We start from the raw sequence: 57671 nt of genomic DNA on the forward strand, positions 1-57671 counted from the left end.
CTCGCTGATATTCAATAAATAAAAGAATTTACTGTGACTCCTCATGTGCCAGGATAGCGGCTTGGTGATACCACATTTCTTTCCCAGTCTTTTGAGCGAATCCATACAACTTTGGTAGTTGGGTACAGGAAACACCCTGCCGTCTTCACACAATCCACGGTATTTTTCCATAATCTGCTTGGGATAATCAAGCAACTTGATGTTGGCTTCCGTTCCTGTCTTCTGTCGATGGATAACAATCCATTCACCTTCATCGAAAAATTCCTTGATGTTCTCTTCCTTCAAGTTGTACAGATCAATGAAAGCGAGACCTGTAAAACAACAGAACAGGAACAAGTCACGCACCATACTCATCTTCTTTCTTGTGATAGGTGTTTCCATCAACAGGTGAATCTCTTCTTTGCTCAGAAACTCTCTTGTGGTCTCTTCTTCCTTGTACTCATATCGTCTGAATGGGTCTTTTACGAGCCATTCATTATCTATGGCACGGAATACCATTGCACGGAGATTGCGGACAAACACCATCGCAGAGTTTATCTTCAAGTGCTTGTCGGTTCTGAGAAAAGTCTCGTAGTCTGTGATAAAAGGCAGCGATAACTCTTTCAGAGCAATATCCTTCACATGGTAATGCGCCTGCAAGAACTCGCCCACATAGGCACACCCGATTCTATACTTCGTGTATGTACTCAAAGATTTCATGCCAGCCTTATATTGCTTTTCCATTTCATCACGGCTTTGGGAATAGACTTTCATCAGTGTATGGCAACGATACTCCAAGCCAAGAAAGGCGTTCTTCACCTTGTCGGCAGTGACGAAGTTATCCCTGTCCATAATCTCCTGATAATGCTTGCTGATACTCACACGCATCTTGTCCAATTTGCGGTTCACTTCCAAAGCCTGCATACTCTTACCTATCATGCGTCCACCCTTGGTGTCCCACAAATCAGGATTGGCAGTTGTCTTGCAACTGAACTGCGCCTGTGTTCCGTCCACTGTGATACGTCCCATAACTGGAACAGTACCATCTTTCTTTACTACCTGTCTTTTGAGGTAGAAGATAATTGAAAATGTACTCTTCATAACGTCATTCTTTTTTGCGTTCAAAATTAATACATGAAGAGTCTTTTCTTGCTACGCATTTCACGGCAGAACACGGCAAATTTGGTTCGTAATCAAAAATCTTACGTTACTCATCAGTAACTCACTATAAATCAGAGTATTCAAATTCAATTCGTAACCTTCCTCATTCTTCCAAACCTCAACATTCCCCATTTGGGGTGTAGGTTACGGATAGGTAACGTTCCTCTGTCTCAACTTGTCGTATTCCCGTCTTCGTCTGTCCTCGCCACTTTTAACCAAAATGAGGAAAGTAACTGATAACCAGTAAACTTTCCTCATTCTTCTCTCAAACACTTTTTATATGTACTTTCCTCCGGAATAAGTCATAGTTTACGCCATGCCAAACCTGCATTTATGACCTAAAAATATAGAGGATGTGTCATAAGTTTATGATTCACCCTCTTCTATTTGTTGAAAGAGATAGGATATGTTGTTGGAAGAGACAGAATAAGTTGTTGGAAGAGATAGGATATGTTGTCGAGACAGTCAGTATCTTCGGTCGCACAACAGCTGTTGTGCGCTTGCATAACAGCTGATATGCGCATGCACAACACCTGTTGTGCATGCGGTAGCCAACTGTTATACACCAACTATTATCCAGACTTATGACACACCCTCTTTTTTTCTTGGAAAGAAGCGAGCTTTACAGCCAGCATTCTTACCCCTGTATTCGTCAAAAGTGTGATTTATCACAAAAAAATCGAATAATATTTGGTGATTACATATAATATTCCTAACTTTGCACTCGGCAAAAGTGTGACAAATCACAAAAAAATCGAACAACATGGAGATAAAACGTAATATTCACTTAAACAGAATCATTGCCCGCAAGGGTAATGGCATGATAAAGGTAATAACAGGAATGCGCCGATGTGGCAAATCATACCTTCTCTTCACCTTATTTCATAACTATCTCTTAGAACAAGGAGTAGATGAACTGCATATTATCAAGGTTGATATGGAAGACCGCCGTAATGCCGCTCTAAGAAATCCTGATGCTTTGTTGAACTATATAGATTCAAGGATGACAGACTCTCAACAATATTACATCCTCCTTGATGAAGTACAGTTGGTGGCAGAGTTTGAGGATGTACTCAATAGCTATCTCAAAATCACAAATGCAGACGTTTATGTAACAGGTAGCAATGCAAAATTCCTTTCTAAAGATGTAATTACAGAGTTCAGAGGACGAGGCGACGAAATACGTATCACGCCTTTAAGCTTTCAAGAGTTTATGTCTGCAAAAGAAGGTAATCGTGAAGATTTATTGAATGAATATCTCACCTATGGTGGACTTCCACAAGTGGTCACAATGGATGAAATTGAGCGAAAAGTAGAGTACCTCAAGAACCTTTTTACTCATACCTATATCCGTGACATCAAGGAACGATATGAAATAAAGAAAGATGACGATTTGGAAGAGCTAATCAACTTGGTCGCCTCAAATATTGGCAGCCTAACCAATCCAACAAAGTTGGAAAATTGCTTCAAATCTGTCAAACAAAGCAGTCTTTCAAAAGATACCATCAAGAACTATCTAGACTTGATGCAAGATGCTTTTATCATCGAGAAATCCATCAGATTTGACATCAAAGGCAAGAAATACATTGACACACCATCAAAATATTACTTCACAGACTTAGGGTTACGTAACGCCAGACTTAATTTTCGCCAGACAGAATTTACACATCTCTTGGAAAACGCAATATACAATGAATTGCGTCTTAGAGGCTATTCTGTTGATGTGGGACAAATACCAATTTTTACGATTGGAGAGGATGGTAAGCGGCAACGCAGTACACTAGAAGTCGATTTCGTTTGCAATCTGGGCTATAAGAGATGCTACATACAGTCTGCATATGCCTTGCCAACAGAAGACAAAATGAAACAAGAGTTCAACTCTCTTTTGCGCATAAAAGACAGTTTCAAGAAAATCGTCATCGTAGAAACGCCCACTCCAACTTACCAGAACGAGGAAGGTATCCTTACCATGAACATTTATGATTTCTTGATGAATCCAGACAGTTTGAACATCTAAAATCGAAAAAGAGAGGCGAGCTTCACAGCCAGCCTCTCCCGAGAGATTTATAGAAAATGCCACTCATGGCATTCCTATATCGTTGATTAAAAATATTATCTTATTAAAATATTCCATCACAGCGATTACTCACCGTAACCCGTATTCTGCTTGATGTTAGGGTTGGCGTTGATCTCTTCCTGCGGAATGGCAGCAATAGCCTTGAAGTAATCACGGTTGAAAGACTGAGCTTCCTTGCTCAATGTCTTGTGCCAACCCTTATCAGCTTCACTTGTATAACGGGTGATAGTCTCGTTATTACGCAAAGCATCAAAGTAACGCTGTCCCTCGCCAATCAACTCCTTACGACGCTCAATCAAGATGCGGTCGAGAGTGATGTTATCAACAGTTGCCAAAGAAGCCACTGTTGTGGTACGATTCTTTACCAAATCATTCAGATACTCTACAGCCTTAGTCTTGTCATTATTTCTAAATGCACACTCTGCAGCTGTCAAGTAAACCTCAGAAAGACGGATAATTGGAACGATAGTAACATTACGAAGATTATCACCTTGACCACGCAACTTGTTCAGATATACCTTGTTGGTACCATAAGTTGCCACCTCTTTGGCTGCAGTTGCAGGCAAGAACATATCGTTACGAACATCTTTTGGGTCTGAAGTAAGCATGTCAACAAACTTCTTAGTAGCAACCATTTCCTTGTAGCCTTCACGCTGCTGGAGGTTACCGATACCATTCAAGTCATTGTTGTCTGTAGAACCTGCCACATTGAGACGGAACAAGAACTCACTTTCATTAGGAGTTGAAGCATCCCATGCTTTGAAGTATTGGTCACGAGTCCACAACGCTGCGCCAGAATTCTTGATAATATCCTCAGCAACAGACAAGGCGTTAGCATAATCACCCATATTCAAATAAACACGAGAAAGGATTGCCTTTGCTCCCCAAACGCTTACATAACCTGGTTCTGTCTCTGTAGCAAGAGCATTAGAGCTGATAGCCTCAGTCAAATCCTTCACTACTTGGGTGTAAACCTCAGCAACAGTGCTACGAGCAGGTTTTGCATTAGACTCCAGCACTCCTGTTACCAATGGTACACCAAGAGATGCACCCTGATCCTCTGTATATGGCTTACCATAGATACGAACAAGGTCAAAATGAGCAAGGGCACGGAGTACCTTTGCCTCTGCCGCATACTGGTCGATAGTAGCCTTAGCCTCTGCTGCATCGCTCAAAGCACCACCTTCTGCAGCAGCGATGATACGATTAGCACGGCCAATAACAATATATGGTGATTTCCAAGCTACGTTACTGGAAGAAGTACTTGAGCTAAACTCAGATGCTGTCTGATAGGTCATGTCATAGTAGAAACTTGCACGGTTAGAACCACCAAGATTATTATACTGATAATCATCACCTGCATGAACATCACCATAAACGAAGAATTGCTGACCATAGTAATCTACCAAGCTGCTGTTTCCCTTCAAAGCCTTGTACATACCCGTTCTCGCAGCAGCCAAGTCTGAACTGCTGGTCAAGGCTGCATCTGCATCTGTACCATCAGAAGGAGCTACGTCCAACCAATCATTGACGCAAGATGACAGGCTGGCTGCCAAAATAGCGCAGCCCATTACCTTATATATTGATTTTAATACTTTCATTGTATTTCGTTCTTTTATAAATTAGAAACTAAGTTCGATACCAAATGTATAAGTTCTCAAAGCTGGCATTTCGAATGTACACAAGCCATCCGCTGGTGTCTCTGGATCAACATAAAGATCTTTAGACTTCCAGGTCAACAAGTTGTTGGCAGAGAAATATACACGAGCCTTGCTCAAGCCGAGGTTGCTGATCCACTCCTTTGGTGCTGAGAAACCTAAGGTAAGGTTCTTCAAGCGAAGATAATCGTTAGGCATCAACCAACGAGAAGACAACACACGCTTACCATAACCAGCCTGGAACTTAGGCAACTTAGCATTATCGCCTGGCTTCTGCCACATATCCTCCAACTTATAGTAAGAAGGGATTGCTCCATAGAGGGCGTATGTACCACCATTATCGTGCAACCAAGTAGCATAATCGTAAGAGTCACCGCCCAACTTATAGGTCAAAGTAAAGTTGAAGTCGATAAACTTCCACTTGATGAAGTTAGACAAACCGCCCTCAAGTGTTGGCTCATGATGACCAACAATAGTCTTGTTTGCCTCAGCTACATTAGTAGTGGTCTTGCGAGCATTCTCAGTTCCATCATTGATGTAATAGCTCTCCAAACCTGTCTCAGGGTCAACACCTGCATACTCATACATATAGTAAGAATAGTAAGGCTTACCTACCTGATGAATCATGGCACCGCTGATAATCTTGTCATCATCACCAGTCAACTCTGTTACCTTGTTGGAGTTATGACCAAAGTTCAGAGAAGTAGTCCAAAGGAAGTCCTTCTTCTGAATGTTGGTAGAAGAAATGGTCACCTCAATACCTTGGTTACGCATAGAACCTACATTCTGAGCCATGGTAGCCAACAGAGAAGATTCATCATAGTAACCTGGAATCATAGAGATAGGACGGTTCATAATCAAATTGGATGTATTACGAACGTAGTAATCCAATGTTACAGAGATACGGTTGAGGAATGTCAAGTCAAGACCAAAGTTCCAAGCCTTGTTCTGCTCCCACTTCAAGTCCTTGTTGGCTACACCAATGATACCCATACCATTGCTACCATTGTAGTACTCACCATACTTATAAAGGTTCATGTAACTATACAAGCCAGATGGAAGAGTTCCGTTCACACCATAAGATACACGAATCTTACCATCGCTCAATATATCCTTGATAGAATCCATGAACTTTTCTGCACCAAAGCGCCAAGCACCAGATACAGACCAGAACGAACCCCAACGATTCTCACGTGCCATACGAGAACTACCATCACGACGATAGCTTACACCAGCATAATACAAATCGTTATAGTTGTAGTTGACACGACCCAAGAAAGAAGTCATCTTTGAGTCATACTTGTAACTCTGCATAGAGGTATCGCCAGAGTTAGCGAACTCATACAAGTTGCCAGGGTAGTCTGTACCGGAAGCGTATGAGTTGTTGTTATGCCATGCCTCTGTCTCGAACCCAAGCAAAGCATCCACATTGTGGGCACCAAAAGACTTATTGTATGTCAACTGTGTCTGAGTGTTCATGGTTGTCCACTCATTGTAAGTACGCTGCATCACACCATTTGAGCCAGAGCCATTGCCACAGTACTTATCCCAAAGCACATCCTCTGTAGAGTTGATGTAGTCGTAAGCTACCTTCTCACGCAACTTCAAGTTGTCCCAAATGTTCCATTCGAGAGCCAAGGTGCTGTAAGAACGTGTCGTATTGGTTTTATCTGACATGTGCTGGTTCTCATAAATAGGGTTATAACCATTGTTATAAGCACCATCTGTCTCTGTCAGCAAATTACCATTCTTGTCATAGATAGCATTAGAAGGGCCGAGGAACCATACTGCACTTGAGACGGCACCAGCATAAGAAGCGCCACCATCCATGGCAGAGTTCTGATGCATAGATGAAATCATTGTGCTAGCATCCAACTTGAACTTACCAAAACGATGGGAAACGTTTACATTACCTGTCATACGTTCCAAGCCTGAACGGTCAACAATACCATTCTGATTTGCATATGACAAAGATGCATAGAACTTGGTCTTATCATTACCACCAGTTACACTTGCCTGATAGTTCTGGCTAGAACCATTTTTGAAAAGCGCATCACGCCAGTTTGCCCAACCATTCTCTGGTTTTGCTGCATAATCATCAATATTTTGATCAGCAAAAGCTGCAGCAGAGGCATCAGTAGTACCATCAATATTATCAAAAGCATAGTTCTTCAAGCCTTGATAAATCAAGGCACGACGAGAATCACCATCCAACGTTGGACGATAGTTGATAGCCATGTTAGAGAATCCCCAGTCGCTACGGAAATCAACCTGGGTCTTACCTGCACTACCACTCTTGGTTGTAATGACAAGCACACCATTGGCTGCACGAGAACCATACAAAGAGGCTGCGGCAGCATCCTTGATAACAGTGATAGATTCGATATCGTTGCTGTTCAATGTAGAAAGTGCATTGGTACCAGAACCATTGTAACCAACTTGTGTGGAACCATCATTGAAACCACTCAAGTTACCAGAGTTCACAGGAGTACCATCAATCACAATCAATGGATCATTACCTGCATTGATAGAACCCATACCACGAATACGGATATAGTTCATTGCACCTGGCTGGCCAGAGAAAGAAGAAATAGAAACTCCTGGGATATTACCAGAAAGCTTATCTTCAACAGAAAGTGAAGGAACATCACTCAACTTAGCTGTTGACATGGAAGCAGCAGCACCTGTAAATGAGGATTTCTTGAAGTTACCATAACCTGTAACAATCACCTCATCCAAGGTTTTGTTGTCAGAAGTCAAAGCAATCTTCATGTTAGAACTTGCTTTAACAGTTTGTGGATTCATACCTATATAGGTAATCTCCAACTTGGAGCCGGCTGGAACATTCAAACTGAAGTTTCCATCGACGTCCGTAACAGTACCCGTATTAGTACCAGCTACTTTGATTGATGCGCCAATAACAGGCTCACCATCCTCTGAAGCTACTACCTTACCGGTAACGGATGTTTGGGCAAAGGCTACTCCACAACTGAGAATTGCCCCCCCCACAAATAAAGCGATTCTTTTAAACATAATCTCTCTCTTTATTAGATAATAATTTATAAATTTATAATAATCGGCTGCAAAATTAGATTTTTTTTCGGATATTTGCAAATATTTTGAAAGAAAAATTTAATAACGCACATAAAAAAGTCTGTTTTTAACACTTCTACCTTGTCATATTGCAACAAAAAGGATATTTTTGCAGCAATAAGGCTATAATTTGTAAGAACAGAAATAAGAAGGTTCTTAAGTTATCTATACAGGCATCTGCCGGGTAAGACGTATTGCTTAAATACGTAGAACAAATAGATTAAATTGTCACAGTTCTACGATTCATCGGTTCTAACAATTAGTTCCGTTCGGTTGCCGGCATATGCCAGCAAGGTTGCTGACATATGTCAATAACTCGTTTGGCATATGTCAGGAACATTGTTGACATATGTCAGGAACCTTGTTGGCATATGTCAGGAACCCTACAAATCTAATTCCTCAGACCAACAGATACGTTATCTATAAGCATAAGATATATCTGTTTCAGACTTATTATCTGCAAAGAATAAATAGAATATCATACTGACTGCAGGGAGCGAAATACTTGACATACCACAAAAAAGAAAACGTTTACGGCACTTTTTAGTTAAAAAATTTGGGTATATTGCACATTTTTCGTAATTTTGCGCACGATTTCAACGACTAGAACAAAACAAAGTGGTTTTACACCTTATTATATATATAGAGAATGATATATGTAGGGGATTGTCGTTAGTATAAACAAAAGTATTAAGATAACAATGACTCACAATTTGTTAAAAGGCAAGCGTGGCATCATCTTCGGTGCACTCAATGAGGAATCAATCGCTTGGAAAGTAGCTGTAAAGGCTGCTGAAGAGGGTGCTACTATCGCACTTAGTAATACAGCTATGGCTTTGCGTATGGGTACGCTGGATAAGCTCGCTGAACAGATCAACGCTCCTATCATCGCAGCTGATGCGACTAGCGTAGAAGACTTGGAAAAGGTATTCACAGAGGCTCAGGAGAAACTCGGTGGCAAAATCGACTTCGTGCTCCACTCTGTAGCTATGAGCCCTAACGTTCGCAAGCATCGTACATACGATGACCTCGACTACAACTTCCTGAACAAGACATTGGACATCTCTGCTATCTCTTTCCACAAGATGTTGCAGGTAGCCAAGAAGTTGGATGCTATCAACGAGTGGGGTTCTGTAGTAGCTCTCACATACGTAGCTTCTCAGCGTACATTCTTCGGTTACAACGATATGGCTGATGCCAAGAGCATGCTCGAAAGTATCGCCCGCAGCTTCGGTTACATTTATGGTCGTGAGAAGCACGTGCGTATCAATACCATCTCTCAGAGCCCTACAGCTACAACAGCAGGTAAGGGTATCAAGGATATCGAGAACATGATGGACTTCGCCGACAAGATGTCTCCACTCGGAAACGCCGTAGCTGAGGATTGCGCTAACTACTGCGTGATGATGTTCTCTGACTTCACCCGCAAGGTAACCATGCAGAACCTCTTCCACGATGGTGGTTTCTCATCAATGGGTATGAGCCTCCGTGCCATGAACCAGTATGCTAAGGATATGGCTCCTTATGAGGATGAGAACGGTAATGTTATCTACGGATAATCAACAAATTCACCGTTACGGAAAACAGCTAGAACTCATAAGCTATAAAAACAATAAGAGGGTGTGTCGCATCACGTGACACACCCTTAACTTTGTCGCCCAAGCAATTCGCCAAGTTCTTCAAAGAAGAATACGGCTCCCTGCCTTCTAAATATGTATAATACTCTGTAACAACGGATGGAAAGAGAAAGAAGGGGGTTTGCCATAGTATTAGGCAAATCCCCTTCGTTCCTTATTGTGTGACTCTTGTTCTTTCCTTTATCTCAAGAGCCTTATTTGGTGTATTTCTTTCCTTTGCTTATCACGATGCCATGGTAAGAGTCAGCCACTCGCTGGCCACTGAGGTTGTAGATTGCTGTGGAAGAAGCAGCAGTCCCCTCATTGGCATACGCAGGCTTGATGCCGGTAACTCCGTTGGCAACGAGGGTAATCTCCTCGCCAGCCACTGTAGGAATGTCGTAGAGCTGGGTCTCCTCCAAATTCGTGGCAGGAATCTTACTCATGTCCTTCACAATTGGGGCCGGCATGTTGTATGGCTGCATCAGGGCGTTGCTGTTGTTGCCAGTGGCTGGATTGAGAGCCGTGCCATCGGCAAGGGTGAGCGGAGTTGCGGTGCGAAGGCGCAGGTTGCCGCCGATTGTCGACTTTACCTTCACTGAAACTACTTTGCCGCCAGCCCATTTGAGGTCTGTGACGACAAATCCACCACGAGACCTTAGACCCTTTACTTCGCCTTCCTGCTTCCATTCTGTAGGCAGCGCAGGCAGGAGATGTAGAAATCCTGCGTGAGACTGAACGAGCATCTCTGCTATGGCAGCCGTAGCACCGAAGTTTCCGTCTATCTGGAATGGTGGGTGTGCGTCAAACATATTGGCGTATGAGCCACCGTCAGAAGCGGCAATCGTCACGTTCGGGTCGAGCAATACGAGTTGGTTCTTGAGGATTGTCATGGCGTGGTCGCCATCAAGCATACGTGCCCACATCGCTTCCTTCCATCCCATTGACCATCCACGGGCTGCATCGCCACGGCCAACGAGACTCTTGTATACAGCCTGATATAGCGTAGGATTCTCGTATGGTGAAACCTGGTTGCCTGGGTATGCGCCCCAGAGGTGGGACAGGTGGCGATGAGATGTGGTCTCACGGTCCCAGTCCTCCTGCCATTCCTGCACCTGTCCGTACTGACCAATCCTCCATGGCGTGAGTTGAGCCTTCAGGTTGTCAAGCTCGTCAGCGAAATCAGCATCCTTGCCGAGTGCACGTGCTGCCAGTGCGGTGTTCTTCAGAAGGTCGTAAACCATCTCGTTGTCCATTGCCACACCACCGAAGAGGGCGATGTTAGCAGTGGAACCGTCATTTTTTGTGTATGTGCCAATGCCTGGATGGTTTTCGGGAGAGTTGCTCGGGCATACAACCATGTAGCCAGTGTTCGGGTCTTTCACAAGGAAATCCTGGAAGAACTCTGCGGCACCTTTCATCACGGGATACACATCCTCAAGATATTTCTTGTCGCCAGAGAACAGATAGCGTTCCCAGAGGTGTGAGCAGAACCAAGCGTTGCAGGTAGGCCATACGCCTACTGTTCCGTTGTCCACGGCACCAGTAGTGCGCCAGATGTCGGTGTTGTGGTGCAAAGCCCATCCACGTGCGCCATACATCTTTTGTGCAGTCTCGGCGCCTGTCACGCTGACGTCCTTCACCATTTCCACGAAAGGCTCATGACATTCGGCAAGGTTTGTCACCTCTGCCGGCCAGTAGTTCATCTCCACGTTGATGTTACTTGTGTATTTAGAGTCCCATGCCGGATACTGACGAGCGTCGGGGTTCCATATACCCTGCAGGTTGGCAGGCTGTGTACCAGGTTGTGATGAGGAGATGAGCAGGTAACGGCCAAACTGGAAGTAGTTTGCCGCAAGCTGTGGGTCGGAAGTCTTATGGTATTCCTTTATGCGCTGCTCTGTGTCCTTTGCCTCTTGAGTGGCATTGCCGGCGATGGTGAGGTCTACGCGGTCAAACTGCTCCTTGTAGGCACTCTCGTGGTCGGCAAGCGTAGTGGCATAGTCCTTGTTCGCATTCTCATAGTTGGTGAGGTAGGCGAGGGCTGCAGCACTGGCATCTCCGCTGACATCATTGTATTTCTTGAAGTTCGTGGCTTGCGAGATGATTATTGTTGCATGTGTAGCGTCGTTTACCACAAGTTGCGGAGCGTCTACGGCAGCATCTGCTGTACCTTGCTTGTAGACGGTGGTCTTGCCGTTTGTTATCGTTCCGTCGCAGTCGGCAATGCGTATGTAAGTGCAGAGGTTGAGCACGTTGTCAACGTTCTCGCACTGTTTGCGTGCCGGTCCCATTGTCGCTTTGATAGTGTTCTCGTCGAACAAGGTGTTGGATGTGACCTTCTCGATGTTCGACTTGTTGCAGCCAGAGTAGCAAACGTTGAAGTTCAGTTTGCCGCTTTGGTCGGCCTCAAGGCGCACCACGGTGACGTTGTCCTTGAACGATGTAAATACCGTGCGCTTATAGCCCACACCGTTCACGTGATAGTCCACGTTGCTCGTAGCTGTGTTCATGTCGAGATAGCGCACGTATCCTTCTGCATCGGTGGCACCATCCGTCTGTGCAGGCTCGTCATAGTCGTAGCGTTGGCCTGGGAATCCAAGTAGTACTACGCCTCCAGCCCTGTAGCTCGCACCGTGTGAGCCTTGCGACATCCAGTTTGTAACGGCGAGGTTCTGCACGGATGCGTAGTCTTTGTTGAATATGCCTTGCTGTACCTCTTTTAATACGCTGTGGGCATTTGCATTGTAGTTAGTGTTAGGACCTTGATCCCAGAAAGTGTCTTCGTTGAGCTGGAGCGTATCGCAAGCCACGCTTCCGGAGTGCATCACTCCGAGACGACCGTTGCCTAGAGGCAGTGCCTCTTCCCAGTATTTTGCCGGGCGGTTATACCAAAGGTGGTTTTTGCTTTCGATTATTGGGGCCTGGATGGGGTCGGTGTCAGCCGTGGTGAAAGAGAGTTTCACGGCATTGGCGTTCATGTTTCCCGCAAGGTCGGATACGGAGTTGCCAGGCAACTCAAAGGTGTAGTTGGCGCTGCGGTCAAGCTTCTCGTATGCAAAGCGTAGTTCGTTTGCCGACACTACAGGTGACAGTTCTTCCGTCTTGTTCGTTGCAGTATTTGTGAGCTTGCCAAGCACGCCGTTTCCCAAACTTACGCTCTCGTCGTATGAGAGGTATATCTTTCCGCTTGTTGCCACGTCTGAGGCTCCGTCGGCAGGACGTGTACTCTTAAGTACAGGACCCTCATTGTCATCGGCAAGCACCTTGAAGTATTTCAGGTTGTAGTTGCTCGTCTTTGTCGCGCTTGTCACGAGGAGTCGCACAATTACCTTCTCCTTGTTGTTGGCATCAAGGCTGTACTTACCGTCCACATACTTGTTCCAGTGGCTTCCGCTCACGTATTCGGATAGCACGCTCCAGGTCTGTCCTCCGTCAACGGAGTAAACTACTCCAAAGTGTGTCGAACTGCTTGAGCCGTCGCCGATGGCAAAGTTGATGTTCACGTTGTTGAGGTTTGTCGTAGGGAAGCTTGCCTCAAAATACTGGTCGTGCTGCGTTCCGTCGGTGTAGTCGGTAGGTGCGGTGAACTTGTCTGTTGACGCAGTGTTCATGCGGAGCAGGTATGAATCCTTGCTCATCTTCACCTCCCACTTGCCGTCGCTCGTCTTGAGTTTCAGCTGGTAGTCTTTTTGCACTCCTGAGCAGGTGTTTGGCAGAAACACCGGTTGCTTGGTTTTCCATGCGGTGTTCGCCAACTGCTTCCACCCACTGCCGTCTGGGGTGTAGGTAATGACGCTTCCGCTACTCTCTGCGTCCCATCCCTCGGAGAATACCCACGAGGCTACGGTCGTTTGCTGCGTTTCTGTGGCATAAGTGCCGATGGCGAAGAGTGCCAAGAGCATTGTCGCCAATAGACGCAACTGGTTTGTCGTTTTTGCAATCATTGTTTTTTTGATTTATATAGTTTATGTTAAATTTTCGGTGCAAAGGTATTAAATTTGTGTGTGAGTGGGGTGGATAATCGTTTTTTCTGGGTTCACAATCTTCTTTTTTTGTTTTTTCTACCTATATCCATAATATGTTTATCCCCATTTCTTGCAGTATGCCTATTAATACTAAGGCGCAATAAGGGAGCGCATTCCCTGCTCGCACATGGAATGTAAGTGTGTTGTAATCTTGTGTTGGCTTTTCTTATGCCTTTTGTGCCATGTTTCTCTGTTCTGTTGGTGTGCATCCAACGGCTTTCTTGAAGCAGCGGGTAAAGTATTTGGGGTCGGAGAAACCACATCTGTATGCCACTTCAGAGACGTTTAGCTCCTTGTTCCTCGTGAGTAGATGCCGAGCAAGCCCCATCCTGTAGTCTTGCACGTAGTTGTTTGGTGTGCATCCGAATGTGCTCTTCATCCTGATGTACAATACGGAGCGGCTCATTCCCATCTCTCTCGCCAATAACATGACATCTAAATCGGGATTTGCCACATTCTGTTTCATAAATTCCTCGACCTTTTGCTTGAAGTCAGATTCTTCGATAAAATCGCTGTTTTTTGCATTTTCCTCGCTGTCTTTTCCATTGCCGTCCAACATGTCGCCAAGTCTGAGCCTGATGTATTCCTTCTTCTCCTCATAGGATAGCTTCAGTTCTTTTATCTCCTTTTCGAGCTGCTTTATATATATCGTCACCTTGAATACGGAAAAGACGAAAGCAATGAGCAATCCTCCGTACATCATCCATGCCACCGGACGCTCATTGAAGTATGGCGTTCTGCTTATGGTGATGTAGCTTTCGTTGTCCATCCACACTCCGTCTCCATTGGTAGACCTCACTTTCAGTCGGAATGTTCCGGCAGGAATGTTCGACAGGTTGATGTGGTTGTCCGTGGTATATAGCCAGTCGTTGTTCACACCCTCCAGCATATAGGCATATTGTATCGGCACGTTCTTGTTGTAGTCCATCGCCGCAAATCCTATGCTTAGCGACTTCTCCTCTGGCGAGAGGCTGATGGTGTCGTTGGCGTCGAAGACTATGCGTGGCTTGAACTTGCTCTTTCCTGTGTTCTTGGTGCTTAATGTCAGCAAGCCTTGTGTCGTGCCAAGCAATAGTGTTGCCGTGGTTTTAGAATAGAGTGGCTTAACCTCGGAGAACGAGAATTTCTCTGCGAAAAAGCCGTCAGTGTAGTTTGAGAATGTCTTTGAGCGTGGGTCGTATTCCATCAAGCTGTGTTCTGACACCACCCAGATTCTTCCTCTCCCGTCCTCACATAGGCTCAGTGCCACGTCGGATACCATGCCGTTGTCGGTAGTCAATGCGTTGAAGGCGATGCTTCCCGACAGAATGTCTCCCGACTCAACGATGTTCAGTCCTCCTCCATACGTTGCCACGTATATCGTGCCATCGTGCGCTCTTAGGATGTTAGTGACCATGTCGTTGCTTAATGATTTCTTGTCTGCCGGAATTCTCTTGTTCGGGAAGAACGATGTGTTTCGTGGCTTTCCAGAGATGTTGCAAGAGAACAGTCCTCTGTTTGTTCCCAAGAGAAGGTTGCCGTTGGAAAGATACAGAAAGTCGTGAATCTTTCTTGCTTCGGCAGGGTATTTGCTAAGCTCGTTGTCGGGGGTTACAAATCGTGGGGCATCGGAGTGGGGATTTTCCACGATGTTCAATCCTCCTCCGTAAGTGCCGAGCAATATCCTTCCGCTCTTGTCTTCCGTGATGCAGTATATGCTGTTGCAGTTTAGGGAATACTTGTTCTTTTGGTCATTGGTGAATGATTTGACGATGAAACCGCCGTTTTTTGCTTTCCGGAGCCTAAATAGTCCATTGGGCTTCGTGCCCATCCAGATATATCCCTTGGAGTCTTCGAATATGGAATATACGTTAGCTCCGAATGGTATCCTTGTCTTGGAGAGGCTTCCGTCGGATACGAGATATCGGTAAAAGACATCGGGTCCATCGCTAATTCTTACGTAGCCATTCTTGTCTGCAATGAAGGTATGTCCGCTTTTGTCTTTGAATATGGCTCTTATGAATTCCTCTCCGTCGTTGTCGTATTTCGTTGGCTTTATTTTCTCGCGTGTGAAAAGAATCCTGTCGAGTCCCTTGTGGGTGTAAATCCAATATCCTCCTTGCTTGTCATGATACAGTATCCGAAACTCAATGCCCTTGTATTCGGGCAATGAGGCAATAAGCTCTTTCAGCTTCTTTGAAGCCATGAACCTGTCGCCTTTGTCGCTTTTTTTGTTTCTCAGTGCCACGAACCTCTTCTCTTTCGTCTTGAAAAGGTAGAATCCATCGTGGCATTTGCATAATATGTCGCCAGTCTGTGTCTCCCTTATGTATAGGATTCTGTTGGTGCTCATAGGGCAGTTGTTCCCCTGCCTTGCCTTGAAGTGTGCGAAGGTGTAGCCATCGTAGCGGCTAAGTCCGTTCCACGAGCTAATCCAGATGTAGCCCTTGGTGTCTTGCGTGACGCAGGTCACAAGGCCTTGCGGCTGTCCGTTGCTCTCCGTGAATCTGTTTATCGTATATGGAGGAATGGCGTTCAAGCTTGTCGTGAAGACAGCGAGAATCATTGGAATGATGAAAAGTAACCTTTGTTTCATTGCATAGTGTTTTATCCGTTTTAAAACTCCTTCTTCTTTTTGTTTACCATTGACCTGATGGACCTTCCGGACACTTCGGCTATGCCCATGGCTGCCATGATTTGCTTGTCCGTCCTGCCGATATGCTCAAGGATAAGGAAGAACTTGTATTTGGGTGACAGCTCATCATATGAGTTGTCGAGCATGTCTACAAACTCCATATCCACAAGGCGGTAGTATTCTATTATATTAAAGTCATTCTTCTTCCACAGAACACCTCATCTATATAGAGCTTCTGAGAGCTGTCATCCCTCTTGTATTTCATGATGTCTCGTTTATACTCTTGAAGTATGCTCTTCTGAACAGCCAATACATCTTGCAATTTATTGGTATCACGAGCAAAGCTTTCTTGACGTTCTTGAAAAAAAACATTCAAAAAAGCATCTATCTTCCTATCTATCATACGTTTACATTCTATGATTTACACTTTTCCAAGGTAAAGACACCTTGTTTTTTACATTTTTTCAAGGCAAAATTAAGCATTTTCTTACACTTTTCCAAGGTAAAAACGAGTTTTTTCCTACACTTTTCCAAGATTTAACATTTCATTAAAGCAGTGTATCTACTACTCAGTACTCCCTAGATAAGCATTTATTGCCAAAAAGAGTAATCAAAAATCTCAATTTTAATGGCTACTGAATTGCACGACCAGCGGCAGATGGTCGCTATAACCACCAAGGTATCTAGGACCAAGATAGGTGCGATAAGGCTTCTTGCCACCATACTTCTCGTCATCCTCCAGGAGGAATGGCAGGTCGCCAATCACACTGCTCAGCTTTCTCGCTGCCAAGGATGGACTGCATAATATCTGGTCAAGACTTCGCCAATCTCCATGCCAGCGATAAGTAGCCTTGGCACCATGGCTGCCCTGTGCATCTGCTGTTATATTAATAAGGTGGTGCTCATAGAGATACTTCAAGGCTGGAGAATCGGAATAATCGTTGAAATCGCCGGCTACGATAATCCTTGCACTATCATTGAGCGCATAGATAGAATCTACGGCAGAAACCAGCTGGCTGGCTACCTGCAGGCGGTAGGGACGCGAAACCTGTTCGCCGCCACGCCGGCTAGGCGCATGCAATACAAAGACATGGAGCGTATCATCATTCATAATCCGCCCCGAAGCGTAGAGAATATCTCTCGTAGGGCGAGTATCAGGCAGCGGCTTGATGCGGATAGAACGGAACTGTATAAGCGCAAAAGAAGATGGCTGATAAAGCAAAGCCACATCTATGCCTCGTTCATCAGGCGAATCGGTCATCACATAATCATAATTCACACCGCGAAGAGCTGAGCGCCGGGTTAAATCAAACAGCACACTATCGTTCTCCACTTCGCAAAGCGCCACAAAATCGGGAACATGCCAGGACTTCTCCGAGGGTCTTGAAGGATTATCTGGGGAGGCGGTACCAACAAGCGACAAATCTTCATAACCCAAAGCTACTATAGTCTTGGAAAGATTTGCCAGCTTGCGCCAATAGCGATAAGGCGTCCACTTATAACTGCTCTGTGGCAGGAATTCATAGTCATTCTTCAGCGAATCATGCCTCGTATCGAAGAGGTTTTCGCAGTTCAACTCCACAAAAGTGAGGAAACTTGATAAGATGAGAGTGAAAAACATAACATTTTATTTTGTATTGTCAACGATTTGATGTATCTTTGCAGTCGGTTTACAATGGTCCTATAGTTTAACGGATAGAACGGAGGTTTCCTAAACCTTTGATCCGAGTTCGATTCTCGGTGGGACCACGTACTTTCCTTATCATTCCAGAGATGATAAAACAATAAAGGTCGCTCCTGACAATCAGGAAGCGACCTTTATTATTTTTATATTCTTTCCAGTATCTTTCTCTATCCGACATACATCGGACAGAGAAAGAATGAAGAGTTTCTGATTACTTAACTTCTGCAACCTCCTCAGCTGGCTCTTCCTTAATCTTACGACCAAGAACGATGTAAGCCATTGGAGATGCAATGAAGATAGATGACAATGTACCGAATACAACACCCAGGATCATTGCGAATGAGAAGCTGCGGATGCTGTCACCACCGAGGATGAAGATACAGAGCAACACGAGCAATGTAGATGTAGATGTATTGATGGTACGAGCCAATGTCTCATTGATAGATGCATTGAAGAGCTGCTGACGGTCGCCCTTAGGATGCAACTTCAAGTTCTCACGGATACGGTCGAACACAACCACCTTATCGTTGATAGAGTAACCTACCACGGTCAGGATAGCACCGATGAAGGTCTGGTCAATCTCCAATGAGAATGGAACGAGACCCCACAGGAGTGAGTAGAAACCGATTACTGTCAAGGCATCAAATGCCAAAGCAACAGTAGAACCTACAGAGAAGGCCACATTGCGGAAACGTATCAGGATGTAGAGGAAGATAGCAATCAATGCGAAGAGCACACTATAGATAGCACCCATAGTGATATCCTTAGCCACAGAAGGACCTACCTTTGTACTACTGATGATAGAACCACCCTGACGAACGTCTGGGTTCTTGAATGCCTCAACACTCTTCTGAGAAACCAGGTTAGCCTTCTTCAAGGCGTTGTAAAGGATAGTTTCAGCCTCATCGTCAACAGTTGGACTGTTGCTCTCAATCATATAGTTGGTAGATACACGGATGGTCTTACCGTCTGTACCGATAGCAATAGCGCCAGTAGTTGCCTTAGAACCATCTGCATTAACGAATGCATCACCAAGAACAGTACGGATCTGCTCAGGCTCTACAGGATTCTCGAACTGTACTACATAGTTACGACCACCTGTGAAGTCGATACTCTTACTCAAGCCACGAACAAAGAAGCTACCGATGAATACCACAGCTGCTACGATGGCAACGGTGAAGGTAGTCTTGTACATAGACATGAACTTATACTTCTTGCCCTGCATCAGGTTGTGAGAAACTGGAGTATCAAACTTGCAGTGCATCCACTTGTCGTGGTTCAACTTATAGTCGTAAACCAAACGAGTCAAGAATACGGCAGTGAAGAATGAAACTACGATACCGATGATCCATGTAGTAGCGAAACCACGGATAGGACCTGTACCGGTAGTCAACAGGATAACACCAGTAATCAAAGATGTCAAGTTAGAGTCGAAGATAGCAGAGAAAGCGTTGCCATAACCGGCAGCTACAGCCTGCTTCATACCCTTACCGGAGCGGAGCTCCTCCTTGATACGTTCATAGATAAGCACGTTGGCATCCACGGCAGTACCCAGAGACAAGACCATACCGGCAAGACCTGGTAACGTCAGAGCCGCCTGGAAGGACGTCAGAATACCCAACGTGAAGAATACGTTGACGAGCAAAGCCAGGTTAGCCATCATACCAGGAATGACATTGTACATCATCACCATGTAAACCATCAGGAGTACGAAAGCTACAACGAATGATACAATACCCATCTGGATAGACTGTGCACCGAGTGTAGGACCTACAACCTCCTCCTGAACGATACGTGCAGGAGCTGGCATACGACCAGACTTCAATGTGTTAGCCAAGTCCTTGGTATCCTCGATAGTGAAGTTACCGGAAATCTGAGAGCTACCACCATCAATCTCGCCGTTTACACGAGGAGCAGAGTAAACTACGCCATCCAAAACGATAGCAATAGCCTTACCTACGTTAGCCTTGGTCATCTGAGCCCACTTACGGGCACCCTCTGTATTCATCTTCATGCTAACAACAGGAGAACCCATCTGATCGAACTCATCCTTAGCATCGGTAATTACATCACCCTCCAAAGGAGCACGACCTGTAGTGGTAGTCACCTTCAAGGCGTGAAGCTCATAGATATTCTTAACCTTCAGGTTATCAGCAGGCTTAGCACTCCAAAGCAGACGCAAGTCTGATGGCAAAACGCGCTTAGCCACAGCAGAGTAGATAATCTTGTTGATGGCAGCAGTATCGCGAACGCTAGCATAACCAACAGTGCTCAAACCACCACCGAGCTGCAAACGAGCCAACAATGGGTGAGCCTTGATAGCAGCAGCATTCTGAGCATCCTCTCCTACCTTGCTTGCAGCATCGTCCTTCTTCTTGATAGAGAACTTAGCCTCAGCCTTCTTAGGTTCAGCCTTAGCAACTTCTTTCTTTGCAACAGTTGTATCAGCAGCAACAGAGTCTTTCTCCTCCTCACCATTATCACCATTTGCGATACGAGTATCAAGCTGCTGGAGATAAGGAGCGATTTCCTCTGAGTTGTATGTCTCCCAGAACTCAAGGTTTGCACTACCCTGGAGCATCTTACGCATACGCTCTGGCTGGCTGATACCTGGCATTTCTACCATGATACGGCCCTGCTGACCTTCCAACTTCTGGATGTTAGGCTGTACAACACCGAACTTATCGATACGGGTGCGGACAACATTGAAAGAGTTGTCAATAGCATCCTGTACAGAAGCGCGGATAGCCTTCTCTACCTCTGCGTCGCTGCTCTGAGGAGAAACCTTGCCCTGCAACTGCTGGGTAGCGAACACTTCTGCAAGTTTATGACCTGGTGCGCTCTTATGATAAGCGTTAATGAAAAGTGACACGAAGTCACCACCGTTAGCTTCTTCCTGAGCTCTAGCTTCCTTCATGGCATTGGTAAAACCAGCGTCGGTCTTATGATCGGCAAGGTTTTCAAGTACATCAGGTACAGAAATCTCAAGAATTACATTCATACCGCCCTTAAGGTCAAGTCCAAGACCAATCTGAGTCTCCAAGCAGTTCTGGTAAGAATAAACACCTAAGTACTTAACAGAATCCTTATAATCCTGCTGAGCAATAGGATCTTTAATCTTTGCAGCCTCGCTGTCATAGTAACGTGTGGCAAACGAGAATGACAAATAGAAGATACTTGCGAGGGTCAGTAAGACGGCTACACAAATTACAATTCCTTTGTTTTGCATTTCTATTTATTGTTATTAATTATTTGTTTCTTTTCAATTGCTTTTAGGGATTTTTTCAAAAACCTCCATAAAGTTGTGCAAAAATAAGCATTTTTTTTCTTATATAAGAATAATTTGCTCTATTTTTGCTTTTTAGGGCGCATTTTTAGCTTACAAATGATAGGATAGTGGTCTGAAACGGCGATTTTATCATCAATTTTACATTCATAAGGCTCCCAATCGTCTGAACACATGATATTGTCAATGCGAACAAAAAAGCCTCCATGATGATAGCTGATACCCGGTCCGTTACCACTTGCAATGTAGCAATCCGTCAAATCTTTAGCTATCGTACGATGAGCATAAGAGATAGGACCATCATTAAAGTCACCGCACAAAATAATACTCTGTTCTTTATGCTGCTGAATGTATTTTGCTACAGCCTCAGCCTCCGGAGCCCGTTTCTTTGTTGCCTCGGCAAGTTTTACAACGAGCAGTTTGGACGTTTCTTCTGCAGTATCAACCTGCAATTTTCCGATAACCAGATTCTTGAACTGGCGTCTGTCCTCTAAACTTAAGCCGGTTGTTTCCAAATGATTATTGATGAGAAGGACCTCTCTATCTTTCACTTTCAGACGATACGCTACACTCATATTTCCTTTCGATTCATAAGGAATTCGCTCTTTTGAAAGAATAGGATATTTACTGAGCAACATAAGACAATTTCCGCCATTCACGTGCATCGTTGTATCCTGAAAAGCATACATGGGCTTGAGCATACTATCTATCTGTTCAATATTCCGGGAAGTAGGACATGCTTCCTGCAGACAAACAATATCAGCATCCTGCTCCTGCAGATAAGCAATACAGATATTAGTTCCTTCGGCATCCTCTGTCTGTGCACCAAAATTCCAGGTATTATATGATAGAACTTTGATACAACCTTTTGGAGTTTCGCCAGAAAAGTTGATTGGCATATACTTGCGGACAGGAACAAAACAGATCAAGAAGCCTAAGAATGGAATAATGGCATACTTAGACCGGAAGAGCAACCAGAAAAGCAAAAAGCCTAAGTTAACTATAAGAAAAACCGGGAAAAGTAAGCCAAGATTAGCCAATGCGGCGAACTTTTCCGGCTGAAAGAAGTCAGAAAAGCCCACCAGCAACATGATGATGATAGTTGCCACATTAGCACCAGCTACCATCTTATATGTAAATTCCTTAAATCCTTTAAACATAGTTTCTTACTTATTACTCTGATCAAAGAGCATCTGCTTTTCACTCTGAGTCAAGCTATCATAACCGCTTTTCCTTATCTTATCCAAGATTCTATCTATCTCTTCCTGAGATACGACCTTTTCATTGGTCTTACATTCAGCATCCTGTTCATAAGTCGGATTATAAGATTCATTCTTGGTATAAGTAAAATGCGTTCTACCTGCCCGACGCTTTCCGCCGAACATACCTTTCAACTTATCGAATGCATCAGCAGAATTAGACTGATAGTAACCATTACCAATCTGCTTACGCCAATAACGGATCAGGAAGAATCCAAAGACCATACCTCCCAAATGGGCAATATGAGCCACACCGTCATCAGAGAGAGAGAATGTTGAAACCAATTCAATGACAGCATAGCCTATCACGAAGAATTTAGCTTTAATAGGAACTGGCAACGGGAAAATGAAGAGACGCTCGTTTGGATAAATCATACCAAAGGCAAGCAGTATGGCATAAATAGCTCCTGAAGCACCCACGGTAGTCCATAGGTTCAGATATTGCTCCATTGTTATTCTGGCTCCATTAACACTAACATAATCATAAGCTGCCATATCCTTTGCCACATAGGTAATATACTGTGCAGCTTCCTGGAACAAACCTGCTCCCACTCCACACGCTATGTAATAAAAAAGGAATTTCTTTGGTCCCCAAACTCTTTCAACCACACAGCCAAACATCCATAAGGCAAACATATTAAAGAGAATATGCTGGAAACCACCATGCATAAACATGTAGGTAACTAACTGATAAATATGGAAATCGGATGCCAGGAAGAAATGAAGCCCAAACATATCTGTCAGGCCAGAACCGCCACCCATACTCTTGTCCATCAGCATGCATGCCAGGAATGCTACTACATTCACTATCAGCAAATTCTTTGTTACAATTGGAATATTGCGCATAACTTTATTTCTATAAACAGTTTAATAATCTGAATAATATTTGTATTTTGGCGACAAAATTACGAAAAATATCCGTGAAAACACCAAAAAATAGACTTATTACACTTAAATTTCAATAATTTCATCACTTTTCTGCTTTTTTTATTTGAACTTTCACAAGAAAAAGCTATATTTGTAAACGAATTCAACTAAGAAACAACAATATTATTCATTTAATAACGAAAAATTATGAACAAGACAGAATTGATTGACAAGATTGCAGCAGGTGCTGAGATTACAAAGGCACAGGCTAAGGCCGCTCTTGAAGCTACAACAAACGCATTGAAGGAAGCCCTCATTGCAGGTGACAAGATCCAGTTGGTAGGTTTCGGTACATTCAGCATTAACGAGCGTCCTGCTCGTGAGGGTATCAATCCAGCTACTAAGGAGAAGATCCAGATTGCAGCTAAAAAGGTTGCTAAGTTCAAGGCTGGTGCTGAGCTTGCAGATGCAATCAACAAATAATTGTAAAGATTATTTTAATTATAAATATAGGGCAGTCCTTTATGGCTGCCCTATATTTTTTTTATTCTATTCAAGTTTATTCAAATTTAAATCTTCATGTTTGATCCTTTATTTTGGCTGCTTTCCGATATATGCCAAGATACCACCATCTACGTAGAGAATGTGACCATTCACTGCATTAGAAGCATCTGAAGCCAAGAAAACAGCAGGACCAGCCAACTCTTCTGGTTCCAACCAGCGACCTGCAGGAGTCTTTGCACAAATGAAGCTGTCGAATGGATGACGGCTACCATCTGCCTGACGCTCACGGAGAGGTGCTGTCTGAGGAGTTGCGATGTAACCAGGGCCCAAGCCATTGCACTGGATGTTGTACTCACCATACTCTGAGCAGATGTTACGTGTCAACATCTTCAAGCCACCCTTGGCAGCTGCGTATGCAGAAACAGTCTCACGACCCAACTCGCTCATCATAGAACAGATGTTGATAATCTTACCATGACCCTTCTTGATCATACCAGGGATAACTGCCTTAGATACGATGAAAGGTGCAGTGAGGTCAATGTCAATAACCTGCTTGAAGTCATCTACAGACATCTCTGTCATAGGAATACGCTTGATAATACCTGCATTGTTTACCAAAATATCAATAACACCAAGTTCCTTCTCGATGTCAGCTACCATGTTTTTCACCTGTTCCTCGTCTGTTACATCACAGATATAACCCTTTGCCTCAATACCCTTTGCTTTGTAATCTGCAAGAGCCTGATCCATGTGGTGCTGGCTGCGGCAATTGAAAGCAATCTTAGCACCAGCTTTGGCATAAGCCTCAGCCATAGCAAACCCGATACCATAAGCGGCACCTGTAACGAGGGCTACTTTACCCTCTAATGAGAATAGTTTATTAAAGTCCATAATTTTATTTTTTATAAATTGTTTGATTTGTTACGAGGGCAAAGATACAAAATAATTTTGAATATCACCCTAAATCAATACGAAAGATGCACCCTTTTTACTTATTTTCTCATTTTATTGACTGCTTTTCCTAAGTTTGTCCCTTTTTACTATGTTTTATTCACACACTTATCTTATCTGAACACCCAATGTTTCTTCTATTACTTGGATGACCTGTGGGATGGAATTCGTATCAAAATCACCCGTCAGACGCTTGCTCTCATCAGAAGCCGTATAGCTTGTACCAGATAATTTAGAAAGTTCCTCCAATACTTCGGATAATGGAGTGTTGTCAAAATGCAGGCGATGGGTAGCCCATGCCACATCATTGATATCATAATCTGCCAACAACTTAGGTTGGGCAGCCCCTTTCAATAGACGTGCCCGCTTGCCTTTAATCAGGAAGACACCATCTTCAGAGTTACGAGCTGTGAAAAGCACCTTTCCGCTGGTTACCATCACTTCGGGAGCATCCGTTCTTTCATCCACCATAAACTGGGTACCGAGCACTCTTACGTGTCCATGCTCTCCCATCACATCGAAAGGATGCTGTTCATCATGCTTCACCTGATAATAGATGCAGCCCTTCATCTCCACCTTTCTGCAATCATTTTTTTGATAGGAAAGAGAAGAATGAGGCATCAACGATACCTTCGTTCCATCTGGCAAATGATACGCCACTACTTCTGATTCGGCAGAAAGCGTCACCGTCTTTGGCTGCAAAAGCGTATAGGCTCCTATGGTGAAGATCACCAGAATAGATGCAGCCACAGCTATCCAGCGGATGCGACGCATGCGTAAAGATACAGTTGCAGCATGCGAAACCTCTTCATCAGCGATGCCAACCCGAGCCTTCACCTTCTGCAAGGCCTTCCGGGTATCCAGCTTGTTCGACTGAAAATACTTCAGCACAAAATCCTGTTCGTTCTTGTTGATCTTCATCATAGAATCCCTTTCTTCCTTTAAAATTGTCCTGTAATCTGTGCCTTGCCGGCAATGGCAAAGCACAAGGTACCTAAAATGATAAAAAGACTTCTTTTCATACTCCTCACCTTTTTTATTTGGTATATATTCCACCTTGATTATCCGATGGTGCCGATGGCAATGGGGCGATATACTTCGATGCTTCACAGACATTAAATCCTGCCACTACACCGAAACCACCTTTTACGTTTGAATAAGTAGGTGTCACCTGCATCAATCCAGCGTTCGCCCAACTATTGCTCTGCGCATCGTTAATGCTCTTCAAGAAGCGATAGTACTCTGGAGTAACCTTGCAAAGTTGTACATTATAAGTAAAGCCAAACAAACGGTCCCAACCATCATACGTGTGCCAATAAGAATCATTACTGTTCACTTCCAAATGCATCGTATAGGTCTGTCCATTTATCGTCCGGTCATTGAAGATATAAACATCATCAAAGTATTTGTATTCGTCAAAGCCGAAATCATCATCCAACTCTGACTTCTTGTTAATCAATGGCTCACTGGTGGTCACCATCTCAGGCCAAACAATATTTGATGCCAAACTATCAAAACACCATTCATATTCATCCTCCCTACCCAAATAATTAAGGTAATCTTGGTAATTATTAGCATAAACATCATATTGCCATCTATTGCCTTCTTTGGGAACACCTTTCAAGTTTCCATATTTCTGCTTGCGAGTTACCTTCACAGAATAATAATCCGTGGTTGAAGCAGGGTCACTAAAAGTCGCTTCCAACTTATCTACCGAGAAATAAACATCATGATCCGACGATTTCTCTTTCAAATGGATGTCACCTATATTTACATCAACCTTCTCAGGAATGGAAGTCGAAGCAGAAACCTCGGAGAGACCATCTGCCGATACCTGGACCTCAATCTTATCTCCAGCCTTCTGCTTTCCTACGGCATAATACTGTCCTATTAGGGTAGAAAGAGACCAACTATCGGAAACTTGAGAAAAGGACTGCGCTTCCTTTATGTTTTCGATACGTTTCACCTCCTGTGGCATTCCATTTACCTTATATACGACACTTGCATCCACGGTTAAACGTGATTGGGTATCTATATCTCCTTTGAAAGAAGAAACGGGCAAGCTTTTCGTTACAACGATAAGTGTGGTATCTCCCTCCGTTGGAAAACAATAAAGTACCAATCGGGGAGTATCTTGCAGCTTCTTCACATCAAAATCATCTATGCAAGAAGAAAAGGCCACGCTCATCAAAAAGAAGAACAGTCCCCATTTCCAACTTACATTGATTTTTATTCTTCTATGATTTGTATTCATATCCAATGAGATTTCTTTTGTTTTAAAACTTGATAGTATAACTAAATGAAGGTATTATTGGAATAAATCCCTTGTTTTTCGCCTCAAACTGCTGCGTAACCTCATTATAGTCCACCTTGACGTACATCGAGTTGAGATGGCAATAAGCATTATAGATGCTCAAATTCCAAATGCGCTCATGTCCATGCTTGGTGACATGACGGAAATCGAATCCCAAGTCCAAGCGATGATAAGCTGGAAGCGTCAAATTATTGGGGATGGCATAGACATAAGAGGCGGAATTCCACCAATTCCTGTAATACTTGCCTTCTTGATCTGGCAAGCTTGGAAATGCCGCCAACTGGGTTGGCACCGTGGCATGATTGCCCGTGTGATAGTTCCAGACCGCAAAGCAACTCACCTTCTTGTTAAACGCATACCGCAAGGACAGATTCAACTTATGGCGGTTGTCAAACTTATCGTAATACCAATCCTGATAGAAGTCATCATACTTTCGCTTGTTCCAAGAGAGCGTATAAGAACCACTCAAAGTCAGATGATTGGTGCGATAAGTGGCATCAGCCTCAACGCCATAGAAGAGCCCCTTGCCATCCATCACTTGCGAATCCCAATGCTCAGCAGGCGGCTCTATGCCTACCCAACTGCTGTATTGAAGCAGATGCTTGGACAACTTGTAATACCCTTCGAGCGACAGAAGCCAATGGCGGTTGGGCTGGGCATAGATTCCTGCCGCAAACTGATAAGAACGCATTGGCTTCAGATTTCGGGTAGTCGGTACCCAATAATCCGTAGGCAAGGACAAGTAGCTGTTAGAGACCTTATGCACATACTGGGTCATCTGAGTAAAGGAAGCCTTCAGCGACACCTCATTGCTCAGTTGATATTTCAGGGCAAAACGTGGGTCGATATTCAAGAAGTTCTTGTTACTGATATGAAAAAGGCCCATATTGAAGCCAACATTCATACTCCAGTTGCGGTTGATATTGATTTCATCCTCTGCGTATACCGTCCACTCATGCGCCACATGACGATTACTACTATTCATTCGGATGGTATCAACTTGGGCTGATGCATTTCCCTCATATCCAGTATAATCCAATTGCATAGCTGTCTGGGGGCGAAAGAGATGCATCGTATAGTCGCTTCCAAAACGGAAATGATGACGAGGGTTCGGACGGTAATCGAATGCCAGACGATAGCCCGCATCATAAATCGTTGAGGTATAACCATGCTCCAAGTGAGTGACAGAAGTGGCATTCTCTCCCGAAGGATTGATATAACGATCATCATCAAAGGAATACAACTTGGAACGATTATGGGAATACACCGCTGTAATGTTTGAAAAGAGCTTCGGAGAGAACAGGTAGTTCCAGTTGAGTGCAACATTAAAGTTTCCCCAATCCAGCTGCGACTTCGTCAAGTCCTTGTCATAGCTTTGGTTGGGTTGATACCCATCTGCCTTACTTTGATCAAAATCATCCTTCACATCCCAGCTGTCTTTTCCGTGATAGAGACTCAAGTCTATCTTCGAACGGTCGTTGAAACGGTGGGTTACCTTGGCATTCAGGTCCATGAAGTAATAACCTATCGAAAGTTTGTCGTCTGGCTCAGAGAAAGCCTTGGTCAAGGGACGGGACAGCAAATCCAACCAGGAACGGCGCATACCTATATTATAAGAGGTCTTGCCTTTCCGGATAGGTCCCTCAAACTGCACACTGGCATCGAGCAGTCCGATGCGATAGGCACCATGAAACTGATTCATGTTTCCATCCGCAGTACGCACATCCACCACCGACGACAATCTTCCACCATATCGTGCAGGAAAGCCGCTCTTGTAGAAATCCACATTCTTCACCACATCGGCATTGAAACTGGAGAAAAGCCCCAGCGCATGATTCGTATCATAAAGCGGAGTACCATCTATCAGATAAAGGTTCTCATCACCATTGCCGCCATGCACATAGAGTCCGCTTGCCAATTCCTGTCCTTCTGCCACTCCACTCACACGCTGCAGGGTCTTCACCACATCCGGTGAAGACATCAGGGCAAACTCTGTCTTGATATCCTTGTTCGAAAAGGAGCGCTTGCCGGTTTGTGTGGTCAGAAGCGGAGAGTTCAAGTCGCCATCTACCACCACCTCAGGCAATTTACCATCAACACGGAGTGCCATATTATGATGCATATCTTTCGAGAGATTCAGCTTCTCTACCTTGTCGGCATAGCCCACATACGAAAAGCGAAGCTGGTGCTCGCCTTCAGGCAGGGTAAGCGAAAAGAAACCATATTCATTGGTAGTTGTACCGATGCCATCCGTCAGATCATAGATGGTGGCATTAATCAGCGATTCGCCACTCTCGTCACGGACGTATCCGCTGAGAGTGTGGCGACGCTGAACCTGCTGAACTTTGTGATTGATATTCGTGTAAGATGTTGATATTTGTTGTACGGGTTTTCGCTTCAATATCACATAGTTCGCATTGATATTATATAGAATATGAGTTTGCTCGAAAAGCGCCTTCAGTGCTTTCTTCACCGGAAGATGCTGGATATCTGGTCCATGATACTTGATGTTCAATTCCCCATCAAGCGATGAATCATAGACGAAGTTGATTTTCCTGATGCGGTGCAGCCAATCCATCTGCTGACGAATGGTGGTAGAAGTCTCTGCCTCCACCATCATCTTCGGCGTGCCTGCCAACGTTGGAGCTGGCAAGGCAAGAATTGAGAGCGAAAAAATAATCTCTTTACCTTTCATAACTGTACTTTTATTCATTCTTTTATTGCTATAACGCAAGAATTACAGAATACCCCCATGGATGAAAGGTAAAATATAGAAAAAATCTGCAAGAAAATCATCTTTCTTGCCTCGTAAGGTCTTTAAAGCCTTGGAAATCTGATGCTCCACGGTCTTTTCCGACAGGTTCAGTTCTTCAGCTATCTCCCGATAAGTCATTCCGTCATGCTTGCTCATCAGGAAAATTTCCCTGCATCGTTCGGGTAATAGCTCGATAGCCGTCCACAGTTCTGCCTCCCGGAAAGAACTTTCCTGTGCCTGGTCATCAGAAATCACGCCACATAAATCGGTAGGAGTAATCTCCGTATCTATCGGAGACTGGCGGCGCAACAGGTCGATGCAGGCATTGCGCACAGAGATATATAAGAAAGCCTTGATGTTTTCCGGCATGATGCTTCTACTTATCAATTTCACAAAACAATCCTGCACCACGTCTTCAGCCTCATCAATATTATGCAGATAATGAGTGGCATAAAGACATAGCGGACGATAATACTGCTGAAATATCAAGTCTATCTCTTGCATAAACTTTCTCTACCTAAACTAAACTCTTATATAACAAAATAACCCTTCAAGTCTTTGCGGATTTGAAGGGTTATTTATGACCTGTTGTCCCAGGCGGATTCGAACCACCACTGACAGAACCAAAAACTGTAGTGCTACCATTACACCATAGGACAAGCAAATCGGCTACAAAGGTAGTGGATTTTTTCTCCACTACCAAATATTTTCAATACTTTTAACGATTACTTAACGGTAATCAAGAAGTAGTTCTTCTTACCTTTCTGAACCAAAAGATACTTGCCGTCAATCAGGTCTTCAGCAGTAATTACCTGGTCGAATGCATTGAGCTTCTCCTTGTTGAGTGAAACGCCACCACCCTTAACGAGCTTGCGCATCTCGCTCTTACTTGGGAAGATCTGCATACCTTCCTGGTTGAAGAGGTCAACAGCTGTACCACCGAGCAAGTTCTTGTCGAGGTCGTAGTGAGGTACATTGGCAAATACATCATTCAATGTAGCCTCATCGAGTTGTGCCAAGTTCTCCTTGGTAGCCTTACCGAAGAGGATGTTGCTGGCTGCGATAGCCATATCCAAATCCTCCTGAGAGTGAACCATTACGGTAACCTCCTCAGCCAGACGCTTCTGGAGTACACGGCGACCTGGATCCTGCTTGTGCTCCTCTACGAGGGCATCAATAGTCTCCTTATCGAGGTCGGTAAAGATCTTGATATACTTCTCTGCATCGTCATCGCTTACGTTCAACCAGAACTGGTAGAAAGCATAAGGAGTAGTGCGGTTACGATCCAACCAGATGTTACCGCTCTCTGTCTTACCGAACTTCTTGCCGTCTGCCTTGGTAATCAAAGGACAAGTGAGGCAGAAGCACTCTGCATCGTTACCCAATGTACGGTGAATCAGCTCTGTACCGGTAGTCATGTTACCCCACTGGTCGTTACCACCCAACTGGAGACGAACACCATACTTCTCATACTGATAGAGGAAGTCGTAGCCCTGGAGCAACTGATAGGTGAACTCAGTGAAAGACAAGCCGTCGCGAGCCTCACCGTTCAAGCGCTTCTGCACACTATCCTTCGCCATCATGTAGTTTACAGTGATATGCTTACCAACCACACGAGCGAAATCGAGGAAGGTGAAGTCCTTCATCCAGTCGTAGTTGTTCACCAACTCCGCCTTGTTAGGCTCATTGCCATCGAAGTCGAGGAACTTAGATACCTGCTTCTTGATAGCTTCCTGGTTATGATAGAGAGTCTCTGAATCGAGAAGATTGCGCTCCTGGCTCTTGCCAGAAGGGTCGCCAATCATACCCGTGGCACCGCCGACGAGGAGATAAGGCTTATGGCCACAACGCTGCAAGTGGCGCAACATCATGATACCACAAAGGTGACCGATGTGCAGAGAGTCTGCAGTAGGGTCGGTTCCGAGATAGGCAGACACCATGTGGGTGTTGAGATATTCCTCAGTACCTGGCATTATCTGCGCCAGCATACCACGCCATTTCAATTCTTCAACAAAATTTTTTGCCATAGAATATGATTTTTTATTATATTATATAATATGTATAAGGGGCCCAACAATACAGTCGGAAACTTACGGTACGGGATCATAACCCGAACCACCCCAAGGATTGCATCTTAAGATGCGCCAAACAGCCAAAGCCAGTCCCTTAAAGGGACCATGCTTCAGGATGGCTTGTCTCGCATACTCTGAGCAAGTGGGCTGAAAGCGACAGGAAGGTGGCGTATAAGGAGTAATACACTTCTGATAAAACAATATCGGCAGTATAAGAATCCATACCAACACCTTTCTCATGCCATGTGCTATCATAAAGAGAATCTTCATCATAAACTGCTCTCTTTCATGACTGTTTCAGATTGCATCTCCTTGATATTATCAACCAATCTATCCAAAAGTTTAGTCATTTTGGTTGAAACCAGCTTTGAAGGCTGCAATTGTTCTGTTTGCCAAACAAAAGCCACAAGCAATTGTTTTCCAACATAATTCTGCATACAAGTCTCCAGCTCTTGTTTTTGATAACGAAAAGCTTCACGTATCTGGCGCTTTACCCGATTGCGTTTTACTGCGTGCTTAAAATAACGCTTAGATACACTGATAAGAACTTGAACAGAAGGGGCTTGCTCATCTTTCTTGTCAACAAGAAGAAACACCATTCTCATAGGCCATGCCGTCATTGCTTTAGCACCACCTCCAAAGAGCTGTTCTATAAGTGTCAGTTTACATAGATGCTCTTTCTTTCCGAATGTTTTATTTCTGTCTGTTGACATATCTATTCTATTAAATATTTCCTATTTATTATGACGTTTCAGATAATCTGCCAAGGCACCTGTCATAGATGGAAAAGCTTTATTAGGAGCCTCCAGATCAAGGCGTAAGCCCTCATCTTCAACCGTTTTTGCTGTAGCAGGACCAAAAGCGCCAACAGCGATATTCCCTTGTTCAAAATTAGGGAAATTCTTCTTCAGAGCCTTTACACCTGTTGGGCTAAAGAAAAGCATCATATCATAATCGAAGTTCTTGATTTCCTCTTCTGAGAAATCATTGCTCACGGTACGATACATTACACATTCTGTATGATTGAGTTTTTTCTCATCAAGCAAGTTGGCAATATCATCATTATGAACACTGCTTAATGGTACCAGATATTTCTCGGTTTTATGGCGAGCCATCTGTCCCATCAACCCATCAATTTTACCTGTATCACCAAAGAACACCTTACGCTTGCGATACTGAACATACTTTTGGATGTAGAGAGCGATAGTCTCTATCACACAGAAATATTTCATATCTTCAGGAATTGTGATACGCATCTCCTTAGCTAATTTAAAGTAGTTGTCTACTGCATGACGAGATGTAAATACGACAGCAGTATAGTCAAGCAAATTTATTTTCTGCTGACGGAATTCTTTAGAAGAGAGCCCCTCTACCTTAAAGAATGGACGGAACACGCATTCTACTCCATATTGAGCCTGGATATCGAAGTAAGGAGACTTCTCACTTGCAGGTTTTGGCTGAGAAACTAAAATTTTCTTTATCATTTTGTCTTAAAAGTTTATTTTCAAATAATGACTGATTAACACAAGTCCACCCCAAAGAGCGAACAAGGGTATCACTTCAAGGGCACAAAAGTACAAAAATATTTGCAGAAACACGCCATTTCTTCTAAAAAAGATAATGTAAGCCTTCAAAAAAGCCAACAATTTAACTAATCCAAGGATAGTCAACGTGTATATCACTGCAATTTGCAATGGGAAATCGAAATACGACAAAAGCATCACCATTGGGAACAAGGCCACTCCTTGACATGATATAAGGAACAAGTATGCCTTGAGCCATTGTACATTTTTTTTCTTTTCAAAGAATACCCAACCAGAAATCACATAGAGGAACGCCTTCAACAAGAAATAGCCCCCCATACAACCAGCATATATACTGATTACCTGATATTGGTCTACGATAAACGTATCGCTGATAGATGCTTTCGAATAAATGAAATACCCGATTGCCAGCAAAAGACAGGTCTGCAACACGAAGAAGAACTGGTATCTTACTTCAGAACTGGTCTCCGTCACCTCTGTTGTACCGATGCGTGGAGTACGGAAGAAGGTTTTTGCCTGGCGTATAACAAAATGCTTAGATTTAGAGAATGCTATACAAGCCAAGAGAAAACAGACCAACAGCAATGAAGTAATAAAGCTATCACCAGCTACCGTATAGGGAACAGGATCACCTGCCACCCCTAAGCGTCCACCCTTTAATTCCGGATGAAACAGAGAATCTTTTGAAAAGAATGACTCACGATAATATTGTGGCAAACTTACATCCCTAAAACTCTTACCTGCCTTATGTCCTGGCAAGTGTAATGTATCCGGCATCTTGCTCCAATGAATCTCACTGGGCTTGATATGTGCCCTAATCATGGAGTCCTGCTGAGCTGGCGTTGCATTCTTAGGCAGCCAGCTCAACACCTCTTTGGGTGTGAGCTGGCTGCTATGTTGCCTGAGCACTTGCTGTTGCGATTCAGCCTCAAGTGCGGCATCTGTCTGTATCGAATCTGCCTGTTGCACCATTCCTTAAAGTCCGAAAACTTTCTTGATTTCGTCTACCTTATCTAATTTTTCCCATGTAAAGAGTTCTACCTTCACAGTTTTAGCCTCATGATATCGGCTGGTGAAGGTTTTCTCTACTATCTCATTCTTACGTCCCATGTGTCCATATGCCGCAGTTTCCTGGAACATTGGCTGGCGCAACTTCAACTGGCGCTCGATTGCTTTAGGACGAAGATCAAACATTTCTGCAATTTTCTTTGCAATCTCGCCGTCAGTCATATTCACATGGCTTCTGCCGTAAGTATTTACATAGATACTAACCGGTTCTGCCACGCCGATAGCATAACTTACCTGAACCAACATTTCATCTGCAACGCCGGCAGCAACCATATTCTTTGCAATATAACGGGCAGCATAAGCAGCCGAACGGTCAACCTTACTACTATCCTTTCCAGAGAAGGCACCACCACCATGAGCACCCTTACCTCCATAAGTATCTACAATGATCTTACGACCGGTAAGACCTGTATCTCCATGAGGACCACCAATCACGAACTTACCTGTAGGGTTTACGAAGTACTTGATGTCATCATTGAAGAGAGCCAACACCTTATCACTCAGGTGAGTCTTTACTCTTGGAATCAGGATATTGATTACATCCTCACGAATCTTTGCCAGCATAGCATCATCATCGTCCTCACCATTTGCCTTCTTGATAAAATCATCATGCTGGGTAGAAACTACGATGGTATCGATTCGCTGTGGGATATTATCGTCTGAGTATTCGACAGTTACCTGGCTCTTAGAGTCTGGACGGAGATAAGTCATCACCTTGCCCTCCTTGCGGATATCTGCAAGTACACGCATGATGAGTTGAGCCAAGTCGAGTGATACCGGCATATAATTCTCGGTTTCCGTTGTAGCATAACCGAACATCATACCCTGGTCGCCTGCACCCTGATTCTCATCCTCCTCACGACTTACACCGCGGTTAATATCATCGCTCTGTTCATGGATAGCAGTAAGCACACCACAAGAGTCGCCGTCAAACTGATATTCGCTCTTGGTATAACCGATTTTCTTGATAGTCTTGCGGGCAATGGTCTGCAAATCAACATAAACGTTAGAGCGAACCTCACCCATGATTACTACCTGACCAGTAGTACAAAAGGTTTCGATGGCGCAATGAGCGTGGTCATCGTAAGCCAAAAACTGGTCAAGCAATGCATCTGAAATCTGATCAGCCACTTTATCTGGATGTCCTTCAGAAACTGATTCTGATGAAAACAAATATGCCATATTTTCTTACTTTATTTCTATTAATTATTGATATTCATTATTTTGCGGCTGCAAAGTTACTCATATTTTTTCAGATTTTGTCATATTCCTATATAAAAAACGTCAATTCCTTGTGCTTTATCTGTTATTCGGGCATCTTTTGTCTGTTTTATCAGAATCAAGCACTTGGTTTTCTTCACTATATTTGATATTTCGAGGATGATGTTCCAAGATAGCTCTGCGCAAATCTGAAGTTTCAAGATGAGTATAAATCTCTGTGGTTCCAATATCTTCATGCCCCAACAAGGCCTGAATTACCCTCAGATCGGCTCCACCTTTCAACAAGGCTGTAGCAAAACTATGGCGTAAAGTATGAGGAGAAATGGTTTTCTTGATTCCTGCATCATAAGCCGCATTTTTTATCATGATAAGTATCATATTACGTGTGAGATGAGCACCTCTACGATTCAAAAAGACATAGTCTTCCTCACCTGGCTTGATTGTCATCAGATTCCGGTCTATATACCAAAGATTGATTTCTTTCAGAGCCTTACCAGAAATAGGAACGATGCGTTCCTTGTTACCTTTACCTATGACCCTAATAAACTTTTCTTCTTCAAACACATCGCTTTTCTTTAGATTCACAAGTTCCGAAACGCGAAGGCCACAGGAGAACAGGGTTTCTATAATCGCCTTATTACGCTGTCCCTCCCATTTTTCCAAATCGATAGCCGCTTCAAGCATGTCAACCTCTTCTACAGATAAATACTCCGGCAAATGCTTTCCTATTTGGGGAGAAACCAGTAATTCGGTCGGATCGTCTTTTATATAATCATCAAGCACCAGATACCGGTAGAAAGAACGGATTCCGCTCAAAATCCGAGCTTGTGAACGAGCAGAAACACCACGATCATGCAAACTTGCAGAAAAATTCTCCAAGTCTTCCAATTTCATTTCCGTCAGCACCAAATTGTTCTTATCAGCATACTCCAAGAGAAAATTCAAGTCATGGTAATAGGCATCCAACGTATTTTTGGAGAAATTACGCCCCAACTTGAGGTATCTCATATAGTTCTTTATAATTTCATTCCTCATTTTTTGTCAGTTTCCTTAATTTATTGTATCTTTGCATCGTCTTTGCATAAGACAGGAGAGTACAAAAGATCTCTGCCGCAAAGATACGAAAAAAATATGGATTACGATTAAAAATCAAGTAAATATGAAGATACAAATTATTAATGGTCCAAACTTGAACCTTCTTGGTGTAAGAGAACCGGGTATTTATGGTAGCAATTCTTTCGAGAGTTATCTGCCTAAGCTGAAAGCGAAATTCCCTGATATTGAGATAGAGTACTTTCAGAGCAACATTGAAGGCGAGTTAATCAACAAGCTGCAGGAAGTAGGTTTTTCCTATGATGGTGTAGTACTCAATGCTGGCGCCTATACTCATACCAGCATCGCCTTGCAGGATTGTATTCGCAGTTTGAAATGCCCTTGCGTTGAAGTACACATCTCTAATGTGCATAAACGTGAAGAGTTCCGCCATCATTCATATATTTCCTGTGCTTGCCTGGGCGTAATCTGCGGTTTCGGTCTGGCTTCTTACGAACTTGCCATTTCAGGAATCTTAGCACAGAAAGAAACAGAAGAGTAAGATTTCCGTTACTCTAAATCCATCAGATTATGACAGAGACTGAACTCATAGACAAATATATCTGCCAGCATATAGAGCCTGAAGGCGATTATCTGTATCGTCTTTACCGCGCCACCAATATACATACTATCCATGGACGTATGGCTAGCGGCCATATTCAGGGCAGACTTCTCAAAATGCTTGTAGAGATGATTCGCCCGAAGAACATTCTGGAAGTAGGCACATTTAGTGGCTATAGTGCTATCTGCCTGGCCCAGGGATTGCAGGAAGGTGGAAAACTCTACACTTTCGAAATCAATGATGAGATGGAAGATTTTACCCGTCCCTGGATAGAAGGTTCGAATGTTGCCGATAAGATTGACTTCCGCATCGGTGATGCCAACATTGAAGCGCCCCAACTAGGCGTAAAATTCGATATGGCTTTTGTTGATGGCGATAAGCGTACCTATATAGAAACATATGAAATGGTTATGAGCATTCTGAACCCTGGAGGCTACATCCTTGCAGACAATACTCTTTGGGATGGTCACGTCATCGATCCTGCCTACGACCGAGACCACCAGACTCAAGGCATTCGGGCTTTCAATGATTTAATAGCAAGAGATCCTAGAGTAAAGGTTGTTATCTTACCACTACGCGATGGTCTTACACTCATCAGGAAAAAATAAAAAATCAATTAGAACAAGAAATGGCATGAATCCCCCATGAAAGATTCATGCCATTTCTTTTAGTATATGCACCCAAGTATAAGAAATTCTGTAGGTTTTAACTCAACAGCCTTTTACTCAGCGCTCTTACAGGATACCATACAGCAAGCCAACCTACAGCAATTACTGTAACGAAGATAATGGCAACATCTGAGTAATGGACACTTACCGGATAAGCATCAACAATAAAGGAGCCTTCAGAATCTCCCAGACGTACAAATCCATATTGCTGCTGCAAAAAGCAGAGGAGCAAGCCTAATCCAATACCGATAACAGCACCTATCACAGCTATCATTCTACCTTCAAAAAGAAATACCCTGGTAATCTGCTTATCGTTAGCTCCAAGATTACGAAGAGTCACTACATCATTTTTCTTATCAATAATAAGCATAGAAAGCGAGCCGATGATATTGAAACATGCAACAACTAAGATAAAGGTCAGGAAGATATAAGCAATCATCTTCTCTATCGACATAATTTTAAAGGTATCTTCCTGTTGTTCAAATCTGTCAAGCACTTTATATTTATTACCAGCTATCTGCTGCATCTCAGCCTTTACAGCATCCAGATTGCTACCCGGTTTCAAGCGTAATTCCAAATCAGAGAGCATACCTTGCTGTCCAAAGAGATTACGGGCAAATGAAATAGAAGTGATGATGTAGTTTTTATCATACTTAGCCTGTTTGACGGCAAAAAGTACGCCAGGAGAGTTGAGCGAGTCAACAACAAAGCCATCACCAGGGTTAGTCATATCCAGCTGTCCTTCCTTTTTAGGAGCATAGATTTTCAGGAAACCATCCCATTGTGCTCCTATGCCTAAATTCTGGGCAAGACGGATACCTACGGTTCCATATTCCAGATTGGCAGCATGTAAGGAGAAAGAGCCATCACCATATAAAATATCTGTAATATGAGAAAGTTCTGCAAAATTATCATCTACACCCTTGATTTTCACCATAGCCTGATGATCATTATAGATTGCAAGAGCTTGATCTTCTACGGTTTCTGTCGCAACATCTACCTGCGGCAAAAGACGAATCTTAGTAAGAATAGGATCATCTGCAGGTGCAGTCTTTCCCTCAACAGGCACAACCTTGAGTTGTGGGTCAAAACTCGTAAAGAGTGAAGCTACCAGGTCATGGAAGCCGTTAAAAACACTCAGAACGATGACCAGAGCCATCGTAGCTACCGCCACTCCTATTACAGAAATAGAACTGATGACGTTGATGACGTGCGTACTCTTCTTTGAGAAAAGATACCTGCGAGCTATAAAGAATGGGAAATTCATAATTCTATCTTACCTTATTTATATAACAGTATAGGGAGTCAAGAATTGCCGTCTTAACTCCCTTGTCTTTTTACTTCCTTACTCTTTTACTTTTTCAAGAGTTCATCAATGTGCTCCAAATAATCGAGACTATCATCAAGGAAGAAACGGAGTTCTGGAATAATACGTAACTGGTTTCTCACTTTTTTACCCAAGTCGAAACGGATCGTCTTCTCATTTGCATTGATATTCTTCAAAATCTCCTCTCCTTTTTCAGAAGGGAACACACTCAAGTAAGCTGTACAGATACTGAGATCTGGACTTACTCTAACCTTAGTAACACTTACCATCACACCATGCATCATGCGAGTTTGTGACTGGAAGATAAGACTCAACTCCTTCTGGAGAAGTCTTGATATACGGTTTTGTCTTGTTTCTTGCATAACTATTAACTATAAATTATTAACTATAAACTATTCAAGATCTACATGTGTAACCTCCACCTGTTCATGAAGGAAAATCTGTGCAGATTCCTTGAATTTATCCTCACTCTCTGTTGTGAGATATCGGCAAGAGCCTGTTTTGGTTATCATCTGTTCCATCTGCGGATGGCGTTTCAGATAATCTTTCAGACTGTTTGCTACATATTGTCCTTGCGGAACCACTCTTACGCCATCAGGAAGATTCTTCACAATGCTGCTCATAAGAAGCGGATAATGCGTGCAACCCAAAATAATGGTATCAATATCAGCGTCCTTCAGCATCAGCTGGTCGATGCGTTTCTTTACGAAATAATCAGCTCCCGGACTATCAGCTTCATTGGCTTCCACGATGGCAGCCCAAAGCGGACAAGCCACGCCACTCACCTGAATCTCTGGCCAAAGTTTCGAAATTTCCATATTATAACTTTGGCTTTTAATAGTACCTTCTGTAGCCAGAAGTCCCACGTGATTACTCTTGGTAATAGTACCAATTACTTCGGCAGTAGGGCGGATAATACCCAGAACTCTTCTGCTGGGATCCAACTCAGGAATATCGCGCTGCTGCAAAGAACGTAGTGCTTTAGCCGAAGCCGTATTACATCCCAGGATAACGAGATGACACCCCATAGAGAAAAGTTTAAGCACAGCCTGGCGTGTGAACTTATAAACCACCTCAAACGAACGCGAGCCATAAGGAGCACGAGCGTTATCACCCAAGTACATATAATCATACTGAGGCATCGTCTGGCGCAACCCATGCAGGATGGTCAGTCCGCCATAACCAGAATCGAAAACACCGATTGGTCCGGGAGTAGAAGGCAACATCATTTCAAAGTCTCCTCCAGCAAAGCTGTAATATCCTCCCCCATCTCTTCGTTGAGATAAGGAGCTGCATTATTGTCTGTATTGATGATAAAGGCAAAGCCCTTCTGCTTGCCAATCTTTTTAGCTTCCTCGTTTATTTTTGCTTTGAGCGGAGCATAAGCATCATTCTCTGCTTGCTGCAACAGGCGGGTAGCCTCAGCCTTGAAGGCAATATTTTTCTCCATCAATTCACGCAATTCAGCCTGACGTTTCTCCAGAATTGTCTTGGCATAAGTGCGCTGTCCATCAAGAAATTCCTCATACTTAGCATTAAACTCAGTTTCTACACGTTTCGTTTCTGCATCGTATTTCTCACGGAGTTCATCCATATTATGCTTGGCTATAGCGTAACCAGGCATAGTATGAAAAACCTTATCAAAACTAAAGTAGCCAAAATGCAAAGGAGCAGATACAGCAATCTGTTGTTGCTGAACCTTTGCTGCAGGCGTTGTATGCTGGGCTGAAACAGTCAAAGAGATGAAAGCAAAAGCCAGAAATAAGAGATTCTTTTTCATGATGAGTGATACCGTTTATGATGAATACCTTATAAATACCTCGTTATTAAAAATGAGAAATAAGGGCAAGCACTTCTGCCTGCCCTCAATCTATATTCTTTTTATTTGCCTTGATTACTTAATCTTAGCCTGTACTTCCTTAGTAACGTCTACTACGTTAGTACCTGTATATACAGCAGCACCATCCTCGAAGATGAAGGTGTAGTTGCCAGCCTTGCCTACAGCCTCGATAGCTGTACGTACCTTTGCTACGATAGGCTGCATGAGTTCGCTGCTCTTCTTCTGCAACTCCTGCTGACCATCCTGGTAAGCCTGCTGAATTTTCTGCTGGAGAGTCTGCAACTCAGTTTCCTTCTGCTGCTTTGCTGTAGCGTTCATTGTGCTGGAACCCTTCTGATACTCGTCAGCCTTACGCTGGAACTCATCCTGCATAGACTTCAAGTCATTCTCTTTCTGCTTCTGGAGAGCTTCCATCTCGCCATTAGCCTTAGCTACATCTGGCAAAGACTGCATAATCTGCTGAGTATTTACTTTACCAAACTTCTGAGCCATCATAGTCATTGGTGCACAGAGCATCAACATTAAAATAAGCTTTTTCATTGTTCTATTCTTTTTAATTATTAATTTCTAAATGAAGTTTTCATGCTGCCAACCATTGGCAGATGTACTTACCGGCTGCAAATATACAATTATTATTTGGAATAACCTAATTTTTGGAGCACTTCGTTGCTAATATCTATCTTAGGAGAGCCAAAGATGATGCCGCTGTTGCTAGCTCTATCGAGAACAAGCGAATATCCGCGCAGGTCTGAAATCTCTTTTACGGCTGTATAAATCTCTTCCTGAATAGGTCCCATCAATGCTTCACGCATCTTATAAAGGTCGCCTTCTGCACCAAAATATTTTTTCTTCAAATCGCTAGCCTCCTTCTCTTTCTGCATGATGGCATCCTGCTTAGCCTTCTTCTGCTCCTGGGAAAGGAACACTACCTCGTTCTGATAGTTCTTATACATGGTGCTTGCCTCTGTGTTAAGAGCTTCTACCTCAGCCTGCCATTTGCGGCTTACCTGATTCAGCTGCTCGTTGGCACGCTCATAAGCGGGTACATTCTTCAAGATGTACTCCATATCTATCAATGCATATTTCTGTGCATGTGCTGAGATGACTGCTACAGCCATCATCAGCATCAATACTATTTTCTTCATAAAACCCATTTTTAGAATTCCTGACCTAAGATGAAGTGGAACTGGCTTCCACCCTTCTTATATGAGCTACCATTCCATACTGTATCGAAACCGTAAGCCCAGTCAATACCCATCAGACCCACCATTGGCAAGAAGATACGTACACCGACACCGGCACTACGTTTCATGCTGAATGGGTTGAACTTCTTGGTTTCATACCAGGCGTTACCAGCCTCTACGAAGGTCAAACCGTAAATGGTTGTATTACCTAAGAGGAATGGATAGCGAAGCTCCAATGAGAAGCGGTCGTATGCATAAGCATAGTAACCGGTTGTAGGACTGTAAGATACAGAACCATTCTCATAACCGCGGAGTCCGATTGTTTCCTCACCATAATATGATGAGTATCCACTCATACCGTCACCACCCACATAGTAGGTCTCGAACGGACTCTTCTTATACTTGTTATAAGAACCGAGCAAACCGAGTTCTACACGGGTCATCAATACGAAGCACTTCTGACCCTCTGTGAGTGCAGTATAAGTCTTTGCCTTGAACTTCCACTTATGGTATTCAATCCATCTGTACTTCTCCTGCTGCTCAGCAGAATAGGTTGGCGACTTAGAATCGTTGGCAAGATTCTTGTAGTCCTTGTTGTCGAACGCACTCCATGGTGGAGTAAGGTTGACACTTGCCTCAACCTCAGAACCACGACGTGGGAAGAGTTGGTTATCGGTTGATGTTCGGTTCAATGCGATGGTCAAGTTCAAGTTGTTCGCATTACCGTTGGTCATCAACATATAGCTCCAGTTCTTCATCATGTAGCGCTGGTAAGCCAACTGTACAGACAAGGTGAAGTAATCATCCGGCCAACGGAGGCGCTTACCCCAACCGAGGCTTACACCCACCATCTGGATATACTTGTCTGGATCGTAATAATTCTCGTAGTTGTTATAGTAACTAGAACCATAGCCATATAAGTAACTCTGATAGTTGTACATGGCTGCACTATTGTAATAGTTGCTTGACACGTCGGTACTCTTACTGTAGTATGCACCAACGCTGAACTGGATAGGGCGCTTGCCGCCAAACCAGTTGGTAGAGTAGCTTACGTTATAGCTCTGATAGTAGGTACCATTGGTCTGTGCACCGATACTCAGCACCTCACCGTCACCGATAGGCATGATACCACGATGTTCCTTATTCTTGTTGAAGAGGTTTGCCATAGAGAAGTTGTTGAGCTTCAAGCCCACACGTCCGATGACACCCGTCTGACCCCAACCGAGCGAGAACTCAATCTGGTCGTTACTCTTCTGCTCCAGGTTCCAGTTTACATCAACCGTACCATCTTCAGGATTAGGCTTTACATCCGGGCTAACCTTCTCAGGATCAAAGTGTCCCATAGAAGCAAGTTCACGAGCCGAACGCATCAGAGCATCCTTAGAGAAAAGGTCGCCTGGCTTGGTACGAAGTTCACGGCGCACTACATTTTCGTAAAGACGGGTATTACCATTGATACGTACATGGCTCAGATAAGCTTGAGGTCCCTCTGTTACGCGCATCTCCAAATCGATAGAATCGCCATCAATATTGATTTCAGTCGGTTCGATACGAGAGAACACATAACCATTATTATAGTAGAGGTTAGAAACAGCGTCATCATCTTCATTCAGACGCTTACCCAATATCTTCTGGTTATATACATCGCCCTTCTTCATGCCGAGCAATGCTTCGAGATAAGCTGAAGAGTAAACGGTATTACCTGCCCAGGAGATGTTACGGATATAGTATTTCTTACCTTCATCTACCTTGATGTAGATATTAACGTGCTTCTCATCGAAGTTGCTCACGCTATCTTCCAGAATCTGAGCATCACGGAAACCATACTCATTATATTTGTCGATGAGTTTCTGCTTATCTTCCTTCCATCTCTCAGGGGTAAACTTCTTCGACTTGAAGAAAGTAGCGAACTTACCAGCCTCATGCGTCTTGGCAAAAGCACCCTTCGAGAAGAGTCCACCCTTAATCTTGCGGTCAGAAAGCTGTTCGTTTCCATCGATTGTTATCTGATGAACCTTGATTTTTTCTTTCTTGTCAACAACAACATCCAGGATTACCTGTCCCTTGTTGGCAATATCATCGCGCTGGTTAATCTGGATATCAGCGTTCTTGAAGCCCTTATCATCGAAATACTTCTTGGCAAGAATCTTGGCACGGTCGAGCATATTCGGAGTTACCTGAGTGCCCTTTACCATACCCAACTTCTGCTCCATATCTTCACGCTCGCTCTTCTTCAAACCAACATAGTTGATATTAGATATACGTGGACGAACCGCAAGATAGATATGGAGATAAAGCTTCTCACCTACGATAGAGTCAGCAGCGATAGCCACCTTCGAGAAGAGTCCATGTTTCCAGTAGCGCTTTACGGCATTGGTAATCTCGTCGCCAGGCACAGTAATCTCATCGCCCACACTGAGGCCTGAGATACCTGTGAGAACATAGTCTTCGTAGCCCTCAACACCCGAAACATTGATACCACCAATCTTAAGGGTACGAGGTGTACCAGCATACGAGATATCAGGGTTTACGATTTTATCTTGTGCCTGAATCTGCATGCATGCCATTACGCCGAACAGCAGGATGAAAATCTTTTTAAATCTATTCATTTATACCTTATTATATATAATATGATTTTTCTATGCTTGTATGAGGTTTGCCTATTTCTCCTCCTCTTCCACCTGTGCCTCGGTTTTTCCAAATCGACGTTGGCGGTTCTGATAACTTGCTATTGCCTTGTGCAGATCTTCTTCATTGAAGTCTGGCCAGAAGGTATCACAGAAATACAACTCTGAATAAGCTATCTGCCAAAGAAGATAGTTGCTGATACGGAGTTCACCTCCTGTACGTATCAGAAGTTCAGGATCTGGCATGAAACTGGTTTCAAGATGCTTTTCGAAGTTCTCCTCTGTCAGTTTATCCTCTATCTGCTCATAGGTTGAACCTGACTCCAATGCTTCTTTTACCATTTTCTTTGTAGCATTCAGGATTTCCCAACGTGAAGAATAGCTCAATGCCACAACCATAGTCATAGCATCGTTCTTCGCAGTATGGTCCATGGTCTCCTGAAGCTTGTCCTGTACCTGTTGTGGCAGGCGTTTCAAATCGCCTATCACACGGAAGCGGACATTATTCTTCATGAAGATTTCATCTTCGAGCGAAGTCAGTACCAGTCCCATCAAGGCAGCAACCTCATCGGCCGGACGGTTCCAATTCTCTGTAGAGAAAGTATAGAGGGTGAGATATTTTACCCCCAACCTGGTACACTCCGATGTAATTCGGCGCACGGTATCTACTCCAGCCTGATGGCCGTAGCTACGCTCCTTGCCCCGTTCTGTTGCCCAGCGACCATTGCCATCCATAATGATAGCGATGTGCTCAGGAATCCTGTTCATATCTAAGTTGTCCATCATTCTTCTTTATTACAAGTTTTACATTTTGCACTGAAACTATAGGTCACCGAAACAGCTATGGTAGAATAGCAGTCGGAATTCTTGAAAATGCCACTGCTCTTTACCCAGTAAGGGTCTTTCACGCCATCCAGTTCATCGCTGAGCGAGAAATGGAAAGTCCAGGCCAGTCCCAAGTTCAACCTTTCGTTTACTTTATATTTTGCGCCGATGCCTAAAGGCACGTTGGCTGTAAATACATTTTTTTCGTTACCTTTTACATAGGTTGCTCCCAAGCCACCCAGTATATAAGGAACCAGGCGCTGGGCTCCGCGATAGTCTCTGCCTGTTCCGTAGGGCCAGAAGTTGTACTCAAACACCAGATTCATATCCACCAGCGTATGATTGAAGGAATAGGGATTCTCAGCATAATCAGGATAGAAAGTATCCACATTTGCCGAAGAACCTTTTATTTTTCCAAAGCCCACGCTCAGTTTCAAGTCCTTGTAGGGGTCGAAATTATATCTTCCCACCAGGAAACCGGCAGGTTGCATGTCGCCAAGCACATTTCCGTTAAAGTCGCCTTCATAGGTCATTACTCCCACACCGGCGCCTATCTCCATGCGATATTGCGGATCGTCCTGTGCACGAACCGCCATACAGCCCAGAGTTAAGAAGGCAAGCAGGATGATTAATCTTCCTTGCTCCTCCAGCCATCTATATTGAAACGTCCTCTCCATACGTATCCGTTTCTGATAATCCAATAGTAATGTTGATTGTCACGACAGAAAGCGAAACGACCTTCAGTAGCAAACTTAGCAGGCAGAACAACCATCTTATCCTGCTTCCAAGTCAATCCGGCATTCTGGCTCTTATACCATTTGCCGTTACTGCCTAAAGCAACGAAGCCTGTATCGGCAGCACAGGTAATTACCTGATCCAGCCAAGGCATCTTTCCACTTTTATTGTTTTCGATTTCCAGATAGTTCCACTGTCCGTCTTCATTTGCATAGTCAACCGTGCGCAACCATGTGGTAGCAACCGTATCTTTCGAAGCCTTGTCGCGAGTACCCAGCAGCATTACATTCTCTACATCCTTAGCAGAGAGTACGCCAGCCACATTCATTGAGATATTCTGTTTTGGCAAATAGTCTGCATCTGTATCAAGTTTCTCCTGCTCCCAGCTGACACCCTTGTCTTTTGAAACAGAGATACCTGTAGCTGTATAAGCATAGAGATTCTTGCTGCTTGCACCAATGAGCTGCTTGATATCTGCGTTTTCAGAAACCAATGTCCATGCTGCTGCATCGGCAGAAGCATAAACCTTGCCGGCATCTGAGATATAGAGTTCGCCATCCAGCGCTACTGCACTCTGGTAAGCGTCACTACTTAAGCCTACGTTCATCGTAATAGATGACCAGGCGCTGCCATCATTGATGGCTGACTTCAGCACCTTAGTACCATCGGCAGTCTTGCCGAATACATAGATGTCATCACCACAAGCTACAGCCTTCAGATCAGAGAATGCAGCCAACTGACTGTTGTTCTGAACCAGCTCATGCCACTTAAACTCATAAGGCAACTCCTTATGTACGTTTACGGTAACCTTATACTGGGCATAGGCAGAGTAGTCGCTGCTGTAAACTCTAATAAAGCGAGGCTTTGAGAAGTTGATGGAATCAGAGCTTGAATAGTATGCTGCGACAGAATCAGTCTTGTTGATATCCATCAGGAGAATAGGGCTGCTATTCTTGCTGCTGATAGTAGCCAATATGGCAGTATCCCTCACCCCACAAGGCAAGGAATCTACATTATAAATCAAGCGTTGTGCCTGATCTATGTAAAATTTATAGTCAGAGCCCGTCACATTAGCCTTGAGCAAGGTATCTTTACCTGCCTTCGTTTTGGTATATCTGTCAAGACTACCCAACGAGAAAGCCGTGATGGCTGTATCATGTGTATATTCTACTGTTGTTTCATCGCTGCTCAAGCAAGAAGAGAGCGAGAGCGTAGCTGTAATCAGCGCTATGAAAGCAAAAAACTTCCTTTTCATTCTATCCTATTTTATTTTTAGCTGCAAATTTACTGAGAATTCTTTAAAAACTCGACCTTTTCTCCTTATTATTATGCAAATTATTCATTTTTAGGCGCATTTTTTAAGTTTTTTAGTGATTTCGAGGCGTAAAAACGAAGAAATCCCGCTTCTTTTGCAAGAAACGGGATTCCATATTTAGTATAAATTCGAAGTGTCGAATTAGAGCTGTGGACCAGCAGCAACGAGAGCCTTACCAGCCTCATTTGTCTCATACTTCTTGAAGTTCTTGATGAAACGAGCAGCCAAATCCTTAGCCTTCTCCTCCCACTGAGAAGCATCAGCGTATGTATCACGTGGATCGAGAATCTTAGGATCTACGCCTTCCAACTGTGTAGGAACTACGAAGTTGAAGAATGGGATAGTCTTTGTAGGAGCTGCGTCGATTGAGTGGTCGAGGATAGCGTCGATGATACCACGTGTATCGCGGATAGAGATACGCTTGCCTGTACCGTTCCAACCTGTGTTAACCAAGTATGCCTTAGCACCAGACTTCTGCATCTTCTTTACCAACTCCTCAGCGTACTTAGTTGGGTGCAACTCCAAGAATGCCTGACCGAAGCAAGCAGAGAATGTTGGAGTAGGCTCGGTGATACCGCGCTCTGTACCAGCCAACTTAGCTGTGAAGCCAGAGAGGAAGTAATACTTAGTCTGCTCAGCGTTCAAGATAGATACTGGTGGCAATACACCGAATGCATCTGCTGAGAGGAAGATAACCTGCTTAGCAGCTGGACCCTGAGAGAATGGACGCTGGATGTTCTTGATGTGGTAGATAGGATAAGATACACGAGTATTCTCGGTAACAGTCTTATCTGCGAAGTCAATCTTACCATCCTTAGCTACAGTTACGTTCTCGAGGAGAGCGTCACGTGTGATAGCACCGTAGATATCTGGCTCAGACTCCTTGTCAAGGTTGATAACCTTAGCGTAGCAACCACCTTCGAAGTTGAACACACCCTCGTCGTCCCATCCGTGCTCATCGTCACCGATCAACTTACGCTTAGGGTCTGTTGACAATGTAGTCTTACCTGTACCAGAAAGACCGAAGAAGATAGCAGTGTTCTCACCGTTCATATCTGTGTTGGCAGAGCAGTGCATAGAAGCCATACCCTTCAATGGCAAGAAGTAGTTCATCATAGAGAACATACCCTTCTTCATCTCACCACCATACCATGTGTTGATGATAACCTGCTCCTTAGAAGTTACGTTGAATACAACGGCTGTCTCTGAGTGGAGACCCAACTCCTTCCAGTTCTCAACCTTTGCCTTAGAAGCATTGTAAACGATGAAGTCTGGCTCCTGATCGAACTCAGCCTCGTTCTGAGGACGGATGAACATATTTGTTACGAAGTGTGCCTGCCATGCTACCTCAACGATGAAACGTACCTTCATACGTGTATCCTTGTGTGTACCGCAGAAACCATCTACTACGAACAACTTCTTGTTAGAAAGCTCCTTCTTAGCGATCTCCTTAACGGCGTTCCATGCCTCTGGAGTTGCCTTGTGGTTATCGTTGTGATACTCCTCAGAATCCCACCATACTGTGTCGTGAGATGTAGCATCGTCAACGATGAACTTGTCTTTAGGAGAACGACCAGTGTAAATACCAGTCATTACGTTAACTGCACCGAGCTCAGTCTCCTGACCAACCTCAAAACCCTCGAGACCTTCCTTAGTCTCCTCATTGAACAATACCTCATAAGAAGGATTGTAGAGAACCTCAGTTGTACCTGTGATTCCGTACTTTGCTAAAACTGACTTATCAAACTTTGCCATTTTATTTTAAATGTATTTAAGTTGTGAATAATTTCTCTTTACCTTATTTACCTTGGTTGACAGAAGAAATCATCATTCTCCCAAAACCGCCGCAAAGTTACGAAAAATATGTTTTATAGCAAAGATTCTTAGGTATTATTCTTTCTTTTTAAAAGCTTTTTAGGTTAAAGAACTTTAAAAAAAGCCGATTCGACCGACATTTGCCACGTTGACTTTGCAAAAAATCTCTGCTTAGAGAAAAACAAGCAGAGATTTACACCTATTTATATATAAGAGGGTATTTGAAGGAAAAATAAGATAGTAACATGTTCTTTCATTCCTCCAGAGAGAAAATAATTGCCCAAACATTTTGCCGTTTCCAAGATTTATTATATCTTTGCAGAAAAACTACAGCTATATGAAGATAAATAATCTGAGCGAGCACAACTGCATCATCAACCGCTATCTGGCAGAGATGCGTGACTGCGATTATCAAAAGAACCGATTGCTCTTCCGCAACAACATTATGAGAATCGGTGAGTATGAAGCCTTTGAAATATCAAAGACTCTTAATTACGAAAAGACTGAGGTGACTACACCGCTCGGTGTGGCCCAGGTAAATCTTCCTACCGAAAAGATTGTCATCGGTACTATATTCCGTGCCGGACTTCCTTTCCACGAAGGCTTCCTCAATATTTTCGACCACTCTGGCAATGCCTTTGTGAGTGCTTATCGCGAGTATACCAACAAGGAGCATACTGAGGTGGGCGTACATATCGAATACCTCGCCACACCTGATCTTACAGATAAGGTGCTCATCATTGCCGACCCTATGCTTGCCACAGGTATCAGCATGGAGATGGGTATGAAGGCTTTCCTCACCAAGGGCAATCCTAAACATATCCACATTGCCTGTGTTCTCGCTGCACCTGAGGGTATTGAGCACATCAAGAAAACCTTCCCAGAGGACAAGACTACCATCTGGTGTGCCTCTATTGATGAGGGCTTGAACGAGCATAAGTATATCGTGCCAGGATTCGGCGATGCCGGCGACTTGTGCTATGGCAGCAAGCTCTAAGCCGCAGGCTTTATAAAAAGTATAGCAACTATACTCTGAAATACTCTTCACTCTTCACCTTTCGGCCCGAAACCCCTGTGTTTATCGGCATTCCGAGGGGTGAAGAGTTATTTGTATCTCTTCACCCACTCTTCACCCCTCTTCACCGCTCCGTTCTGGCTGATTGCAAATTCGCCGGAACGGAGGGCGACGGAACAGAAGGTGAAGAGTGGTGAAGAGTGGGTGAAGAGTGCCCGAACACTCTTCACCACTCGGAATGCCGATAAACACAGAGGTTTCGGAGCATTTGGTGAAGAGTGAAGAGTTTTTCGTCTATTGCATAAAAAAGAAAATCAGACGCCTAAAAGGAAATCAGATAAACCCATTTCCGAGGACTGTTAAAGACAAACAGCCGACTAGCGAATAAGGCGCTAGTCGGCTGTCCGGCTTTTGCCAGTTGGCTGTCATACTCAAACTGCCAACTTATCTCCGAAAGATAAAACCTTTAATAATGGAACGAACTACCTCGCAGGAACTCCCGCAGAAGCGAAGTAGGCGGCATATTATTATAAGTGCGCTCTTTTAGAACAAAAATTGTATCGTCAAGCGCACAGACGATAAAATAGGAAAAGTTTTTGTTACATAAGACAAAGTTCGTTTTAAATTAATCTTGTATATTTGCACCCATAATTTAATTATTAACAAAAATGTCAAACGTATGAAAAAGATTATGAGAAGTACAATAATATCAGCAATATTAAGCTGCATTTTAACATTAATGGCAAGTTGTTCTAACAACGATGAAAATACTGCGTCATATAGAAAGTATGAGATTCCTACCGATGTGATGATAGAGACTCCAGACAATCAGATTCTTACCATAAACACGAAAGATGACTTTGAAAAGTATTTCAAAAATTGTGTAAGTAGCGCAAAACCTGACACAAAAATAGAACTACCAGAAGTGAACTTTCTAAAATACAGGCTAATCTACATACAAGGAGAATCAACACATGGGATAGCCAAACTAGAGAGTTCCTTGGCGTCAACAGAAAATTGCAAAATTCTATCCATCCATATAGAACAGAACTTTACAAATGTGATGCAAAGATGGAATGTCGCATATCTTATCGACAGAGAGGATAAGCCAAACATCAAATTACAATACCAAATAATAGAGCCATAGTCTTTAAAGAAAAAGTCCAAAGAAAGAAATCTGGTTTGAAAACTATCTTTGGACTTTTTTGATAAGCTACCCTTTAATAATGGAACGAGCTGCCCCCCAGGAACTCTCGCAGAAGCGAAGTAGGCGGCAGATTATTATAAGGTATACCCTTGAAGTATTTCAGGAACTTAAGCAACCGGTAAGCCTCAGCATATTCCTCACAATTCTCCGGAACCTGCTGCAGCAGCGGCTCTGCCTGCATCTTGATTACAGCCAGTTCATAAAGCATCGCCGTATTGAGCATCGCATCGGCATTCTCCTGGAACGGGAATATCCACTTGTTCTCACCTGCCCTTACCGAAGGCCAGCGATGAATGGTTTCCTGGGCAGAGACACCACGATATTTGTTATCGCGGATGATACGGCGGAGCAAACGGTTGTCTGTTGTCGGGATATAATTGTGATTATCCAGAAGAATCGTGGTCAGTGCCGAAGCATATACTCTGAAGATCTGCTCCTGCGGGATGTGGGCCGTCAGCTCTGGGTTCAATGCATGAATGCCCTCTACCACCAGCACATTGTTATCGTTCATTTTCAACCTGTTACCGCTCTTTTTACTCTTTCCGCTCTGGAAATCATACTTCGGCAATTCCACCTCCTCACCACGGAAGAGGGCGTTGAACTGCTCGTTGATCAGGTCAAGATCCAGGGCATAGATGCTCTCATAATCATATTCGCCCGAAGCATCCTTCGGCGTTTTCTCCCTATCCACGAAATAATCATCGAGCGAAATCTGGAGCGGTTTCAATCCGTTTACGGCAAGCTGTATGCTCAGGCGCTTGCACGAAGTGGTCTTGCCTGAAGAAGAAGGACCTGCCAGCAGCACCAGTTTCACGCCCTTGCGGCTGGCAATCTCCTCAGCAATCTTGGCAATCTTCTTCTCCTGCAGCGCCTCGCTGATATTGATGATGTCGGTAGCATGATTGGCATCTATCGCCTGGTTAAAATCGCCTACAGTCCTGATGCCCAGGATACTCTGCCAGCGATGATGCTCCTTGAATATCTCAAACATCTTGTCCTGTCGGGTCATTTCGCCCAGCACATCCGGGTTCTTGAGCGAAGGAATGCGCAGGAGCATGCCATCATAATATTTCTCCAGCCCGAAGAGATAGAGCTGCGAGGTATTGGTGAGCAGCGTGCCGTAGTAATAATCTACATAATCACCTATTTTATAATAAGTAGTATAGATAGAGCCCGATGTCTTGAGCAGTTTCACCTTCTCAACATCCCCTTTCTCCTGGAACAGCGCAACTGCCTCTTCGGTAGGCACGGTGAAGCGGCGTATCGGCATTCTGGCATCGATAATCTCCTGCATGCGACGGCGGATGATGTTCACATCTTCATCTACAACAGGTCTGCCCAGGCGGATATCTACGTAGAAACCATTCGATACGGGGATATCAATCACCACATCTGTAGCAGGATAAATGTCCTGTACCGCCTTGCAGAGAACAAAGAAGAGGGTACGGGTATATGCACGCGAACCGGATGAAGAAGTCATATCAAGGAATTCTACATCTTTAGAATTATAAACACGATAATGCATGCCTTCAACCTTGTTATTTACCCTTGCAGACACCGGTCCGTGGGTCATTTTGAGGTCAAATGCAGAAAAAATATCAAAAAGTGTGCTTCCGATTTCTACTTTCTGAGATTTTTTATTATTTTTGCAACGGATTTGAATTACTTGTTTCATTTGTATTAAAACTATGTTACAAAATTAAACTAATCTACCCGCTCTCGAAGCCCCCGAAGGTGCTTTTTGAGCATCGGCTTACTCTTTTTAGAAGAGAGACGCCTACAGAGTGTAAAGTTACGAAGAAATTCGGAAACTTGATGTATTTGACAACATTAATTAAGTTATTATATGTCGATTTGGATATTTTTTAAGCTTATTGGAGCACTCGCCCTACTGATGTTCGGTATGAAGTCCATGAGCGACAGTTTGCAGAAGATGGCAGGACCACAGCTCCGCCATGTGTTAGGAACAATGACCACCAACCGTTTGACGGGCATCCTCTCGGGTACGCTCATCACCGCAGCGGTGCAGTCTTCTACAGCCACAACGGTGATGACCGTATCATTCGTGAATGCTGGTCTCCTTACCCTAGCCCAGGCTATCTCCGTTATCATGGGCGCCAACATCGGAACCACGCTCACCGCATGGATCATGAGTGCCGGTTTCTCGTTTAACATCACAGATTTTGTATGGCCGGCGTTCTTCATCGCCATCATCCTGATTTACAGCAAGAAGCGCAAGATTATCGGCGACTTCATCTTCGGTATATCCTTTATGTTTCTCGGTTTGGGTACTTTACGACAAACCGGTATCGACATGGATCTGGCTCATAATCAGCCGGTTCTTGAATTCTTTGCAAGTTTCGATCCTCACAGTTTCCAGACTACCATCACCTTCCTTATTATTGGTAGTATACTCACTATGTGCGTGCAGAGTTCGGCAGCCGTCATGGCGATTACGATGATTCTCTGCTCTACCGGCGTATTGCCTATCTATCAGGGTATTGCGCTTGTGATGGGTGAGAATATCGGAACAACCGTAACCTCCAATGTAGCAGCGCTCACCGCCAACACCCAGGCCCGGAGAGCGGCGATGGCGCACATGGTATTCAACATCTTCGGTGTGCTTTGGATACTCTGCATATTCCACCCGTTCATCCATCTGGTTTGCGGCTGGGTAGGTTTCGACGATGCCATGGAGAAGACTGATCCTCATTTCGTAGCCAATGCAACCAAGCTATCCTTTGTGCTTGCCGCCTTCCATACCACCTTCAACCTCGCCAATACCTTTATCCTGGTATGGTTCATTCCACAGATAGAGAAGCTGGTATGCAAGATTATCCGTCCTAAGAAGAATACCGATGAGGACGACTTCCGCCTGCGCTTTATCCAGAGCGGTATCATGAAGACACCGGAAATCTCTGTCTTGGAGGCACAGAAAGAGATTCATTGCTTTGCCGAGCGCATCCAGCGCATGTTCGGCATGGTGAAGACGCTTCTTGGCGAGACCAATGAAGAAAAGTTTGTAAAACTCTATAGCCGCATCGAGAAATACGAGGGTATCTCTGACAACATGGAGATAGAGATTGCCAAGTATCTCGACCAGGTGAGCGATTCTCATCTTTCTGACGAGACCAAGGCAAAAATCCGCGCCATGCTCCGTGAGATTTCTGAGATAGAGAGTATCGGTGACAGCTGCTTCAACATCGCACGCACGCTGAACCGCCGTTTCAAGGGCAAGGAAGACTTCATCACTTCACAGTATGAGCACATGCACCAGATGATGGAACTTACCGACAATGCCCTTACCCAAATGAACATCACCCTCGTAGGTCATAAGGGAGACAACGATGCCAACCTCTCTTTCAACATCGAGAACGAAATCAACAACTATCGCAATCAGTTGAAGAGCCAGAACATCAACGATGTAAACAACCATCTCTATACCTACGCCATCGGTACCATGTATATGGATATCATCCAGGAATGCGAGAAGCTCGGCGACTATGTAGTAAACGTAGTAGAGGCCCGCATGGGTGTAAGACAGCATGAAGCTTAGAGAGAGTTTAAAGTTTATAGTTAACAGTTTATAGGGCATGAAGTTCATTAGTGGGCTTCATGCCCTATCTTTATTTTCTACCTATATTAAATAGGACAAACAGATATGTTTTAAGCAAGATACTTGATTCACAACAGCAAAGTTGCCATAAAGAAGTGATTTCACAAAGAAAAAGAAAGAATTTTGGCATAACATAGAGGATAACTCGATTTTTTGTTGTAATTTTGCAGCCGAAATTGCAATTTTATAAATAATTAATGAAGATTCTAGTAACGGGTGCGTCGGGCTTTATCGGCAGCTACATCGTGGAAGAGGCCTTGAGACAGGGCATGGAAACCTGGGCGGCAGTACGCCCTACCAGTTCCAGAAAGTATCTGCAAGACGAGCGCATCCATTTTATCAATCTCAATCTTTCTTCAGAGGAAGAGTTGGAGAAAGAACTCGCCCCGCACGAGTTCGACTATATAGTGCATGCAGCCGGCGCAACGAAGTGCCTGCATGCAGAGGAATTTTATAAGGTAAACACAGAGGGAACCAAACATCTGGTGAACGTCCTTCTGCGCCTCCAGATGCCTATCAGGCGATTTGTCTTTGTCAGTTCGCTCAGCATCTTTGGAGCCATCCGCGAAGAGCAGCCTTATCAGGAAATCTCAGAACATGATACTCCTAAGCCAAATACTGCATACGGAAAGAGTAAGCTGGAGGCAGAACGCTATCTGGACAGCATCGGCAATAACTTTCCTTATATCATCCTCCGCCCTACAGGAGTTTACGGTCCTAGGGAGAAAGATTATTTTCTCATGGCACAGAGCATCAAGCAACATGTTGACTTTGCTGTAGGATTCAAGCGCCAGGACATTACCTTCGTGTATGTACAGGATGTGGTGCAGGCTGTATTCCTGGCTCTGGATCATGGAATGAACGGCAGGAAATACTTCCTCAGCGATGGAGAAGTATATCAGTCGGCTGCCTTCAGCGACCTGATAAAAAAGGAGTTAGGCAATCCTTGGATGCTACGCATCAAGGCACCTGTCTGGGTGTTGCGCATCGTAACCTTCTTCGGAGAGTATCTCGGAAGGATGACGGGCAAGATGTCGGCTCTGAACAATGATAAGTACAACATTCTGAAACAGCGCAACTGGCGATGTGATATTGAGCCAGCCATGGATGAACTGGGCTATCATCCTCATTATCCACTGGAAAGAGGTGTGAAGCTCGCCATCAAGTGGTACAAGGATAACGGATGGCTGTAAATTATAAACTAATAAGAAGCGTGATAAAAGATTATTTCAAGATAGACAAGAACCCGAAGAAGGGACTGATGACACTGGAATGGGTCATGCTGGGATATATGGCAATCACCATTATCACCATGCTCTTTACCTACACCAAACTCGTAAACCCGGAAGCTATGCTCTGGGGACGACTGAGAGCGCTCGTCATGACCATCGCTCTTTGGGCAGTATACCGCATGATACCTTGCCGCATCACCAAGATGGTGCGCATCATTGCCCAGATGGCTTTGCTTGCCTGGTGGTATCCCGACACCTACGAAATCAACCGTATGTTCCCCAACCTCGACCATATCTTTGCAGGTTGGGAGCAGAATCTTTTCGGATGTCAGCCCGCCCTGCTCTTTGCCAAAGCCCTGCCTTGGGCTGTAGTAAGCGAACTGATGTCGATGGGCTACTTTATGTATTATCCGATGATTGCATTGGTTTCATTCTATTATTTCTTCTGCAGATATTATGAGGCTGAAAGAGCTGCATTCGTCATGCTCACCAGTTTCTTTATCTACTATCTCATCTACATCTATGTACCGGTAGTGGGCCCGACCTTCTACTTTGATGCAGTAGGGATATCAGAAATAACCAAGGGCATCTTCCCGGCTTTGGGCGATTACTTCAACACCCATACCAACTGCCTGCCGACACCGGGTTACACCGATGGAATCTTCTACCAGCTTGTAGAAGACGCCAAGAACGCCGGCGAGCGTCCTACAGCAGCTTTCCCAAGTTCGCATGTGGGCGTGAGCACCATCTGCATGCTCCTGGTCTGGCATACCGGCAACAGAAAACAGCTATACGTGATGCTGCCATTCTACATCTTCCTGTGTCTGGCTACCGTATATATTCAGGCGCATTATCTCATC

The 57671-nt window shown here is 44.0% G+C and carries 47 protein-coding genes and 2 tRNA genes (1 of these 49 running past the window's edge); 13 read left to right on the top strand and 36 right to left on the bottom strand.

Annotation, left to right across the window (positions count from 1 at the left end; translation table 11 throughout):
- Positions 1 to 1080 (bottom strand): site-specific integrase (locus DWV53_RS03510; RefSeq protein ID WP_147468728.1); only part of this gene is annotated, 1080 nt, incomplete at its 3' end.
- A gap of 823 nt (positions 1081 to 1903) precedes the next feature.
- On the opposite strand from DWV53_RS03510, the gene DWV53_RS03520 reads away from it, so the two are divergent.
- Positions 1904 to 3157: an ATP-binding protein gene (locus tag DWV53_RS03520; protein ID WP_118151672.1), complete on the top strand. Its 1254-nt coding sequence runs from the start codon at positions 1904 to 1906 to the stop codon at positions 3155 to 3157.
- Between the two features lie 125 nt (positions 3158 to 3282).
- On the opposite strand, the gene DWV53_RS03525 is transcribed toward DWV53_RS03520, so the two are convergent.
- Both DWV53_RS03525 and DWV53_RS03530 read right to left on the bottom strand, forming a co-directional pair.
- Positions 3283 to 4818 (bottom strand): RagB/SusD family nutrient uptake outer membrane protein, encoded by a 1536-nt coding sequence (locus DWV53_RS03525; RefSeq protein ID WP_118151674.1) that lies wholly within the window; start codon positions 4816 to 4818, stop codon positions 3283 to 3285.
- Between the two features lie 21 nt (positions 4819 to 4839).
- A complete protein-coding gene (locus tag DWV53_RS03530) occupies positions 4840 to 7908 on the bottom strand; it encodes a SusC/RagA family TonB-linked outer membrane protein (protein WP_118151676.1) in 3069 nt (1022 codons plus the stop codon).
- A gap of 761 nt (positions 7909 to 8669) precedes the next feature.
- Between DWV53_RS03530 and DWV53_RS03535 the strand changes: the two genes are divergently transcribed.
- Positions 8670 to 9527 carry an enoyl-ACP reductase FabI gene (locus DWV53_RS03535; RefSeq protein WP_006848080.1) on the top strand — a complete coding sequence of 286 codons (858 nt, stop codon included), beginning with the start codon at positions 8670 to 8672 and terminating at the stop codon, positions 9525 to 9527.
- Between the two features lie 272 nt (positions 9528 to 9799).
- On the opposite strand, the gene DWV53_RS03540 is transcribed toward DWV53_RS03535, so the two are convergent.
- Both DWV53_RS03540 and DWV53_RS03545 read right to left on the bottom strand, forming a co-directional pair.
- Entirely contained in the window at positions 9800 to 13531 is a 3732-nt protein-coding gene (locus DWV53_RS03540) for a glycosyl hydrolase family 95 catalytic domain-containing protein (protein ID WP_181992400.1), read from the bottom strand.
- A 247-nt stretch (positions 13532 to 13778) separates the two neighbouring features.
- A complete protein-coding gene (locus DWV53_RS03545) occupies positions 13779 to 15944 on the bottom strand; it encodes a two-component regulator propeller domain-containing protein (RefSeq protein WP_367379677.1) in 2166 nt (721 codons plus the stop codon).
- Positions 15945 to 15974: 30 nt separating this feature from the next.
- On the opposite strand from DWV53_RS03545, the gene DWV53_RS16055 reads away from it, so the two are divergent.
- Entirely contained in the window at positions 15975 to 16175 is a 201-nt protein-coding gene (locus DWV53_RS16055) for a hypothetical protein (protein ID WP_151201747.1), read from the top strand.
- A 32-nt stretch (positions 16176 to 16207) separates the two neighbouring features.
- On the opposite strand, the gene DWV53_RS03550 is transcribed toward DWV53_RS16055, so the two are convergent.
- From DWV53_RS03550 to DWV53_RS03560, 3 genes are all read right to left on the bottom strand, one after another.
- A complete protein-coding gene (locus DWV53_RS03550; protein ID WP_220431997.1) occupies positions 16208 to 16372 on the bottom strand; it encodes a hypothetical protein in 165 nt (54 codons plus the stop codon).
- A gap of 38 nt (positions 16373 to 16410) precedes the next feature.
- Positions 16411 to 16629: a hypothetical protein gene (locus DWV53_RS03555; RefSeq protein WP_118151682.1), complete on the bottom strand. Its 219-nt coding sequence runs from the start codon at positions 16627 to 16629 to the stop codon at positions 16411 to 16413.
- 222 nt (positions 16630 to 16851) lie between these two features.
- Positions 16852 to 17847: an endonuclease/exonuclease/phosphatase family protein gene (locus DWV53_RS03560; RefSeq protein WP_118151684.1), complete on the bottom strand. Its 996-nt coding sequence runs from the start codon at positions 17845 to 17847 to the stop codon at positions 16852 to 16854.
- Between the two features lie 56 nt (positions 17848 to 17903).
- On the opposite strand from DWV53_RS03560, the gene DWV53_RS03565 reads away from it, so the two are divergent.
- Positions 17904 to 17975 (top strand) — tRNA-Arg (locus DWV53_RS03565).
- A 146-nt stretch (positions 17976 to 18121) separates the two neighbouring features.
- Here the strand turns inward: DWV53_RS03565 and secDF are convergent.
- From secDF to DWV53_RS03580, 3 genes are all read right to left on the bottom strand, one after another.
- Complete coding sequence (secDF, locus tag DWV53_RS03570; protein WP_118151686.1) at positions 18122 to 21139, bottom strand: protein translocase subunit SecDF; 3018 nt, start codon at positions 21137 to 21139, stop codon at positions 18122 to 18124.
- Positions 21140 to 21258: 119 nt separating this feature from the next.
- Positions 21259 to 22356, bottom strand: a complete 1098-nt coding sequence (locus tag DWV53_RS03575) for an endonuclease/exonuclease/phosphatase family protein (RefSeq protein ID WP_118151688.1) — start codon at positions 22354 to 22356, stop codon at positions 21259 to 21261.
- 6 nt (positions 22357 to 22362) lie between these two features.
- The gene (locus DWV53_RS03580) at positions 22363 to 23301 is read right to left on the bottom strand and encodes a rhomboid family intramembrane serine protease (protein WP_118064749.1); all 939 of its coding nucleotides are present in this window, start codon (positions 23299 to 23301) and stop codon (positions 22363 to 22365) included.
- Positions 23302 to 23529: 228 nt separating this feature from the next.
- On the opposite strand from DWV53_RS03580, the gene DWV53_RS03585 reads away from it, so the two are divergent.
- Entirely contained in the window at positions 23530 to 23805 is a 276-nt protein-coding gene (locus DWV53_RS03585) for an HU family DNA-binding protein (RefSeq protein ID WP_006848085.1), read from the top strand.
- A 108-nt stretch (positions 23806 to 23913) separates the two neighbouring features.
- On the opposite strand, the gene DWV53_RS03590 is transcribed toward DWV53_RS03585, so the two are convergent.
- From DWV53_RS03590 to xerA, 13 genes are all read right to left on the bottom strand, one after another.
- Positions 23914 to 24717 (bottom strand): gluconate 5-dehydrogenase, encoded by an 804-nt coding sequence (locus tag DWV53_RS03590; protein ID WP_117587230.1) that lies wholly within the window; start codon positions 24715 to 24717, stop codon positions 23914 to 23916.
- 168 nt (positions 24718 to 24885) lie between these two features.
- Positions 24886 to 25701 (bottom strand): FecR family protein, encoded by an 816-nt coding sequence (locus DWV53_RS03595; protein ID WP_181992401.1) that lies wholly within the window; start codon positions 25699 to 25701, stop codon positions 24886 to 24888.
- Positions 25702 to 25813: 112 nt separating this feature from the next.
- Positions 25814 to 26926 (bottom strand): DUF4249 domain-containing protein, encoded by a 1113-nt coding sequence (locus tag DWV53_RS03600; protein ID WP_220431998.1) that lies wholly within the window; start codon positions 26924 to 26926, stop codon positions 25814 to 25816.
- A gap of 127 nt (positions 26927 to 27053) precedes the next feature.
- On the bottom strand, positions 27054 to 29804 hold the full coding sequence (locus DWV53_RS03605) for a TonB-dependent receptor (RefSeq protein ID WP_259318902.1): 2751 nt from the start codon (positions 29802 to 29804) through the stop codon (positions 27054 to 27056).
- A gap of 24 nt (positions 29805 to 29828) precedes the next feature.
- Entirely contained in the window at positions 29829 to 30350 is a 522-nt protein-coding gene (locus DWV53_RS03610; RefSeq protein WP_118151694.1) for an RNA polymerase sigma-70 factor, read from the bottom strand.
- Between the two features lie 84 nt (positions 30351 to 30434).
- Positions 30435 to 30505, bottom strand: a tRNA-Gln gene (locus DWV53_RS03615).
- Positions 30506 to 30571: 66 nt separating this feature from the next.
- Entirely contained in the window at positions 30572 to 31873 is a 1302-nt protein-coding gene (gene tyrS, locus DWV53_RS03620) for a tyrosine--tRNA ligase (protein ID WP_118151696.1), read from the bottom strand.
- Between the two features lie 63 nt (positions 31874 to 31936).
- Positions 31937 to 32188, bottom strand: coding sequence for a membrane protein insertion efficiency factor YidD (gene yidD, locus DWV53_RS03625; protein WP_040553354.1), 252 nt, complete (start codon positions 32186 to 32188; stop codon positions 31937 to 31939).
- On the bottom strand, positions 32188 to 32631 hold the full coding sequence (gene rnpA / locus DWV53_RS03630; protein WP_117693277.1) for a ribonuclease P protein component: 444 nt from the start codon (positions 32629 to 32631) through the stop codon (positions 32188 to 32190). Before rnpA ends, yidD begins: the two co-directional genes overlap by 1 nt.
- A 21-nt stretch (positions 32632 to 32652) precedes the next feature.
- Positions 32653 to 33402 (bottom strand): uroporphyrinogen-III synthase, encoded by a 750-nt coding sequence (locus tag DWV53_RS03635; RefSeq protein WP_117587228.1) that lies wholly within the window; start codon positions 33400 to 33402, stop codon positions 32653 to 32655.
- A 6-nt stretch (positions 33403 to 33408) separates the two neighbouring features.
- Complete coding sequence (locus DWV53_RS03640; protein WP_117693275.1) at positions 33409 to 34434, bottom strand: DUF4271 domain-containing protein; 1026 nt, start codon at positions 34432 to 34434, stop codon at positions 33409 to 33411.
- 3 nt (positions 34435 to 34437) lie between these two features.
- The gene (gene metK, locus DWV53_RS03645; RefSeq protein ID WP_118140399.1) at positions 34438 to 35712 is read right to left on the bottom strand and encodes a methionine adenosyltransferase; all 1275 of its coding nucleotides are present in this window, start codon (positions 35710 to 35712) and stop codon (positions 34438 to 34440) included.
- A gap of 117 nt (positions 35713 to 35829) precedes the next feature.
- Positions 35830 to 36786: a site-specific tyrosine recombinase/integron integrase gene (gene xerA, locus DWV53_RS03650; protein WP_022121521.1), complete on the bottom strand. Its 957-nt coding sequence runs from the start codon at positions 36784 to 36786 to the stop codon at positions 35830 to 35832.
- A gap of 124 nt (positions 36787 to 36910) precedes the next feature.
- Between xerA and aroQ the strand changes: the two genes are divergently transcribed.
- Complete coding sequence (aroQ, locus tag DWV53_RS03655; RefSeq protein WP_006848094.1) at positions 36911 to 37345, top strand: type II 3-dehydroquinate dehydratase; 435 nt, start codon at positions 36911 to 36913, stop codon at positions 37343 to 37345.
- A gap of 29 nt (positions 37346 to 37374) precedes the next feature.
- Positions 37375 to 38013 (top strand): O-methyltransferase, encoded by a 639-nt coding sequence (locus DWV53_RS03660; RefSeq protein ID WP_118151698.1) that lies wholly within the window; start codon positions 37375 to 37377, stop codon positions 38011 to 38013.
- A 97-nt stretch (positions 38014 to 38110) separates the two neighbouring features.
- Here DWV53_RS03660 and DWV53_RS03665 read toward each other — a convergent pair whose 3' ends face one another.
- The 11 genes from DWV53_RS03665 to pckA all read right to left on the bottom strand — a co-directional run bounded on the left by DWV53_RS03665 (position 38111) and on the right by pckA (position 49681).
- Positions 38111 to 39340, bottom strand: coding sequence for an FtsX-like permease family protein (locus DWV53_RS03665; RefSeq protein WP_006848096.1), 1230 nt, complete (start codon positions 39338 to 39340; stop codon positions 38111 to 38113).
- Between the two features lie 86 nt (positions 39341 to 39426).
- On the bottom strand, positions 39427 to 39762 hold the full coding sequence (gene rbfA, locus DWV53_RS03670) for a 30S ribosome-binding factor RbfA (RefSeq protein ID WP_006848097.1): 336 nt from the start codon (positions 39760 to 39762) through the stop codon (positions 39427 to 39429).
- A 30-nt stretch (positions 39763 to 39792) separates the two neighbouring features.
- On the bottom strand, positions 39793 to 40629 hold the full coding sequence (gene murI, locus DWV53_RS03675; RefSeq protein ID WP_118140393.1) for a glutamate racemase: 837 nt from the start codon (positions 40627 to 40629) through the stop codon (positions 39793 to 39795).
- A complete protein-coding gene (locus DWV53_RS03680) occupies positions 40626 to 41180 on the bottom strand; it encodes an OmpH family outer membrane protein (RefSeq protein ID WP_118151700.1) in 555 nt (184 codons plus the stop codon). The genes murI and DWV53_RS03680 overlap by 4 nt, the downstream gene beginning before the upstream one ends.
- A gap of 114 nt (positions 41181 to 41294) precedes the next feature.
- Positions 41295 to 41780, bottom strand: a complete 486-nt coding sequence (locus tag DWV53_RS03685; RefSeq protein ID WP_006848100.1) for an OmpH family outer membrane protein — start codon at positions 41778 to 41780, stop codon at positions 41295 to 41297.
- Positions 41781 to 41872: 92 nt separating this feature from the next.
- The gene (locus tag DWV53_RS03690; RefSeq protein ID WP_118151754.1) at positions 41873 to 42385 is read right to left on the bottom strand and encodes an OmpH family outer membrane protein; all 513 of its coding nucleotides are present in this window, start codon (positions 42383 to 42385) and stop codon (positions 41873 to 41875) included.
- 11 nt (positions 42386 to 42396) lie between these two features.
- Positions 42397 to 45033 (bottom strand): BamA/OMP85 family outer membrane protein, encoded by a 2637-nt coding sequence (locus tag DWV53_RS03695; protein WP_118151702.1) that lies wholly within the window; start codon positions 45031 to 45033, stop codon positions 42397 to 42399.
- 51 nt (positions 45034 to 45084) lie between these two features.
- The gene (locus tag DWV53_RS03700; RefSeq protein WP_181976443.1) at positions 45085 to 45837 is read right to left on the bottom strand and encodes an isoprenyl transferase; all 753 of its coding nucleotides are present in this window, start codon (positions 45835 to 45837) and stop codon (positions 45085 to 45087) included.
- Positions 45834 to 46553, bottom strand: a complete 720-nt coding sequence (locus tag DWV53_RS03705; RefSeq protein WP_117693268.1) for a DUF6089 family protein — start codon at positions 46551 to 46553, stop codon at positions 45834 to 45836. The genes DWV53_RS03700 and DWV53_RS03705 overlap by 4 nt, the downstream gene beginning before the upstream one ends.
- Complete coding sequence (locus DWV53_RS03710) at positions 46505 to 47866, bottom strand: DUF6242 domain-containing protein (RefSeq protein WP_118151704.1); 1362 nt, start codon at positions 47864 to 47866, stop codon at positions 46505 to 46507. Before DWV53_RS03710 ends, DWV53_RS03705 begins: the two co-directional genes overlap by 49 nt.
- A gap of 201 nt (positions 47867 to 48067) precedes the next feature.
- Entirely contained in the window at positions 48068 to 49681 is a 1614-nt protein-coding gene (gene pckA, locus DWV53_RS03715) for a phosphoenolpyruvate carboxykinase (ATP) (RefSeq protein WP_118151705.1), read from the bottom strand.
- Between the two features lie 397 nt (positions 49682 to 50078).
- Between pckA and upp the strand changes: the two genes are divergently transcribed.
- The 3 genes from upp to DWV53_RS03730 all read left to right on the top strand — a co-directional run bounded on the left by upp (position 50079) and on the right by DWV53_RS03730 (position 51903).
- Positions 50079 to 50738, top strand: coding sequence for a uracil phosphoribosyltransferase (gene upp / locus DWV53_RS03720; RefSeq protein WP_022121512.1), 660 nt, complete (start codon positions 50079 to 50081; stop codon positions 50736 to 50738).
- Positions 50739 to 50837: 99 nt separating this feature from the next.
- Entirely contained in the window at positions 50838 to 51038 is a 201-nt protein-coding gene (locus DWV53_RS03725; RefSeq protein WP_118151707.1) for a hypothetical protein, read from the top strand.
- A 409-nt stretch (positions 51039 to 51447) separates the two neighbouring features.
- On the top strand, positions 51448 to 51903 hold the full coding sequence (locus DWV53_RS03730) for a hypothetical protein (RefSeq protein WP_147468729.1): 456 nt from the start codon (positions 51448 to 51450) through the stop codon (positions 51901 to 51903).
- A 73-nt stretch (positions 51904 to 51976) separates the two neighbouring features.
- Here DWV53_RS03730 and DWV53_RS03735 read toward each other — a convergent pair whose 3' ends face one another.
- Positions 51977 to 53638: a nucleoside kinase gene (locus DWV53_RS03735; RefSeq protein WP_118151711.1), complete on the bottom strand. Its 1662-nt coding sequence runs from the start codon at positions 53636 to 53638 to the stop codon at positions 51977 to 51979.
- A gap of 171 nt (positions 53639 to 53809) precedes the next feature.
- On the opposite strand from DWV53_RS03735, the gene DWV53_RS03740 reads away from it, so the two are divergent.
- The 3 genes from DWV53_RS03740 to DWV53_RS03750 all read left to right on the top strand — a co-directional run.
- Positions 53810 to 55519, top strand: a complete 1710-nt coding sequence (locus DWV53_RS03740; protein ID WP_022121509.1) for a Na/Pi cotransporter family protein — start codon at positions 53810 to 53812, stop codon at positions 55517 to 55519.
- Between the two features lie 257 nt (positions 55520 to 55776).
- The gene (locus DWV53_RS03745) at positions 55777 to 56772 is read left to right on the top strand and encodes an NAD-dependent epimerase/dehydratase family protein (RefSeq protein WP_118079572.1); all 996 of its coding nucleotides are present in this window, start codon (positions 55777 to 55779) and stop codon (positions 56770 to 56772) included.
- Positions 56763 to 57671, top strand: the 5' portion of a protein-coding gene (locus DWV53_RS03750; protein WP_118151713.1) for a phosphatase PAP2 family protein. The gene runs 111 nt beyond the window's last position; only the first 909 of its 1020 coding nucleotides appear in the window; its start codon is at positions 56763 to 56765; its stop codon lies off the right edge, out of view. The genes DWV53_RS03745 and DWV53_RS03750 overlap by 10 nt, the downstream gene beginning before the upstream one ends.

Origin of the sequence: Segatella copri (assembly GCF_003465495.1) — a bacterium.
Lineage (GTDB): Bacteria > Bacteroidota > Bacteroidia > Bacteroidales > Bacteroidaceae > Prevotella > Prevotella copri_G.

What these genes read in the sequence shown, in the direction of transcription:
- DWV53_RS03520 (WP_118151672.1), top strand. Translation starts at nt 1,904, where the DNA reads ATGGAGATAAAACGTAATATTCACTTAAACAGAATCATTGCCCGCAAG.
- DWV53_RS03525 (WP_118151674.1), bottom strand. Translation starts at nt 4,818, where the DNA reads ATGAAAGTATTAAAATCAATATATAAGGTAATGGGCTGCGCTATTTTG.
- DWV53_RS03530 (WP_118151676.1), bottom strand. Translation starts at nt 7,908, where the DNA reads ATGTTTAAAAGAATCGCTTTATTTGTGGGGGGGGCAATTCTCAGTTGT.
- DWV53_RS03535 (WP_006848080.1), top strand. Translation starts at nt 8,670, where the DNA reads ATGACTCACAATTTGTTAAAAGGCAAGCGTGGCATCATCTTCGGTGCA.
- DWV53_RS03540 (WP_181992400.1), bottom strand. Translation starts at nt 13,531, where the DNA reads ATGATTGCAAAAACGACAAACCAGTTGCGTCTATTGGCGACAATGCTC.
- DWV53_RS03545 (WP_367379677.1), bottom strand. Translation starts at nt 15,944, where the DNA reads ATGAGCACCAACAGAATCCTATACATAAGGGAGACACAGACTGGCGAC.
- DWV53_RS03550 (WP_220431997.1), bottom strand. Translation starts at nt 16,372, where the DNA reads ATGCTCGACAACTCATATGATGAGCTGTCACCCAAATACAAGTTCTTC.
- DWV53_RS03555 (WP_118151682.1), bottom strand. Translation starts at nt 16,629, where the DNA reads ATGATAGATAGGAAGATAGATGCTTTTTTGAATGTTTTTTTTCAAGAA.
- DWV53_RS03560 (WP_118151684.1), bottom strand. Translation starts at nt 17,847, where the DNA reads ATGTTTTTCACTCTCATCTTATCAAGTTTCCTCACTTTTGTGGAGTTG.
- secDF (WP_118151686.1), bottom strand. Translation starts at nt 21,139, where the DNA reads ATGCAAAACAAAGGAATTGTAATTTGTGTAGCCGTCTTACTGACCCTC.
- DWV53_RS03575 (WP_118151688.1), bottom strand. Translation starts at nt 22,356, where the DNA reads ATGTTTAAAGGATTTAAGGAATTTACATATAAGATGGTAGCTGGTGCT.
- DWV53_RS03580 (WP_118064749.1), bottom strand. Translation starts at nt 23,301, where the DNA reads ATGCGCAATATTCCAATTGTAACAAAGAATTTGCTGATAGTGAATGTA.
- DWV53_RS03585 (WP_006848085.1), top strand. Translation starts at nt 23,530, where the DNA reads ATGAACAAGACAGAATTGATTGACAAGATTGCAGCAGGTGCTGAGATT.
- DWV53_RS03590 (WP_117587230.1), bottom strand. Translation starts at nt 24,717, where the DNA reads ATGGACTTTAATAAACTATTCTCATTAGAGGGTAAAGTAGCCCTCGTT.
- DWV53_RS03595 (WP_181992401.1), bottom strand. Translation starts at nt 25,701, where the DNA reads ATGATGAAGATCAACAAGAACGAACAGGATTTTGTGCTGAAGTATTTT.
- DWV53_RS03605 (WP_259318902.1), bottom strand. Translation starts at nt 29,804, where the DNA reads ATGAATAAAAGTACAGTTATGAAAGGTAAAGAGATTATTTTTTCGCTC.
- DWV53_RS03610 (WP_118151694.1), bottom strand. Translation starts at nt 30,350, where the DNA reads ATGCAAGAGATAGACTTGATATTTCAGCAGTATTATCGTCCGCTATGT.
- tyrS (WP_118151696.1), bottom strand. Translation starts at nt 31,873, where the DNA reads ATGGCAAAAAATTTTGTTGAAGAATTGAAATGGCGTGGTATGCTGGCG.
- yidD (WP_040553354.1), bottom strand. Translation starts at nt 32,188, where the DNA reads ATGAAGATTCTCTTTATGATAGCACATGGCATGAGAAAGGTGTTGGTA.
- rnpA (WP_117693277.1), bottom strand. Translation starts at nt 32,631, where the DNA reads ATGTCAACAGACAGAAATAAAACATTCGGAAAGAAAGAGCATCTATGT.
- DWV53_RS03635 (WP_117587228.1), bottom strand. Translation starts at nt 33,402, where the DNA reads ATGATAAAGAAAATTTTAGTTTCTCAGCCAAAACCTGCAAGTGAGAAG.
- DWV53_RS03640 (WP_117693275.1), bottom strand. Translation starts at nt 34,434, where the DNA reads ATGGTGCAACAGGCAGATTCGATACAGACAGATGCCGCACTTGAGGCT.
- metK (WP_118140399.1), bottom strand. Translation starts at nt 35,712, where the DNA reads ATGGCATATTTGTTTTCATCAGAATCAGTTTCTGAAGGACATCCAGAT.
- xerA (WP_022121521.1), bottom strand. Translation starts at nt 36,786, where the DNA reads ATGAGGAATGAAATTATAAAGAACTATATGAGATACCTCAAGTTGGGG.
- aroQ (WP_006848094.1), top strand. Translation starts at nt 36,911, where the DNA reads ATGAAGATACAAATTATTAATGGTCCAAACTTGAACCTTCTTGGTGTA.
- DWV53_RS03660 (WP_118151698.1), top strand. Translation starts at nt 37,375, where the DNA reads ATGACAGAGACTGAACTCATAGACAAATATATCTGCCAGCATATAGAG.
- DWV53_RS03665 (WP_006848096.1), bottom strand. Translation starts at nt 39,340, where the DNA reads ATGAATTTCCCATTCTTTATAGCTCGCAGGTATCTTTTCTCAAAGAAG.
- rbfA (WP_006848097.1), bottom strand. Translation starts at nt 39,762, where the DNA reads ATGCAAGAAACAAGACAAAACCGTATATCAAGACTTCTCCAGAAGGAG.
- murI (WP_118140393.1), bottom strand. Translation starts at nt 40,629, where the DNA reads ATGATGTTGCCTTCTACTCCCGGACCAATCGGTGTTTTCGATTCTGGT.
- DWV53_RS03680 (WP_118151700.1), bottom strand. Translation starts at nt 41,180, where the DNA reads ATGAAAAAGAATCTCTTATTTCTGGCTTTTGCTTTCATCTCTTTGACT.
- DWV53_RS03685 (WP_006848100.1), bottom strand. Translation starts at nt 41,780, where the DNA reads ATGAAAAAGCTTATTTTAATGTTGATGCTCTGTGCACCAATGACTATG.
- DWV53_RS03690 (WP_118151754.1), bottom strand. Translation starts at nt 42,385, where the DNA reads ATGAAGAAAATAGTATTGATGCTGATGATGGCTGTAGCAGTCATCTCA.
- DWV53_RS03695 (WP_118151702.1), bottom strand. Translation starts at nt 45,033, where the DNA reads ATGAATAGATTTAAAAAGATTTTCATCCTGCTGTTCGGCGTAATGGCA.
- DWV53_RS03700 (WP_181976443.1), bottom strand. Translation starts at nt 45,837, where the DNA reads ATGATGGACAACTTAGATATGAACAGGATTCCTGAGCACATCGCTATC.
- DWV53_RS03705 (WP_117693268.1), bottom strand. Translation starts at nt 46,553, where the DNA reads ATGGAGAGGACGTTTCAATATAGATGGCTGGAGGAGCAAGGAAGATTA.
- DWV53_RS03710 (WP_118151704.1), bottom strand. Translation starts at nt 47,866, where the DNA reads ATGAAAAGGAAGTTTTTTGCTTTCATAGCGCTGATTACAGCTACGCTC.
- pckA (WP_118151705.1), bottom strand. Translation starts at nt 49,681, where the DNA reads ATGGCAAAGTTTGATAAGTCAGTTTTAGCAAAGTACGGAATCACAGGT.
- upp (WP_022121512.1), top strand. Translation starts at nt 50,079, where the DNA reads ATGAAGATAAATAATCTGAGCGAGCACAACTGCATCATCAACCGCTAT.
- DWV53_RS03730 (WP_147468729.1), top strand. Translation starts at nt 51,448, where the DNA reads ATGAGAAGTACAATAATATCAGCAATATTAAGCTGCATTTTAACATTA.
- DWV53_RS03735 (WP_118151711.1), bottom strand. Translation starts at nt 53,638, where the DNA reads ATGAAACAAGTAATTCAAATCCGTTGCAAAAATAATAAAAAATCTCAG.
- DWV53_RS03740 (WP_022121509.1), top strand. Translation starts at nt 53,810, where the DNA reads ATGTCGATTTGGATATTTTTTAAGCTTATTGGAGCACTCGCCCTACTG.
- DWV53_RS03745 (WP_118079572.1), top strand. Translation starts at nt 55,777, where the DNA reads ATGAAGATTCTAGTAACGGGTGCGTCGGGCTTTATCGGCAGCTACATC.